We start from the raw sequence: 57,671 nt of genomic DNA on the forward strand, positions 1-57,671 counted from the left end.
CATCGGAATTACCAGTTGATATACATTCCCGGTTAATGTATAATCTGGCTGTAAAGTGTTGTTCACAACTATATTTTACAACAAAAGACGGCTTCTGGCATTTGCCAGTCGCCGTCTTTTGTTGTTTATTAAGGGGCTGTCTTACTGCGACAGCCCCTTTATTATTGGTTAAAAAGTTTTCCCCCTACATAATTGTTACAGTAAGTATGTCTTGGTGAACATTTGCTGAAATGTTGTGCGCATCTTATACAAACGAGGGAGATTATTAAATATTATTTGATATGATATAATCTCAGAAGGAATAATCCATTTTGCTTTTTCACGCTGCTATCATTTGTGGTCTAAAATGGAGAAACACCGAGGGGGGAAAGATGCTTTCAAGGGAGCAATTGGAAAAAAATCAGGTTTGGTTCTATGCATTAACACTGGTAATAGCAACTGGCGTGGGTTTATTATGGTCTGAATTTGCTACAAAACTCGATCGTACCATTTCATTTGTCCTTGCCATCTTGATGTATGGGATGTTTACGCAAATCCCTTTTTTAGGTTAAAAGAATCTCTGTCAAATCGACGTTTTCTTTATGCTTTGCTTACGATGAATTATATCGTTGTTCCTGTCGTTGTTTGGGGACTGACACGATTTCTTCCAGACGATACAGCACTATTGTTAGGTGTCTTTCTAGTTTTGTTAACGCCTTGCATAGATTATGTTATTGTTTTTACACATCTTGGACAAGGCAACGAAGAACTCGTTCTGGTATCCACACCGCTGCTATTTGTAACACAGATGATTTTGTTACCCGTGTACCTATGGCTCTTTATGGGTACGGAGGCGGTAAAAATCGTCCATGTTGAGCCTTTTCTTGAAGCCTTTTTCGGACTCATTGTTTTTCCGTTATTGTTTGCTCTTCTTACACAATTTTGGGCAGGGAAGCAACAATTAGGGGAACGGTTCCTTGATGCCACGGCATGGCTTCCCGTACCCTTTATGGCGTTAACTCTTTTTGTTATTGTCGCATCTCAAATTAGCAGATTATATCAATTTTTTGATATTATTATTCAGGTCATTCCCGTCTATGCAGCATTTATGGCAATCATACCCATTCTTGCAAGTATTTGTTCGCGTATTTTTAGATTGGATACCAGAGCAGGGCGTGCACTTGTTTTCAGTTCTGGAACCCGCAATTCCCTTGTCGTTCTTGCATTTGCATTGGCTCTACCTGAACCACTAAATGGCTTAGTGTCGGCTGTGATCGTAACACAAACAATTGTGGAACTTGTTGGTGAACTAATTTATGTCCGTGTGGTTCCAAGGGTTTTACTACGGGACACGGAGAAATTTACTTATCATGCTAACGTCGATCGATAGTAGAAAACGGTTTTACTTCGTACCACAAACCACGTTGACAGTGGGGTTCACTGGTTCAAATCCCGTACGTTCCACCATAAAGATATTTAGGGTAGATACAAATTGGTTTTGGTATCTGCCCTTTTTATATTTGTTAAACGATATTTTCTCTTTGCCGGTAGACCCGAGCTTCATTTAACTCCAAGCTTGCCGCCTGTTTGTTGGAAGCCCTATTTTATTATTCTTGTAATCACCCTAGCATTGGAATATAATTTAGTTAAGTTAACTAAATTATATTCCAATGGAGGTTTTATGTTGAAGGAAACGGTTTCCAGCGTAAAGGGGCAAAATAAATCAATTCTTTATAAACTTGGCATGGGGCTTTTAATCCTCTCTTGTATTCTTTGGCTGATTCCGCTCATTGTGCCATTTATGTCACTTCCAACGATGGTAAAGGCAGGCATCATTACAGGCAGTATAATAGTTGCAGAAATTATGTTTTGGAGTGGTGCTTTACTCGTTGGAAAAGAAGTGGTCGCAAAATTTAAAAGGTATTTAAACCCAAAAAATTGGCGAAAAAATCGTGAGGGGAAAAAACATGAAAAATATAGCAGAACAGATCAGTCGAGTGATTGAAGACATATGGATTATATTCGAAAAAAAGGAAAGAGCCTATACCAATTTCAAATTAAATAACCAACAACATGTATTGTTAACAATGATTATGAGGCATCCACACTCTTCACCTACAGAACTAGCTGAAAAAATGGATATAACGAAAAGTGCTATCAGTCAACAGATAGCAAAACTTGAAAAGGGAAACTATGTCATTCGAAAGCGACATACAGAGGATAAACGTACATTTTCAATTGAATTAGGCGAAAAAGGGTTGCTTTATAAAAAAGAAACGGAAGCATTTTATCAACAAGTTTCTGATAAATATTACGCGAATATGTCACCTGTAGAATTGGTAAATACATTATCTACACTTCAAAAATTACGAGAATTACTTGAGTCATGATGATGAAGGCTCACATATAATCCAAGGCAAATCGGCATGAAGTTGAAGTTGTTCTCTTTTCGAGCACACGTAGGGGTAGATACAAATTGTATCTACCCCTTTTTTATATTAGTTTATATGCTTTTTGTACTGTACCTGTTTGATTTTTGCTCTGCCAAATTGAGCAAACCCTGGTAAGGATGGAGGGGAGAAGTCGGAATCGAACCGGACTCCCATCTGGATCGCAGATAGGCCAGCGGATTTGCAGTCCGTGGGAGGAACCTTCCTCATACTCCCCAAATCATTCTATCATAACTATAATTAATACTACAAATTACTTATTTTTATAATATAGCATCCGAACATAGCCTTTGGTTATAGTTCTTCAAAGGTTGAAGGCGACATTTCGTTATTTTTGAGCAGCATGCTTGGTTGAGAAAGATATAATTATCACAAAATAATATTTATATCATTTTAAAAAAATATAGTCAATAGAAAATCATTAATTTTTTTATTAAAAATCTGAGTTATTAAAAGATATACTGGGTGTAACCTGTTTATATTTAGAAATATGGTCTCATTCAGTGGTACATGAAGATTTACATTTTTTCTGGAAGGTACTATAATCTGATTAAGATAAAGTTCTTAAACCGGAAAAGGGGGGTAAATTATGCGTAAATTATTCCAAGAATTTCTAGACTTTGCTGATTTTGCCTTTAGATATCTCCATGTAAATGATGAAGCAAAATAAAAATCAACGCCACCAAAAATGGCGTTGATTTTTATTTTGTCAACAGAATATGGTATTTTTTTGCCGGCTTACTCGCTTAATAATAACTCAGAGTAAATATTACTACATTCGAATTGTCCACTCCTAAGGGACAAAAGTATTAAATAATTAGAATATATAAACATCTTTCTAAAATATTGCACATCTTGAAAAAAGTATTAAAATAAGTCTGTGCAATTGAATAAAAAAACTGGATGATATTTGCGGGAGAGTGGCAGAGATGCCCGCCGAAGGAGTTAAACTCTCAGGTACTTTGATAAAGTGGAACCGTAAATAGACAGAACTCTGGAGAGACCCATTATTGGGCGCCGAAGGTGCAAACAGCCGGGTTTGGCTGTAAATCTCTCAGGCAAAAGGACAGAGGGTGAAAGAAAAAGCAATGGTTTAGTTGTTTTGCTTTTGTTTCCCGTTGTCTGTCTCTCTGGAGTCGAATCATGGATTTGACTCTTTATTTTTTATCACAAAGGGAGATGGGGAAATTGGATTATGTAAAAATTCTTGATCAAGTGGATAGTTTTGTTTGGGGCCCACCCCTATTATTGCTGTTGGTAGGCACAGGAATTTGGCTAACTTTAAGACTTAAGCTTATTCAGTTAACTCGTTTACCAATGGCTTTAAAACTTATTTTTAGGGCGAAAAATGATGGCACCGGCGATATTAGCAGCATAGGGGCCTTGTGTACGGCATTGGCAGCTACTGTGGGTACTGGCAATATTGTAGGTGTGGCCACTGCTGTAGGCACCGGTGGTCCAGGGGCAATCTTTTGGATGTGGATGGCTGCTTTTTTTGGTATGGCCACTAAGTATGCCGAAGGTTTACTGGCGGTCAAATATCGTACCATTGATAAAAATGGTCAAGTTTCCGGTGGTCCCATGTATTACATCGAAAGGGGATTGGGTCGTAAGTATCGCCCCTTGGCCATCATGTTTGCGGCCAGTGGTGTGCTGGTAGCCTTTTTTGGCATTGGTACCTTCCCCCAGGTCAATGCCATTGTAGATACCTGTAAACTATCCTTAGGTATTCCTGTTTACATCACCGCGGCAGTTGTTACTGTGCTGGTTGCTTTGGTTACCATTGGTGGATTAAAAAGTATTTCCCGGGTTGCCACCAAAATTGTACCCTTTATGGCTGTTTTCTACGTTTTAAGTTGTATTTATATCTTAGTTACATTTGCTGACAAGTTACCGGATGCTGTAAATTTGATTATTACCAGTGCCTTTTCTGGTACTGCTGCGGCTGGTGGCTTCCTGGGTGCCTCTATTATGTTGGCCATTCGAAGTGGTGTGGCCAGGGGTGTTTTCTCCAATGAATCAGGTTTGGGTAGTGCCCCCATTGCTGCGGCTGCGGCAAAAACAAAATGGCCTGCGGAACAGGGACTAATATCCATGACGGGTACCTTTATTGATACCATTATCATTTGTACCATGACAGGACTGTCTTTGGTGGTTACTGGCGTTTGGACAGGCGAAGCCAAGGGTGCTGCCATGACCAACGACGCTTTCCTAGCTGCCATTCCTGGCTTTGGGCCAGTGATTTTAACGGTTGGTTTGGTTCTCTTTGCCTTTACCACTATTCTGGGCTGGAATTATTATGGAGAACGCTGCTGTGAGTATCTCTTTGGTGTTAAAAGTATTAAGGCTTATCGCGTAATTTTTATTGGCCTAGTGGCAACCGGTGCCTTTTTGAAACTGGAGGCGATTTGGCTCTTGGCAGATATCGTTAATGGCTTAATGGCTCTGCCAAACCTAATCGCTTTACTCGGTTTAACCGGTGTTATTATCTCAGAAACTAACCGTTATATGGATCATGTAAAGGCCCAACAAACAAAAAATCATTCGGAACCGGCTTAATTCTTATTTAGAAAAGTTTGGCTTGTGCCAAGCCTATCGTGTGAGCGGGATCAATAAAAAGCTTCAGAGAAGACCTCTGGAGCTTTTTGTTGTTCGTCCGGCATGTTTGCCGGGCGATGGGTTGAAAGAAACCCTGTCATCCAACCAGCGGCAAGACAACCTGTAGGCAAGGGCGCTTCTTCTAATAAAGATCTTTCATTTCTTATTTCCTCCACTTTAAGAGCAAGGATGAATTGATGATAACCGCCACAGAACCTACATTATGTACGAGAGCACCGACCACAGGATTAAGTATGCCAGTAATCGCTAATGCAATCGCAGCAAAATTGAGTATCATAGAAGCTGCAAGGTTGATATTAATTGTTTTCATTACCTTTCGTGAAAGCAAGATAAGATGATGGATTTCCCGAATATCATCACCGACCAGGGCAATATCCGCAGCTTCAATGGCTATATCGCTTCCAATGCCGCCCATTGCAATGCCGACTTGGGCAGCTTTGAGGGCCGGCGCGTCGTTAATCCCGTCGCCTACCATGCAAATAGGTTCTCCATTTTCCTGATATTGACGGATAGCAATTAACTTATCTTCCGGCAAGCAGTTTGACCTCACATCTGCAATGCCCGCGATACTCGCAATATGATTAGCGGCTTGTGATGTATCACCCGTAAGAAGAACCGTTTTAGCGCCTGTTGCAGAAATATCTTTAATCGTCTGCGCCGCATCGGGACGAAGTGTATCGGAAAGTGCAATTAAACCAATTAAGCGCGTTTTATCCATTACATAAATAACCGTACTGCCGTCTGCTTTTGCGCCATTTGCCCTTTCTTCAAGCTGTTTTGGTATTTCTAAATCATGGTCTGCAATGAGTGCTTCATTCCCTGCAAAAATTTCATGCCCTTGTACTGTCGCCACAACACCACGTCCCGGCAATAATTGAAATGCTTCCGGTTCTTTTGGAGGGGTGCCGCTTACTTGCCTATAATGAGCAACAATCGCTTTTCCCAGAGGGTGTTCAGAGCGTAGTTCTGCGGATGCCACCATTCCAAGCAAGCGATCGTTATCCATATCAGGTGAACAGCTTTCCACTTGTACCACGGACGGCTTACCGTATGTAAGCGTTCCAGTTTTATCAAATGCAATACACCGTACTTTCGCTAAACGCTCCAATGCGTCCCCTCGACTAACGAGGATACCATATTTTGTTGCATTGCCAATACCCGCCATGATTGCGGTTGGAGTGGCAAGCACCAATGCACAGGGGCAGAAAACAACAAGAATGGTAACGGCACGGATAATTTCATCCGTAAAGTACCATGTAAGTCCTGCCGATACGAGAGCGATAACAACAATCCAGGTTGCCCAACGGTCAGCCATTCCAACTATTTTTGCCTTTCCTGCGTCAGCCGACTCAACAAGCCGTATCATACGTTGCAGGGAACTATCTTCGCCAACTTTTGTTGCGGTCATATCAAAGGTTCCAAATTGGTTAACCGTCCCGCTCTGAACTTCGTCGCCTTCGTTCTTGTCAACCGGAAGTGCTTCACCTGTCATAACCGATTGGTCGATTGAGGTTTGACCTTTTATAATAACACCGTCTACCGCGATTGCTTCCCCGGCTAACACCCGGAGAGTATCACCGACAACAACCTGTTCAGCAGGTATCATACTTTCTTCACCATTTCGCACTACTCTTGCCGTGGTAGGTGATAAATGTACTAACTTTTCAATTCCGGCACGGGCTTTCGCGACTGTCCGTTCTTCCAAAAATGCACCAATCGTCATTATGAAAGCAACTTCACCGGCGGCAAATAGCTCACCTATCACAACCGAAGCGACTAAAGCAATCGACACCAATACGTCAGCCTTTATATCAAACTCGGTGACGAGCCCGACAATCGCTCCCTTAATGATCGGGATACCGCAGAGCAAAATAGCAAGCCATGCCGCATCAATGGGAAGTCCTCCAATATTAAAGAAACTAATAATCAAGGACATCAAAGAAAGACAGAGAAATAGAATAGTCGGCTTTTCATCCTCTCTAAAAAAATCCCTAAAAAAGGCAATCAAAAACATCACTCCTTTTATACCTATGGGGGTATATGTATATTCAACAAAAGCATACCCCTATAGGTATGCTTTTGTCAATAGAAAAAGCAGCCGAAAATCGACTGCTTTAGGAATGTCACTTTTTTACGTCATGCGTGAAAAGTGTTCAACAGCTTTTGCAAACTTGGAAATCGTTTTGTCAGCGTCCCCGTGTTCAATGCCCTCTCGTACACAGTGATTTAAGTGTCCTTCAAGTACAACTTGCCCAACTTTGTGTAAAGCACCTTTGGCAGCATTGATTTGAACAAGTATATCTTCGCATGGGATATCTTCTTCTATCATTTTATCAATGGCTTTTATTTGCCCCATGATTTTATTTAATCTTCTATGAAGATTATCCGTATCCATGCACTGGCGCATAAGCTCACCCCCTTATACCCCTATGGGTATAAGAAGGGTATCATGTTTTGTGCAGTAAGTCAATTTGAAACGGTACTGTTATAATAATTCAAGATATGGAATTGAAATCATACATAGGGTACTTTTTCATATTGTTTCGCTTTCTTCGTAGGAATCATAAAATGACATAGGGTGGCATTTCTATGTCGAACTTTTTCGTAATTTGGATAAAATGATAGCTGTACACACGGTACAGCTTATTTGCAGCCTCAGCCACCTTTACCGATCATTCTAAAGATCACGATAACCACAATAATAATTGCAATGTAGGATGCAATGGAACTAATATCCACGAAACATGCCCCCTCTCTTTTTGGTAGATATTCGCGTCCAGGTGTCCAATTCCTTTTGAACCATATTTAATTTTACCCACACCCTCGTTATAATAATAGCAAAGGCTGTGGGAGGGGATAAGTTTGGATATTAAGTTCATGATCGGCATAGGATTTTTGCTGGTGGCCGCCTTTATTTATTTTACACAGGTTGTCTAAGTGATCTGGAGAAGAAAAAAGGGAGTTGTCATAAACTACTGATCAAAAGTAGTTTGCGACACTCCCTTTTAATATTTTTACTTGCCCTTCTTCACGCCATGCAGTTCAATGCCCAGGAGTTCTTTAATGTCCATGACAACGGGTGTTACCTGTTCCGAGAGTGTCTCCAGTTTCACCAATAATTCTTGAATCTTGGCTACTTTAGCTTCTGCTACTTGAATGGTAGCCTTTGCGTTCCAGCGTAGAAAAAAGGAATTTTGCATCATTTTTATCTGCTGCTTTAGGGACATGATTTCAGCTTCACAAAGTTGTTTTAATTCTTCAACTTCCTTAAACATAAAGAAACACCTTCCTTTTTTTCCATGATATTGGATAATGTAGAAAAAGGTGATGTAATTGGAAAAAGAAATTCCAAAAGAGTTAACAAAAATTTATAAAACAAAAATCTTTAGTGCAGTTACCTAATATACTTTTAAAAAGCCAAAAGAAAAGGGGTGACTTTTTGGCTAGAAAAAGAAAACGTAACAGTAACAGTAAAGGAAATAAGATAAATCCTCGGGTTATTAAAAAAAGGGACTTACTTTTACATAAATCCTCTTCGGATAGGGTCCCAAACCTGCAAGAAGGCCTTGCCCCAGATATCATATTGACCACGAATAAAAAGCGCATCAAGAAACCCTTCAATCGATTTGTTTCTGAAAGTTGCATCACAAATTCTCTAAGCCATGCAGTAACAACTTTTTGTAAAAAGCAGACCTTTGTAAATACCGATCCAGCCTGGCCTGGCCCAGTTCCTGATATTATTGGAGAAAAAACCAAGAGTCGCAGGATGATAAAAACGGGGGTGCCCTTTGTTGACCAGAGTTGTATTACCAATAATCTTTCCCTTCCAGATAATCAAAGTGTGGCTTTTGCCCCAGAAGTACCGGTTAAGCAATATAGCTATATCGAACGGCCAAATTCACCGGATATTTTAGGTCCCACCTATAAAAAACCAAGGCGCAAAAAATCAGATGCGGTTCCCTTTGTACCCAAAAGCTGTACGATTGATATTGAACAGGCCCCTCTTCTGGTAAAGAATATTGAAAATTATGGAAATTTTAGGTGTGAATGGAATAAAGCAAATTCTGATACCATCGCGAAAGTCTGTGAGGAAACAAAAATATGTAAAATAAGTTGGTTACCTCTGGTAGTGGTTGTTTTGCTTATGTTTATATCTATTTTTATGTTTTTAAAGTAAAAAGAAATTATGCTCAATAACTCCAGTGTTAGGATCGATCCATAATTTTTACATGGGATAGCAACATAGAATTCTGCCGATACTGCATGTAGAAGAAGTTATATTTAAAAATTCGCCAAATTTGAACCAGTATACAAAAAAATGCCTCTCATATACTAGTAGTAAAGGAAGGGGTGATAGCGGGGATGAGTCAGTGTCTTTCCATTGGAGCCACCCAGCATATTGACTTATTGAGAGATAAGCTTGGTAAAGAATTTCAATTTAATGAGGATAACAACCTAATCGTAAAGCTTACCGAAAAACCAGCCGGTAATATCACCTTTTTATCCTGTGATTTCAATGGAACCATATGCTGTGGCGGGCCACTGGAAGATCAGGAGTTGTTTAGACATTTTGTAGCAGACATCATTTCTGACCTAATTCTAAATCACTGGGAAAAGGCAATTATTTTGGACATTATCCGGGAAAGTTATTTTTTCTTTAATGAAGATGAGAAAAAAACAATTTTCCAGTATTCCCAGGATTATGCCAATGGATTAAAGGTATTTCCGGGCCGCATGGAACGTTTGGATAGAAAGAATTTTATTATTAAGAGATTGGTAGAGTTTTTGGAACAAAATAACAGCCTGGTCATTGATGGTTTTGTAAGATTTCGCCTGAAAGATTATATTAACGAGATAAAGGAGACGGTTGATCAGGCTGTTGATGATTTTCTGATGGAAAGGGAATATAAAGAATTTATTCAGCTTCTCAAGTATTTCGTAGAAATCCAAGATACCAAGGTGGATGTTGTGAATGTTTTGTTAAACAGAAAAGGTACCTACCAACTTCTTGATCAAAAACATGAACCAATTGATAGTGAATTTTTAGAGGGTTTTATTCTTGATGTTATGGACAATGAAATTAATTATGAAGACTTACTTATCAGTGCCCTTATTACCATCGCTCCTAATAAAATAGTATTTCATTGTGGAAGCCATCTAAAACCCCAAACTACGATCGATACGATCAAGCATGTTTTCGAGGGAAGGGTAAATGAATGTACCGGCTGTAAATTATGCCAAAACCAGCAGCAATAAAACCGTCAACAGGCGGTTTTTTTGTTTACTTAGACCAACACATTTGATGGTATCACGGATAAATAAAAATTCATTATAAAATGTATTGTTATAAAGGGTATGGTACGTTAGGTACTTTAAAGGAGAAATTTGGTTAACAAAATTTGTCGAAATCAAGAGGAGTAATTTGATTCTTATAGAAAGGTATAACTGGAAAACAATTCAACACATTAAAAAAGTAACAACGAAGGATGAACAAAGAAATGAAAAGAACCATACTTACCATCGTTCTAATTTTTGCCTTTATGAACGCTGCCTATGCTAGTATTCCGACTCCGTCCAGTTTAATCGATTATAACCAGCATGATTTAGGAAGCACCATTAACTTTGAGGGCAATCCGGCCGTATTTTTAAAAACACTGTCCAATAAATTTAAATCAGAACAGCCCAAAGGCTCTAGAACTTTGATATTTAGCGATTTCCCTGAATACATTGATAAGCCGGGCATCTCGTACCAGGATAACATTTATCCCTTTAAAAATAATGGCAGGTTCAGGGTCTTTGATTACCATGTTAATAGTTCTACAAAGCCTCTGTATTTTTCGATTCTATTAACGAATAAAAATGATCACCCTGTGACCGTGCAAATTGAAAAAATGGCGGTTGCCGGGCCTTCTATGAATTATATGGCTGCAGGAAAAGATGCGGTGCAGTCATGGCTTAATTCAAGCGTAGATAAAACCCTGGTAATAGAACCTTGGCAAACGGTATTTTTGGCCGAACCTGTTTGCCTAAAGAAGGATCAATTGGTGAACTTTATCTACGACGCAACGGCCAGTGATACAGTACAGGTATCCACCGTAACAAGATCGGATGAAAAAGCTTCGCTAAAGGGCCTGCCCATATTAGTCAAAAAAACCAACCCGGGTGAGAAAGCACCCACTATTTTACGGGGGACTTTTGATACAGCAGATTACTATCATACTTATGTAATTGGCTTGGATGGACGGGCTTATACCGCAGTTGGCGTAGCGGGAAAGGCGGACTACTTACAAGGCTATTCCGCAGTGGATCGTAAGAAAGTAGTGAACTATGGGAACTATGGCGTTTTGTATCACACAAGCTTTAAATTAATTCCGTACTTACAGACGCCTGGGGCAATTGTGATTAATTCCCGAGGTGGCGGTTTCGGTACCGCTGCTAGTATTAAAATTAATGGGAAGTTGGTTAAGCCAGGATTTATCGGTCCCACAGAGACTACAGCCATTGGCCTGAATACTGTAAAACAAGGAATTCTTGTTTACAAGGAAGATATCAAGAATAGTGATGAGATTACAATAAATTGGATGCCGGCAGGTGGAACGAACTTGCCTGTGAATTTTATCGTGCAACCTTATCAAGCTGTGACAACGATGGAAAATGAGTAATCTGTAAATCTATTGCACCTTACCGGGCATTTTGATATAGTTATGTCGTTAATTGACGAATGGAGGTCATGTAAGGTGCAGTGGTGGACGATGCTATTAATCCCCGTTATAGGTGCCTTTATTGGTTGGGTTACCAACCTAATTGCCGTTAAGGCTATATTTAAACCCTATGAGCCGATTCATATTATAGGTTCCTTTTCAATTCAAGGAGTTGTTCCCAAAAGAAGGCAGGAGTTGGCCAGAAGCATCGGTGAAGTGGTGGAGAAGGAACTACTGAATGTAACGGACCTGATCAACCAAATGAAATCGCCGGAAGTTCTTAGTCGGATTGTTGACACTGCCAGTGAGTCCATCCGTAATATGGTGGTAGATAAGATACCTGTTTGGGTTCCCGTCACCATTCGAACCGTTATCTTGGAAATGATGGGGGACATGCTGCATAAACAAATGCCCCAGGTAATCGAGCAAATAGTGGATCAGGCCGGAGGAAGTGTGGCAGAAAAGGTTAAAATTGCCCAACTGGTTGAAGATAGAATGAATGCTTATGATATTCGGCATTTGGAGAAAATAATAGTAGACGTTGCCTCCCGGGAACTAAAACATATCGAAATCATTGGTGGTGTTTTGGGTTTCGTTATTGGTCTTGTGCAGGTTGCGGTGGTTTATCTGTCTGCTTGACATTTGTGCCCGGTAAATCTATAATTAACCCGTAAATAGTATGTGCTGTGATAAGGAAAAGTAGGACAGTATGTTCGCCCAGAGAGGAAGACCCAGGCTGCAAGTACTTCCCGATACCTCTGTCTGAAAGACCACCTTGGAGCTGTTTGCTGAACCTTAGTAAGCAAACCGGTTTGACACCGTTATCATCCTTTGAGGTGGGAGTCTATGGCTCCAACCAGGGTGGAACCGCGGAGATAACCCCGTCCCTGAGTAATCAGAGACGGGGTTTTTTTATATTTACTACCGAAAGGAGAAACACCATGATAAAAGTAACACTTAAGGACGGTTCCGTCAGAGAGTATCCCGTAGGAAGTACAGTAATGGGAGTTGCTAAAAGTATCAGCCAGGGGCTGGCCAGGGAGGTCTTGGCCGGTAAGGTTAATGGCAAGGTTGTGGATGTTGACCATCCCCTAAATGAAGACGCTGCCTTAGAACTATTGACCTTTAATGACGAAGAGGGAAGAAATGTCTATCGGCATAGTACTGCCCACGTATTGGCCCAGGCTGTGAAAAGATTATTTCCCAATGCCAAACTGGCCATTGGCCCGGCCATTCAAGATGGCTACTACTATGACTTTGATATGGAGCAACCCTTTACCCCGGCCCAGGTAGAGCAGATTGAAGAAGAAATGAATCGCATCATTAAAGAAGATATTCCTTTCCAAAGGGCAGAGCTGTCCCGGGAAGAAGCCCTGGAGCATTTCAAGAAACAGGGTGAAATTTATAAGGTAGAGCTAATTACGGACCTGCCAGAGGATGCTGTGATCTCCTGCTATCATCAGGGGGATTTTAATGATCTATGTGCCGGACCACATGTTCCTTCCACCGGTAAATTAAAAAGCCTTAAGCTAATGAGTATTGCTGGGGCCTATTGGCGGGGCAGTGAGAAAAACAAAATGCTGCAGCGTATCTATGGTACCTCCTTCCCTAAAAAGACATTATTGGATGAGCACCTGTTCCGCATAGAGGAAGCGAAGCGGCGTGATCATAGAAAGTTAGGTCAAGAACTGGACCTGTTTAGTATCCAGGAAGAGGGTCCAGGGTTCCCCTTTTTCCATCCGAAGGGCATGGTTTTACGCAATGAGCTGGAAAATTTCTGGCGTCTGGAACATAAAAGACGTGGCTATCAGGAAATTCGTACCCCCATTATCTTAAATCGCGGTCTTTGGGAACAGTCCGGACACTGGGCCCATTACAAGGAAAATATGTATTTTACCAAGATTGACGAAGGGGATTATGCCGTTAAGCCCATGAACTGTCCGGGTAGTATTCTGGTATACAAAGCTAGAATGCACAGTTATCGCGATCTTCCCCTGCGCTGGGGTGAACTGGGTCTGGTACACCGCCATGAGCTGTCCGGTGCTTTGCACGGACTGATGCGGGTGCGTTGCTTTACCCAGGATGATGCACACATCTTCCTGCTGCCCAGTCAGATTAAGGAGGAAATCATCGGGGTCATCGACCTGTTTGATTACTTCTATAATACCTTTGGCTTAAACTATCATGTGGAGTTATCGACTCGCCCCGAGAAATCCATGGGCTCCGATGAAATGTGGGAAACAGCAACAAACTCCCTGCGGGATGCTCTGGAAGCTAAGAAAATGGATTACAAAGTAAATGAGGGTGACGGGGCATTTTATGGTCCTAAGATTGACTTCCATCTAACCGACAGCCTGGGCAGAACCTGGCAGTGTGGTACCATTCAGTTGGACTTCCAAATGCCGGAAAAATTTGATCTTAACTATGTTGGTGAAGATGGTCAAAAGCACCGCCCGGTCATGATTCATAGGGTTGTTTTCGGCAGTATTGAACGTTTTATCGGCATCCTCACGGAGCACTTTGCAGGAGCCTTCCCAGTTTGGTTGGCCCCGATACAGGTTAAAGTATTGCCCATTACCGACAAGCACCATGAATATGCCAGGGAATTGGTCAAGAAACTAGATGCGCTGGATGTTCGGGTGGAACTGGATGCCAGGAATGAAAAAATTAATTATAAGGTTCGAGAAGCCCAGACCCAAAAAATCCCCTATATGCTGGTCATCGGAGATCGGGAAATGGAGCAGGGAACGGTGGCCCTGCGGCAGCGCGGCAAGGGAGATGTTGGGGCCGTAGCCGTTGATGAATTTATTAAAAAGATTGTGGAGGACATCCATACCAGGGCTATTTTCTAACACGATCAGAAAGAATAAGATTTTAAGGATGATCGTATAAGAAAAGCTAAGGCTCGCTTGTGCCCTTAAGGGCATAAACGAACCAAGCTTTTCTAATTATCAAAGGGAAAGCCTTGACTCCATAGGCAGGCTATGGTACAATTTCATCTGTTGAACTCAATATATTTAGCAAGTAGAGGCATCCCGCTTCTCACCTTACAACGATGGTTCGTAGGGTCATCTAACACAAATTTATTTTATAGTTGTGTCTATAAGCGGGTGTTTATCACCCGCTTTTTGTTTTTGTTTTAACTTAAAATCTGGAGGTGAATATATATTTCCAAACAAGAGCAACGCATTAATGAGGAAATCAGAGCACGTGAAGTACGGGTAGTAGACGCTGACAACAACCAACTGGGCATTATGCCTGTAAAAGAAGCCCTGCGTTTGGCAGAGGAAAAACAGTTGGATTTGGTGGAGGTTGCTGCCCAGGCCAAACCGCCGGTTTGCCGTATTATGGATTATGGTAAATTCAAATATGAGCAAAGCAAGCGGGATAAGGAAACAAAGAAAAAGCAGCGGATTATTCAGATTAAAGAGGTTAAGCTGCGGCCCCGCATTGAAGATCATGACTATTCAGTAAAATCTAAGAACGCTGAACGCTTTCTGAAAGATGGCGATAAGGTCAAGGTTACGATTATGTTCCGGGGCAGAGAAATTGTTCATACCGAACTGGGAAGAATTCTGCTGGAACGTTTGGCCAAAGACCTTAAGGATATTTGCATTGTGGAAAGACACGCTAAACTTGAAGGTAAAAATATGATTATGATCTTAGCACCAAAAATTGAGAAGCAGGATTAGAAAGGAGTTGCCCTAAATGCCTAAAATTAAAACCCACCGTGGGGCTGCTAAGAGATTTAAGAAAACTGCCACTGGAAAAATTCGTGGTTGGCACGCTTTTAAAAGCCACATTCTTGGTAAAAAATCCGCCAAACGTAAGCGTAATCTGCGCAAGTCTTCTATCATTCATGAATCCGATGCAGTTCAACTTAGAAGACTGCTGCCCTATTAATAGTTGATTTTTTTAAGTAAAAGGAGGTAATCATCATGCCACGGGCTAAAAGCAGTGTGGTTTCTCGTAATAGACACAGAAAGGTTTTAAAACTGGCCAAAGGTTATAGAGGTTCCCGCAGTAAACTGTTCAGGGTAGCCAACCAGGCGGTTATGAAAGCTTTATCTTATGCCTACAGAGACCGTCGTCAGAAAAAACGTGACTTCCGTAAGCTATGGATTGCTCGGATCAACGCGGCAACCCGCATGAATGGTCTGTCCTACAGCCGTTTCATCGCTGGCCTGAAAAAAGCCGATGTAGAAGTGAACCGTAAAATGCTGGCTGACTTGGCAGTAAACGATGCCAAGGCCTTCGGCCAACTGGTTGAGCTTGCTAAGTCCAAGCTAGCCTAAGCTTGCCCCAAAACCCAATTGTGATATAAACTAAGGCATGGTCTTTGGACCATGCCTTTGCTGTATAAAACAAGCTAGTCGGGTGCGAGACTTGTTCTTTTGACCCCATGGCTTGTTGTGTAGGGGATATTGCATCAGCGGGGAGTGCTATCGTTATCCCCCATTCGCTCCTAAGCTCCGTGCCGATAACTCTAAGACTCGTTCCGGGCGAAATCAGGGGTCGCCTTAGATTCGACGTCCTGTCTCAGCTAAGGCTGCGCGCTCGTCCTGAGCGCGCCCCCCTGATTTCGCCCTGCACTTGTCAAGAGTTATTAACGGCACTCCGCTAAAGTCGCTCAGGGGGATAACGATAGCACCTGCTAATTCGTAGGGTTATCTTTCCAATGTATAAAAAGTCCAAGGCTCAAACCAATGGATTTTCTATAAGGAGAAATGAGACGGTGGAGATCCAATGATTACATCTAGCCAAAATTCACGGGTAAAGTACGTAAAAAAACTATCCCAACGTAATTTCCGTCAAAAAGAAAGAAAGTTTAGCGTGGAAGGCATTCGCTTTGTTGAAGAGGCCCTGGCGAGCAATTGGCAAATGGAGTATTTGCTTTATACGGATCAGGGAGTGCAGGGGGAACGAGGGAAAGGGTTGCTGAAGCAGGCCAGGGACAAGGGAGTAGAAACCCTTGAGGTATCTGAAAGTATCATGGGAGAGTTGACCGATACAGAAACTCCCCAGGGGGTGCTGGCAGTGCTTTGGCAACCGGATTATGCCTTGGGGGATGTGGTTAAGAGGGGGCAGCAGCCACTGGTGGTGATTGTGGACGGGGTGCAGGACCCGGGAAACCTAGGTACCATTATCCGTTCCTCAGATGCTGCGGCAGCCAACGGGGTTGTTTTGTTGAAGGGGACGGTGGATTTATACAACCCTAAAACACTGCGTTCCACCATGGGTTCCTTGTTCCACCTGCCAGTGGTGCAAGCAGAGGATGCAGAGGGGGCTTTGGCTTATCTAACCTCCCTGGGGGTCACTTTACTGGTGGGTGAGCCGGTGGGTGGCATACCAATCTTTCAGGCAAATCTTCAGGGACCGGTGGGCCTTGTGGTGGGCAATGAAGGGTCTGGGCCCAGGGAAGCTATCCTTGACCATAAGCATCAGAAAGTAACCATACCCATGCCGGGTCATGCCGAATCCTTAAATGTAGCCACCGCCACCGCCATCATGCTTTATGAAGCGGTAAGGCAAAGGTATAAAATTCAGTAAACTTTCTTGTTTTGCTTAGAGCCATATGGTATAATCAGTGTCGAAAGGTCCCCAAAAAAGGATGAAAGGTTGTGGTTGCGTGTTGCTAACCGCCGAATTTTTTTGGAGCCTGTTCGAAGCAACCGGTTCGGTTACAGCATATATTAATTATCGCCGGCTGGTTCTACACTAATATACTACTGCTATGACGGGGAAAAGTATGTAGATTTTTCTTTACAGGGAGAAAGGGTCATGACTGGAAGCCCTTTTAAAGAAAAACTCCGGAAAGTTCACCCCTGAGCTGCGGTCTGAACGTATTACATACTAGTAGGTTGCGCCGGTACTTCTACCGTTATCAGAAGCGGATAAATATTATTTTATCCTCTAAGAGGTTCTTTTCTAGAACAATTTGGGTGGTACCACGGAGATGATCCGTCCCTTTTATTAGGGGCGGTTTTTTATTTTATCTATTTTTACAGGAGGAGCATCATGGAGCAAAAATTAAGAAATTTATCCCAGGAGGCATTGACGGCCCTGGGGGCTGCCCATACCCCAGAGGAACTAAATGATATTCGTGTTAAGTACCTAGGTAAAAAAGGGGAAGTAACACAAGTTTTACGGGGTATGGGTGCTTTATCTGCAGAAGAAAGGCCGAAGCTAGGACAGGTGGCCAATGAAGTAAGGGTGGCCATTGAGAAGGCCCTGGAAGAAAGAAATAATCGGGTTAAGGAAGCACAAAAGGAAAAAATGCTGGCTGCTGAAACCATCGACATTACCTTGCCAGGCAATCGGTTTGGCCTGGGAAGGTTGCATCCCCTAACCCAAGTCATGCAGGAAATAGAAAATATTTTTATGGGCCTGGGCTTCAAAATTGCGGAAGGGCCTGAAATAGAACTGGATTATTACAACTTTGAAGCGTTAAATTTACCCAAAGACCACCCGGCCAGGGATATGCAAGACACCTTCTTCATTAATCCGGAGGTTCTCTTAAGAACACATACCTCTCCGGTACAGGCCAGAACAATGGAAAAAATGGTGCCCCAGGTGCCCATTAAAATTATTTGCCCTGGCCGTGTCTATCGACGGGATGATGATGCCACCCACTCCCCCATGTTTCACCAGGTAGAGGGTTTGGTTGTTGATAAGCATATTACCTTTGCGGATCTTAAAGGTATCTTAGCTACCTTTGCTAAGCAAATGTTCGGACCAGAAACCAAGACCCGGCTGCGTCCCAGTTATTTTCCCTTTACCGAGCCCAGTGCAGAGGTGGATATCTCTTGCTTCAATTGTAAGGGCAGCGGCTGCAGGGTTTGTAAGGGAAGTGGCTGGCTGGAAATTCTTGGATCAGGCATGGTGCACCCCAGGGTCTTAGAGATGTCCGGCTACAATCCCGAGGAAGTGACAGGTTTTGCCTTTGGCATGGGGGTTGAGCGAATTGCCATGTTGAAGTACGGCATCGACGATCTCCGGTTGTTATTTGATAACGATTTGCGATTTCTGGCACAATTTTAGATTCGGGAGGTTTTAAGATACATGCGAGTTTCATACCAGTGGCTTAAAGATTATGTTGACATCCAGATTTCACCCCGGGAATTGGCAGATAAACTAACCCTATCTGGCCTGGCGGTTGATGTGGTGGAAGAATTGGGTGCTGAAATTGAAAATGTTGTTACCGGGCGAATTGAAAAAATAGAAAGACACCCCAATGCGGATAAGCTGGTGGTTTGCCAGGTGGATGTTGGTCAGGGGGAACCCTTGCAAATTGTTACCGGTGCCACCAACGTAGGGGAAGGACATATCATTCCAGTTGCCTTGGAAGGGGCCAAATTGGCGAAGGGATTGCAGATTAAACGTTCTAAACTTAGAGGTGTGGAGTCCAGAGGGATGCTCTGTTCCGGCCAAGAACTAGGGATGGAAAGCAAACTCATGTCTTCGGACATGGCCAATGGCATTTTGATTTTGCCGGAGGATGTAACGATCGGTTTGGATGCGAAAGAGGTTTTAGGTTTATATGATTCCGTGCTGGAATTAGACCTCACCCCTAACCGAGGCGATGCCCTGAGCATGATCGGTGTTGCCCGTGATGTGGCGGCCCTATTGAATACTGAACTGAAAATTCCGGTGCCCAAGGTAGAAGAAAACCAAGAAAACATAAATGACCTAGCGAAAATTGAGATCGAAGATCCTGATTTGTGCCGCCGTTACGTTGGCCGTGTGATTAAAGGCATCAAGGTGGGAGCCTCACCCATTTGGCTGCAAAATCGACTGAGAGCAGCCGGCGTGAGACCCATTAGCAATGTGGTGGATGTAACCAACTATGTGATGTTGGAAATGGGTCAACCACTGCATGCCTTTGACTATGATAAACTGGCTAACCACCACATTATTGTTCGGCGAGCTAAAGAGAATGAAAAAATTGTCTCCCTGGACGGTGTTGAGCGTACCTTAAATCCGGAGATGCTGGCCATTACCGACGCAAGTGGTCCGGTGGCAGTGGCTGGGGTAATGGGAGGTCTGGACAGTGAGGTTACGGATGCCACAGTAAACCTGCTCATTGAGTCTGCTTACTTTCACCCCATTAATGTAAGGCGCACTTCCAAAGCCCTGGGACTGCGTTCGGAATCCTCGGTACGGTTTGAAAAGGGCATCGATGTTAACGGCTGCCGCAGGGTTGCAGACAGGGCGGTGCAATTAATCCAACAATTGGCCGGGGGATCAATTGTTGCCGGTACCATTGACCAATTCCCCAACCCCATCGCTGAAAAAACGATCTTGCTAAGACCCAGCCGGGTCAATTGGGTGTTGGGAGTGGAAATTCCCAAACAAGAAATTTTTAGAATCATGGAAAGTTTGCAATTTAGGGTGCAAGAGCAGGGGGATGACTTACTGGTTACGGTTCCTACCTTCAGGCCGGATATTTTCGGTGAGTGGGATTTAATCGAAGAAGTAGCTAGAATGCATGGTTTTAATCAGATTCCTGAGACCTTGCCCTTTGGCGCCTCCACCCAGGGGGTACGTACACCGGAACAGCAAATGAACTGGGACATCCGCAACATTATGATTTCCTGCGGCTTCTATGAAGTTGTTACCTATAGCTTTGTTCATCCTAGGGTCTTTGATTTAATGAATTTACCCCAGGATAGTAAATTTAGAAATGCTATGAAATTGCAGAATCCCCTTAGTGAAGAACAATCTGTGATGAGGACAGTGTTGGTTCCCAGTCTGTTAGAGGCACTGCAGAAAAATCTTAATCGACGGGCTCAAAGTGGAGCCATCTTTGAAATTTCACGGGTGTTTTATCCCCAGGAAGGGCAGCCTCTGCCCGAAGAGGTACCTGTACTGGCGGCAGTGGCCTATGGAAATACGCAAAAAATTTGGAATCAACCTGCTCGGCCCATGGATTTCTTCTTCATGAAGGGTGTAGTGGAACAATTATTGGAAGGCCTGGGAGTTCAAAATATTACCTTTAGCCGCCATCAAGACCCCAGCTTCCATCCCGGACGTTGTGCCAAGATTGAAGCGAATGGTCAAATATTAGGGGTAGTGGGAGAGCTCCACCCCAATGTAATCGAAAACTATGAATTACCGGGTAGGGCTGTGGCGATGAAGCTGGATTTACAGGCTCTGGCCCAAACCAACCGACCGGTAAAACAATATCACGGTTTACCTAAATTTCCCATAGTAGAACGTGACTTGGCTGTTTTGGTGCAGCAGGAAGTTTTAGCTGCCGATATGCTAGCCATTATTCAAAAGGCAGCCGGAAGCTTACTGCAAGAAACAGAAATCTTTGATATCTATCAAGGTAGTCAGGTGCCCGAGGGCTATAAGAGTGTAGCCTTTGCCATGAAGTTCCAAGCCCCGGACAGAACCTTAACGGACGAGGAAATCAACGATAAAATGCAGCGGATTATCAAATCACTGACTGCTCAGACCGGAGCAGAACTAAGAAAATAAGACCCTCATAAAAGGGAGTGTCGCAAGCGACACTCCCTTTTGGGACAAGGTGGGACAGGTTATTTATCCCTGAGACCAAAGGCCCATATCCTACGGCCATTTTTTCTATTTATTATGCAAAATGCAAAAAGCTGAAGGGATTTGCTAGAAAACAGCGAATAAACAATCAGCAAAGGTAATAGGGGGGTCAAAAATGTCTAAGCAGCCAAGCAAGGTGGAGGTAGAAATATTTGGTGAGTACTACACCTTAAAAGGGCATGAATCCCCAGAATATATGCAAACGGTCGCCAAATTAGTGAACAAAAAGATGATGGAGGTAAGTCACAGAAACCCTGTACTTTCTCCCAATAAAGTAGCTGTATTGACGGTTGTTAATCTGGTCGATGAACTTCTAAAGCTTCAGGAACAGTATGACAACCTCTTGCAAATGATGGATCCGGAAAAAGCAAACCTTAGTAACTCATGACCAGATCATGAGTTTTATTTTTGGCCTAAGATTTGGGGAATAGTATAAGTGAACCAAATATGGTAATAGCAAAGAAACGGAGCGTTTTTATGCAAAACATAGAAATCGCCTGGATTTTTACTGAGCTGGCTGACCTGTTGGAAATTCAGGGGGAGGATTTTTATAAAATAAGGGCCTACCGTCGGGTGGCGGAAGCAATGGCAAGTTTGGAGGAACCTATTGAGGAAATACATCGCCGAAGATTATTAACGAAAATTCCCGGTGTAGGGAAGGTCATAGAAGAAAAAATTAAGGAAATACTTAAAACAGGTAAATTAAAGAAACACCAAGAGTTATTACGGCAAATTCCCCGGGGGGTTTTGGAAATAAAACAATTGCCGGGGATCGGTTCTAACCGAGCCAGAATCCTTTATCAGGAACTGGGTATAACTGATTTAGAGGGACTAAAACAGGCAGTTGAAAACCGACAGGTACGTAAACTAAAGGGCTTCAGCGCAAAGCTAGAGTGGGATATTTTAAACGGCATTGAGATGGTTCGCAACCGGCAGGGTAGAATCCGTCTTTCGGTGTCCAGGGAGTTAGCGGCAGAGTTAATTGATTTTCTCAAAAAAATACCTGGCACCCTTGGGGTGAAGATGGCTGGCAGCACCAGACGTTGGCAGGAAACAGTCGGGGATCTGGATCTTGTGGCCGCTGCAGAAGACCCGGCACCATTATTGACAGCCCTTGCCAGCCACCCGAGGATGAAAGAAGTAATTGAACGGCAAAGCAATCGCATTCGTTTGTCCACCTGGTGGGGGCTTTCGGTGGATTTGCAGGTGGTATCGCCAAAGGAATTTATTTTTACATTGCATCGCAGTACCGGGTCCAAGGACCACTATGCCAGGTTACAGGAAATTGCAGACAGTATTGGGCTGCAGCTTAATCATCATGGCCTTCGTACCGAACAGGGGGATTTCCTGGGGATTAACAATGAGGAAGATCTTTATCAGGCCCTGGGTATGAAGTATATCCCGCCAGAACTTAGAAAGGGCTCCGGCGAAGTGGAGGCAGCCCTTAAGGGAAGTCTGCCATCCTTGATCGAGGTTTCCGATATCAAGGGAGATCTTCATATACATACCAATTGGAGCGATTCTGCTCTGGAGATAGCTGATATCATAAAAAGGTGCCGGGAAAAGGGGTATTCCTATGCTGCCATTACAGACCACTCACAGTCTTTAAAAATTGCCAATGGACTTGACCCCACTAGACTGGCACAGCAGCACCAGATTATTCGGGAACAAAATAAAAAACTAGAGGATTTTACCCTGCTCACCGGCGTGGAAATGGATATTTTACCAAATGGTGAATTGGACTATCCAGACGAAATCCTGGAGCAAATGGATGTGGTTATTGGTTCTATTCACACTGGTTTTAGACAGAGCAAAAAGGAAATTACCCGCCGCATCAGCAAAGCCATGGAAAATGAGCAGGTGGATATCATTGCTCATATGACAGGCCGGCTGATAGGCAGAAGGGAGCCCTATGACGTAGATGTGGAGGAACTGTTGGAAACGGCTGCCAAGACCCAAACCATTTTAGAAATCAATTCTGCACCGGATCGATTGGATATCAACGAGGTTTATGCCAAGCAGGCCAAGGATTTAGGAGTTAAACTAAGCATTAATACAGATGCCCATGATCTTATGCGTCTGGATGACATGGTCTATGGCGTAGCCGTGGCCCGCAGGGCTGGGCTGGAGCCACAGGATGTCATTAATACCTTAAACTTAGAAGATTTGCGAAAGGTGCTGCATTAAATGCAACCGTTGCCAAGAGAATTTTATGCCAGGGATACTACCCTGGTAGCAAAGGAACTATTGGGAACCCTATTGGTTCACAGCAGCCCGGAAGGGGTTACAGTGGGCAGAATTGTGGAAACGGAGGCCTACCTGCAGGGGGACCCGGCCTGCCACGGTTTCCGGGGTATGACACCCCGCAACAGTGCGATATTTGGCCCGCCGGGTCATGCCTATGTTTACTTCACTTACGGTATGCATTATTGTTTTAATGTTGTTGCTGCTGCCGAAGGGGTGGGGGAAGCGGTGCTTATTCGGGCCTTGGAACCCCTGGAGGGATTGGAACGGATGAGGCAACGCAGGGGCAGAGACAGGCTCCATGAATTATGCGGCGGACCGGCCAGGTTGGTCCAGGCCTTTGGTATTACCAAAGAGCACAATAAAGCGGACCTTACTACAGGCCCTTTATTTATCGCTGACTCCCCGGAGCCACCACCGGATATCTATGTCACCACACGCATAGGCATTAAGGAAGGGGCAGACCTGCCGCTGCGCTTTTATATTCGGGGAAGTAAGTTTATTTCAAAGAAATAGCTAAAGGCTAAAGGCCAAAAAGAGAGGAGTAGGTGTATTTGAAATTACAAGAGATTTATAATCTTATTCTTAAAATGGGGATTGATCATGACCCACGGGGCATCGAAGTGGTACAAAAGCAATTGGCTAAAGAAAAGAAAAAAATTGATGAATTAAAAGAAGACGAAAGAAAAGAAATTGATCAAGATCGGATCTTTAACCCATATTCCGATACCAGGGTCCTTTTTGGTGAGTTGGACCGGGAAGTCAAGCGAATTTTAGTTGGCATCGACATGGAAGTGGGAGAGGTAATACTGGCTGATAGGCTGGCAGAAAAGGGTAAAAAGATTGACCTGATTATGGCCCACCACCCGGAGGGAAAGGCCATGGCTGGTCTATATGATGTCATGCATTTACAGGAAGACTTGCTGGCCCAATTAGGAGTGCCGGTGAATGTGGCCGAAGGAATTATGGCTGGCCGTATTGGCGAAGTTCGCCGGGGTCTGATGCCCGTTAACCACAATCGAGCCGTAGATGCGGCAAGATTATTGGATATACCCTTAATGTGCTGCCATACACCGGCGGACAACATGGTTACGGAGTATGTGCAAAAGAAAATTGATGAAAATAACTGTGAAACCCTGGGTGACATTGTCAAGGTCTTAAAGGAGATTCCCGAATATGCTGCAGCGGTTAAAACCGGAGCAGGACCCACCATCGTGGTAGGTTCCAGGAAACGCAGTGCCGGTAAAGTATTTGTGGACATGACCGGCGGTACCAGTGGCTCCGAGGATGCCTATAGCAAACTGTCCGTTGCCGGTGTCGGCACCCTGGTGGTTATGCATATCAGCGAAAAGCATCGTAAAGAAGCAGAGAAAAACCACGTTAACGTCATTATTGCAGGTCATATGGCCAGCGATTCCCTGGGCATGAATCTGATATTAGATATGATTGAGCAGCGGGGTGTGGAGATACTAACCTGTTCAGGACTAATCCGTGTTAAGCGTTCATAGGCGATCGTTGCAAATCACGGATGAAAATACAGGAGGCCATGGCCCTCGCCAAAGATACTGAAAGCGGATGGCTGACGGCTATTAAATAGGAGGAACATCAATGACCCAAGGACCTGAGCTGCTGGCCCCGGCAGGAAGCTGGGAGGCTCTGGTGGCTGCCGTACAAAATGGTGCAGATGCAGTATATTTAGGTGGTAAATTGTTTAACGCCAGGCACTCTGCAAACAATTTTGATAATCAAGAAATGGCCCGGGCGGTGGAATATGCCCATGTTCGCGGGGTCAAAATCCATGTTACCGTAAATATTCTATTGGCCAACCACGAACTGGAGGAAGCCTTGGGCTTCCTTCAGTTCCTGCATAATACTGGCGTGGATGCTGTCATAGTCCAAGATTTGGGCTTGGCCAGGCTGGCAAGGGAAGTCATACCCGAACTTTCCCTGCATTCCAGCACCCAAATGACCGTACATAATTTACCAGGGGTACAACTAATGCAGCAAAGCGGCTTTGACCGCATTGTTTTGGCCCGGGAAATGGAGTTAGAGGAAATTGCTAAGATAAAAAAAGAAACCGGAGCTGACCTGGAGGTTTTTGTCCACGGGGCCCTCTGTGTCTGCTACTCTGGTCAATGCTTAATGTCCAGTATGATTGGCGGTCGCAGCGGTAACCGTGGCAAATGTGCTCAACCCTGCAGGCTGCAATACCAGTTGGTAGATGAGCGGGGCAGGAACCTGGCAGACCCCTCTAAGATTGGAGAGTACCTGCTGAGTCCCCGGGATATCAATACCAGTGAATTGATTCCTCAGCTAATTGCCGCGGGCATTAATTCCTTTAAAATAGAAGGCCGTATGAAGCGTCCGGAATATGTGGCCACTGTGATCCGCACCTACCGCAACCTGATTGATCGTGCCCTCGAGGATGCAGACACTTATCAGATTAAGGAAAAAGAGGCCAGGGATTTGGCCCAGATCTTTAACCGTGACTTCAGTCCCGGCTACTTCTTAGGTAACCCGGGCATCGATTTAATGAGTTACAAACGCCCCAACAACCGCGGTGTACGTCTGGGGAGAGTCAAGGGTTTTAACAAGAAACACAACACAGTAGAAGTACTTTTAGAAGAACCCCTGCGCTTAGGGGATGGTGTAGAAGTATGGGTCACGGAGGGTGGCCGCAGCGGTGTGGAAGTAAATAATATTCTAGTTAACGGCAAACAGATTGAGGCTGCCCAGGCAGGTACCCTGGTGGGATTAGCGATACCGGGGAAGATACATATCGGTGATCGTGTTTTTAAAACCCATGACGCTGAGCTTATGGAAAGTGCCAGGGAGACCTTTACCTCCACGAGGGAAACACGAAAAATTCCCTTGCATTTTTCAATTAGAGCCAGGGTCAATGAACCCATGCACCTAAGTGTACTGGACAATCAAGGCTTTGCCTCGGAGGGCTACAGTGACGAAGCCTGTCAGGAGGCTATCAAACGTCCCTTGACCAGGGAGTTTTTGTTGGAGCAGCTTGATCGTTTAGGAAATACTCCCTTCGCCTTAGGGGAGCTAGAGGTGGATCTGGCGGAAAGCGTTATGCTGCCCATGCGTGAGATCAACGAACTGCGCCGCAGGGTATTAACGGATCTGGAACAAAAAAGAGCAAAGGCCCAGCGTCGTCCCGGTGTGGCAGAGCACCTCTTTCGGGAACGACTGGGGGGCGCCCTAAAAGTTCTGAAACAAACAGAACCTCCGAAACCCAGTCCACTGCTGGCTGTCAATGTTACGGACCTCACCTCGCTGGAAGCTGCTGTCAGCTATGGAGCGAATATCGTCTATTTCGGCGGGGAGAGTTATCGCTCCAAGGGTGTTGTTACCGAAAGGGATATCAAGGCTGGCTTGGAATTTTGCCACAAAAATGGGGTAGCACTGTTCTTAAATTCGCCCCGTATCCTGCATGATCATGATTTAAAAAGGTTCACTGCCCTACTGGAGCGAATTTCGGAATTGCCTCTGGCTGGAATTTTGGTGGGTAATCTTGGTTTGTTAAAGATTATTAAAGATTATACCGACAAACCTGTGATCGGAGATTTTACGCTCAATGGCTTTAATTCAGCAGCAATCCATTACTACCGGGAACAAGGGGTTCAGAGGTTAACACTGTCTCCGGAGTTAACCATGAAACAGGTCCAGGAGATAGCTAAAACAACTCCTTTACCCCTGGAGGTTTTAGTACAGGGGGCTTTGCCCCTGATGAATACCCGTCACTGCCCAGTTGGCAGTGTGTTAGGTGGCCTAACCTTGTCCAATAAATGTTCCGGTCCCTGTAATCGTCAGAGCTGTGGTTTAAAGGATCGGCTGGGTTTAATATTTCCCCTGGAGGTAGATCCGTACTGCCGGATGCATCTGTTTAATGCCAAGGATTTGTGTGTCATTGAGGATGTATTTACTCTCCTGTCAGCGGGAGTGTCTGTGTTACGCATCGAGGCCAAGAAAGAAGATCACGGCTACGTGGCCAGAACGGTAAACCATTACCACAAGGCCCTAGAGAGGTTTAAACATGGTCTGAAAGATGAACGCAAAGACAAGGAAGCGAAGGAAGATTTGGAGCAACTTAGTCAAGCGGGCATTACCAAAGGTCATTATTTTAGAGGAGTCATTTAATTAAGGAGTTTACTGGATGGAACGAACAATTAAGCGGTTGGAATTTAATAAAGTCCTAGAACGATTAGCTGCCCATGCCCAATCTGAACTTGGCAAACAGAAGGTTGAAGAATTAGTTCCCAGTACAAATATTTTGGATATTAAGCGTTGGCAGGCGGAAACCAGTGAAGGCCGAGAACTTTTAAGGCTAGAACCTCTGGCTGAGCTAAGCGGCTGGCATGATATTAGGCAAGCTTTAATCAGGGCTTCCCGCTTTGCTGTACTTTCAGCGGAGGAGTTATTTGCCGTGGGTGAGACCTTGGCAGCTTCACGGCATATTAAGAAGTTCTTTAGTGAGAGACTTGACATATATCCTCTTTTGTCAGAGTTGGCAGAAGGCTTGACCAACCAAGCCCAACTGGAGAAGGATATTCTAACCTCCATATTACCAGGTGGGGAAATTGCTGATGCTGCCTCGCCGGAGTTATTGCAGCTTCGTCGTGGTATCCAACGCTCCCAAAACAAGGTCAGGGAACGGATGGAAAACCTGATTCGGGCCAGTGAAAATCAAAAATACCTGCAGGACCCCATTATCACCATCCGGGGTGATCGTTATGTGGTGCCGGTAAAGCAAGAATATCGCAATCAAATACCCGGCATTGTGCATGACCAATCCGCCAGTGGTGCTACCCTTTTTGTGGAGCCAATGGCGGTGGTAGAAGCCAACAACCAGGTGCGTCAGTTGATGGCTGCAGAAAAACAAGAAATACTTAGGATTTTAAGTCAGCTTTCCCAGGCTGTCAGTGCTGTGCATGAGGATATTTCCATTGCCTTAGGTGCCTTAGGGGAACTGGATTTTATCCTGGCTAAGGCCCGTTACAGCCTCAAACTAAATGCTTGGAGCCCCAAGATTGTGGATGGCACGGTTATTGATATCATCAAGGGTCGGCACCCTTTGCTGCCTGGTGATGCGGTACCGGCTACCATCTCTTTAGGGAAGCATTTTAAAACCCTGGTCATTACCGGACCCAATACCGGTGGTAAAACAGTGACGTTAAAGACCGTGGGTTTATTTACCCTCATGACCCAGGCTGGTCTGCATATACCGGCAGAGGCAGGTACTGAGATGGGTATTTTTAACCAGGTCTTTGCTGATATTGGGGATGAACAAAGTATCGAACAGTCCCTAAGTACTTTTTCCTCCCACATGACGAATCTAGTCCGGATTTTAGAGCAAGCCGGAGAGGGCTCGCTGGTGCTGATGGATGAGTTGGGTGCCGGCACGGATCCCACCGAAGGGGCGGCTCTGGCCAGGGCAATTTTGGAGGAACTGCATCGACGGGGTGCCTGTACCGTGGCCACCACTCATTATAGTGAACTGAAGAATTATGCCTATACAACCCCGGGGGTAGAAAATGCCAGTGTGGAATTTGATGTGGAAACTCTACGGCCCACCTACCGTTTATTGATTGGTCGTCCCGGCCGCAGCAATGCCTTTGAAATATCTGCCCGGCTGGGACTGAGGCAGGGGATTATTGAAAGTGCCAGAAATTTTCTCACCACTGAGCAGGTAGAGGTGGCTGAGTTAATCTCCAAGCTGGAAAAAACCCAACAGTTGGCTGAAAGGGAACGGGAAGAAGCCACTGCTTTAAGAAGGGAAAGCGAGCAGCTTAAAGAGAAATACCGTGCCTTGGAGCAAGAACTGAGGGCAAAGAAAGAGACCATCCTGGAAAAGGCCCATGAAGAGGCCAGCCGCTTGGTTCGCCAGTCTCGGTTGGAGGCTGAAGAAACGGTGAAGGAGCTGAGGTCACGATTAGCCGAGGCGGGGGCCAAGAACCGGGAAGAAGCAATCCACCAGGCCCGCAGCAAGCTGCAGCAGGTGACAAACAAAGTGGCGTCCAAGGCTCCGCAGCGTACCGGAAGTGGCGAGATACCCAAGGAGGTTAAACCAGGCGAGGAAGTCTTTCTGCCTAAGTACAACCAAAAGGCCTATGTGGTTGGTGTATCTGGCAGTAATGTCCAGGTACAGGTGGGTATCATGAAGCTGGTTGTACCTCTTAGAGAATTGCGCAAGGTAAAGGAAGTTACCGTTACCTCCGGTCAAAGCAAAGTAGGCCAGGTATTGATGGATAAGGCCCAACATATTGGAACCAGCCTTGACCTCAGGGGCATGACTGCCGATGAAGCAATGTTAGATATTGAAAAATACCTGGACGACGCCTTCCTAGCCGGTCTAAGTTCCGTTATACTGATCCACGGCAAAGGAACCGGCGCCCTGCGGGCAGCCGTCCAAAGAGAATTAAAAAACCACCCCAGAGTTAAGTCCTTCCGACTTGGCGAAACCGGCGAAGGCGGTACCGGTGCGACGGTGGTTACACTTAAATAAAAGGGACAAGGGACAAAATGACCTGTCCCTTTGTCCTTTTATAAACAATATCTTGAATGTAGCTTACAAAAGAATGAAATTAGCGGGAAAATTATTTCAATACAAAGGCTTATTACTATAATAGAAATTAAAACAAGAGGCGGTTGGTTATCAGTCATGCGTTTTTAGTTTAGACCGGGAACCCATATTCACAAAGGCTAACTGATGAAGGATAAAAAGCTGAAGGCGGATGGCTGGCGGCTGATAGCTAAAACAGGGGTGATGTAAGCGTGAATGAATTATTACTGGCCAGGTGGCAATTTGGTATAACAACAATTTACCACTTTCTATTTGTACCTTTGACCTTGGGACTTTCCGTGCTGGTGGCCATTATGCAAACCATGTATGTTCGCACGGGCGATGAAACCTATAAGAAGATGACAAAGTTTTGGGGGAAACTTTTTCTCATCAACTTTGCCATGGGTGTAGTCACAGGCATCGTTCAGGAATTTCATTTTGGTATGAACTGGTCAGAGTATTCTCGGTTTGTGGGTGATATTTTTGGTGCACCCTTGGCCATTGAGGCACTGTTAGCCTTCTTTCTGGAATCTACCTTTATCGGCATTTGGATTTTTGGCTGGGATAAGCTTCCTAAGAAACTTCATGCCCTAAGTATTTGGGTGGTGGCCATTGGCAGTAGTATATCGGCCCTGTGGATTTTAATTGCCAACTCCTTTATGCAGGCACCGGTGGGTTATGCCCTGCGTAATGGCAGAGCGGAGATGACCGATTTCTTGGCCTTAATTACCAATCCCCATATTTTTTACCAGTATCCTCATACGGTTTTAGGTGGCTATGTCACCGGGGCATTTTTTGTCATGGGGATCAGTGCCTATTATTTATTGAAGAAAAGGGATTTAGAGATTTTTCGCCGCTCCTTTAAAATTGGCTTAATATTTGGACTGATCAGCGTGTTTTTGGTAACCACCGTCGGTCACATGCAGGGACAATATTTGGTCAAAACCCAACCCATGAAGATGGCCGCAGCAGAGGCCCACTGGGAAACCGCTGACCCGGCACCCTTCGTAGCGGTGGCGGTGGTGGATGAGAAAAACCAAACGAATTCCTTTGAAATCGCCATTCCTAAAATGTTAAGTTTTATGTCTTATAATACCTTTAGCGGCGAGGTCAAGGGGTTAAAGGAATTGCAAGCAGAGGCAGAGGTTCAGTACGGACCGGGCAATTACATACCGCCGGTTACCCCCATATTTTGGAGTTTTCGTATTATGGTTGGGGCTGGTACTCTGATGGTCTTCGTTGCCTTAGTAAGCTTATATTTCTGGCGGCGGGGAACCCTGGAGTCTAAACCAATGGTTTTAAAGGCACTGCTTTGGTCCATTCCCTTACCCTACCTGGCTAACTCCACCGGCTGGTATATGACCGAGGCAGGCCGTCAACCCTGGGTTGTCTATGGATTACAAAAGGTAGAAAACGGCGTGTCATCATCCGTCTCTGCCGGGGAAATTCTCATCACCTTAATTGGTTTTACGTTAATTTATGGGGTCTTAGCCCTGGCGGCCCTGTATCTGATTTTGAAATTCATCAAGCAAGGACCTGAACAACCTGTTCAGACTAAATTAGATATAACCGATAAGGGGGTGTCCCTATGGACCTAAATATCCTATGGTTTATTCTAGTTACAGTCTTATTTATTGGTTTCTTCTTTCTGGAGGGCTTTGATTACGGGGTGGGCATACTTTTACCCTTTCTAGGAAAGAACGATGACGAAAGACGAATTGTCATTAACAGCATCGGTCCGGTTTGGGATGGCAATGAAGTTTGGTTGCTTACAGCCGGCGGAGCTTCCTTTGCAGCCTTTCCCAACTGGTATGCTACTTTATTCAGTGGTTTTTATTTAGCCTTATTTTTAATTCTGGTGGCCCTGATTCTAAGGGGTGTGGCCTTTGAATTTCGCAGCAGCGACACCAATCCGGTTTGGCGAAAATTTTGGGATTGGATGATCTTTTTTGGCAGTATTGTTTCAGCACTGTTATGGGGCGTAGCGATTACTAATTTACTGCAGGGTGTTCCCATTGATGGTAAAATGCAGTATGTCGGTAGTTTCTTTGACTTACTCAGTCCCTATACCCTAGTGGGCGGGCTAACAACTTTGCTGATATTTACACTGCATGGTGCCCTTTTTCTCTCTCTTAAAACAAGTGGCCAGGTTCGGCAGCGGGCACATGCCGCAGCCGTTAAAGTAGGTCTATCCGCTATTCCTGTGCTATTGGGGCTGGCGGTCCTGACCCATTATAAAACCGATCTTTTTGCCAAGCCAGGTGCCAGCGGTGCATTCCTATTGTCGGCCCTATTTATGGTGGTGGCATTGCTGGTTCTGCGTAAAGGAAGAGAGGGCTGGGCCTTTATCTTTAACGGTTTGACCATTGTTTTCTTTACAATTTCAATGTTTTGGGGACTGTTTCCCAGGGTCATGGTTTCCAGTCTGGACCCGGCCTGGAGTCTAACCATTTATAATGCTTCCTCCAGCCCCTATACCTTAAAAATAATGGCGATCATCGCCCTCACCATGGTTCCCATTGTCTTGATCTACCAAGGCTGGACCTATTGGGTATTTCGGGAAAGAGTGACCAAGAGTCATTTGCATTATTAGCCGTCAGCCGAGAGGGCCATGGGTCTGGCATTAAAATCTAAAATAGCGAGAAAGGTCCGGCTTCCTGTCTTTGGACAGGAGGCCGGACCTTTTTCTAAGGTTTTGAGAGATTAACTCGCATTATAAGGGAAATTCGCAGTTATTCTTCATCTTGTAAAGCGTCATAACCTTCCTCGCCTGTGCGTATTTTGATGACATTTTCTACATCGTAAATGAAGATTTTTCCGTCACCGACATGGCCTGTATATAGCGCCTCCTTGACTGTGTCGACAAAGGTTTCCGTTGGAATCTTGCACACGACGATGTCAACCTGTACCTTGGGTAAGAGTTTTGTTTTGACCGGTGCGCCGCGGTAGTATTCCGTGTGTCCCTTCTGCATGCCGCAACCGAGGACATTTGTAACCGTCAGGCCGGTAATGCCCATTTTTTCCAAGGAGGCTTGGAGTGTTGGGAATTGATACGGGTTTATGATAATTGTAACCTTCGTCATTTTCGCACCGGGGTGCGCTTTATTCACCACAGGGATAGCAACCTCCGGTGCAACCGGGGCGGACGCGGACACATGCGTTTTAACAGAAGAGATCGCAGCAAGACCATGTTCCGTTTCCGGAATGGGTGTCGTAATGGCAAAATCAGAATACGCCGATTCTCCATGCTGTGTCACATCGAGCCCCTGCGCTTCTTCCTGTGAAGAAACTCGAAGGACTTTCAGTATCGCCTTAATCCCATATAATATAACGATTGTCCCTATGGCGGCAACCGCTATCGATATCAGCATGGCTAACAGCTGTGCCACAATCAGCTTGGTTTCGCCAAATATCAAACCGTTATCCACTAAGGCGGCATTCACTTTTCCGCTTGCAAATAATCCGGTTGCAATGCCGCCCCAGATACCACCGATCCCATGGCATCCGAAGGCATCCAATGAATCGTCATAGCCAAGCTTGGGTTTCATGAAATTCATTGAAAAGAAGCATAAGGGGCTTGCAACCGCTCCGATGATGAAGGAAGCCCAAATCGGTACGAAGCCTGCACCCGGAGTAATTGCTACTAAACCTACAATAGCGCCGGTTGCTGCCCCCAGCAAACTCGGCTTGCCGCTTTTGATTTTTTCAATCAACATCCATGAGAGCAATGCCGCCGCGGCTGAAGTATTTGTTGTAATCAGAGCATGTACTGCCAGTTCGCCGCTTCCCAGTGCGCTGCCGGCATTAAAGCCGAACCAGCCGATCCAGAGGATGGAAGCTCCGATAAATACCAGTGGTATATTATTAGGCCCGCCGGATGTTATGCCATAACTGTTTCTCTTCCCAAGGAGCATGGCTGCCACAAGTCCAGAGACACCGGAACTGATGTGAACAACATTTCCTCCCGCAAAATCAATAGCACCAAGACCCTTGATAAAGCCGCCAACGCCCCAGACCATATGAGCCAGAGGATAGTATACAAGGATGAGCCATAGGCCGATAAAAGCGAATAATGCTGAAAATTTCATTCTTTCAACCAACGATCCTGTAATGATTGCTGCTGTGATAATGGAAAACATCATTTGAAAAGCAGCAAAAAGAGTATGCGGGATGGTTTCTGCATAATCTGGGTTTGGCGCACCGGTAATCCCATGAAAGAATGCCCAGTTCAAATCGCCGATCAAGCCGCCCGTATCATTTCCGAATGAAAGGGAATACCCAATGGCCACCCAAAGAACGGATGCCAGGCCGCAAATGAAGAAAGAGGACATAATCGTGTTTAAAACATTTTTGCGCTTGACCATTCCACCATAAAACAGTGCCAGACCGGGTGTCATAAAAAATACCAGTACCGTTGAAATGAGGATAAAAGTGATATCCCCTGTGTTCATGTCTCCCATCATCAATCCCTCCATTAAATTGAGCATAAAATAATGGGCGTGCATTTTATTCCGACATTCTCAGATGCCTGCGAATAAAACACACGCCCTTGTGCATCGTAAAACGATTGCGAGTAAAAATCAGTTTACGCTGTAAAGTATATCCGCATAGGTCGGGAACGGCCAATGCTTTTTGGCAATCAGCGTTTCCAACTCGTCGACCACCAACCGCAGCTCCGACATGGCTCCAAACACGCTGCCCCGGTAGAATTTCGCAAGGTTCAGCGCATCGCTTTCGGATTTTGTTTCCAACGCGGCGGTTTCCAGAAGCTCCAGCTTTTTAAGCAGACAGAGGGACAGCGTGGAAATCTTGCCGAGCAGGTGTTCCTCCAAGGTGCAGTCATATGCGCCGCACGCTTTCTTATGGCAAAGAAGCTGTGCCAGTTCAGCCTGATAGCCGACACAGGCAGGGATAATCTCCTTTTTCACCATGTCGGCCATGGCCAGCGCTTCGATGTGCAATGTCTTGCAGTAGCCCTCCAGCAGAATCTCATACCGCGCATGGATTTCGGTTTCAGTAAAGACCTGATGGCGGGTGAAAACCTCCACGCTCTTTGGTGCTGCGAAAGCCGGCAACGCCTCTACGGTGGTTTTCAGGTTGGACAAGCCGCGTCTCGCCGCTTCTTGTACCCATTCAGCGGCGTAGTTGTTGCCGTTGAAGATGATGCGCTTGTGTTCCCGGATGGTCTGCTGAATCAGTGCGGTAAGTCCCTCTTTGAAATTCTCCGCCCTTTCCAGGGTATCCGCAAATTTTCGCAGCACCTCGGCTACGGCGGTATTGAGTACAATGTTCGGCCCGGCAATGGAAAAGGTGGAGCCCAGCATACGGAACTCAAACTTGTTGCCGGTAAAAGCAAAGGGCGAGGTGCGGTTGCGGTCGGTGGTGTCCTTCGGGAAGTGGGGCAGCACGGTTGCGCCGATTTCCATCTCCAGCTTCTGTCTGCCTTGATAAGCTGCGCCGGTTTCAATCGCTTCCAGAATCTCGGTTAGCTCGTCGCCTAAGAAAACGGATACGATAGCGGGCGGCGCTTCATTGGCACCCAGCCGATGGTCATTTCCGGCACCGGCCACCGATACCCGCAGCAAATCCTGATATTCGTCCACTGCCTTAACGATCGCAACGAGGAAGAGCAAAAACTGTGCGTTCTCATAGGGTGTTTCACCCGGTTCCAGTAAGTTTGTGCCTGCATCGGTGGAGATTGACCAGTTGTTGTGTTTGCCGCTGCCATTGACCCCGGCAAAGGGCTTCTCATGGAGCAGGCAGGCAAGGCCGTGCTGGTTGGCGATGCTTTTCAAGAGTTCCATGGTTAACTGGTTGTGGTCGGTAGCGATGTTGGTGGTGCTGAAAACCGGAGCCAGTTCATGCTGGGCCGGGGCCACTTCGTTGTGCTTGGTCTTGGCCAACACCCCCAGCTTCCACAGTTCCTCCTCCAGATGCCGCATAAAGGCGGCTACCCGGGGCTTGAGACTGCCGAAATAGTGGTCCTCCAACTCCTGACCCTTGGGGGGCCTTGCGCCGAACAGGGTTCGACCGGTGTACACCAAATCGGAGCGCTTTAAGTAAACCTCTTTATCAATGAGGAAGTATTCCTGCTCCGGGCCAACTGTTGTAATCACCCGCCGCACCTCTGTGTTGCCAAACAGCCGAAGAATACGCAGCGCCTGCTTGTCGAGGGCCTCCATGGAGCGGAGCAGCGGTGTTTTTTTGTCCAGGGCCTCGCCGCTGTAGGAGCAGAAGGCGGTAGGGATGCAGAGTGTCCCGTCTTTGATAAAGGCGTAGGAGGTGGTGTCCCAAACGGTATAGCCTCTGGCCTCAAAGGTTGCGCGCAAGCCACCCGAGGGGAAGCTGGAAGCGTCCGGTTCGCCGCGTACAAGCTCCTTGCCCGAAAATTCCATGATCACCCGCCCGTCCTTCGCAGGGGTGATAAAGCTGTCATGCTTTTCGGCCGTGATGCCGGTCATGGGCTGGAACCAATGGGTGAAATGGGTGGCACCCTTTTCCACAGCCCAATTCTTCATGGCGTTGGCCACCACATTGGCGATATCCAGTTCCAAATGAGTACCTTGGGCAATGGTCTTTTTTAATGCCTTGTAGGTATCCTTGGGTAATCTGGACTGCATGACCGTGTCGTTAAACACCATACTGCCAAACAGATTCGGAATGTCCTTCACAACAATTCCCCCTTACAATCATTCAATCCCGGCGGTCTTACATCCGACAGCCAACATCATTTTTGAAACAAAAAAAACAAAGGCGCCGGGGATCTTTCGTCCCCAACGCCTTTGTTGGTTGTGCTTATGATATTCGCCTGAGAGCAGTTTGTCAATAACATTTTCGAAAATTTGCCGGAAGCCGATTTCCCGCCTGCAATAAACCCCGTTTTTATTCGACCATTCGATGGAATAGGGTTTGGGCTGGATGCAAAAATAAACTTTAAAACAGGTATTGACAGAGGGGTGATTTAGTTGTACGCTGTTTACTGAACAAAGGCGTTCATTAGATCATGCGTTAAGCAGATAAAAAACTGGGTCGCTCCGGTTTTGACTGCTTGCATGATGTAATGAGCGCCTTTTTGTATGCTTTAGGGGGTCTTAGCATGAAAGAAGGTCAAGTGAGAATACCGTCCGGCTGTGCCATATCCGGACTGATTGATAAAACCGGCAAGCGTATGAGCGGCGAGGCGATTATTCGGTCCATTTCGGTTATGCGTGACCGCAGCAACGGCTTGGGTGGCGGCTTTGCGGCTTACGGCATCTACCCTGAATACAAGGATTATTATGCGTTGCATATTTTTTACGAGCATACCGCAGCTAAAAAAAGCTGTGAGGAATTTTTAGAGCGGCATTTTGATATCATCAACCTGTCCAAAATCCCCACGAGAAGAATGAAGGAAATCACGGATGAACCGCTCATCTGGCGCTATTTTGTAACGCCGCTGCCCACAAAACTGGCCGAAAGTCAGCTTGACGAGCGGGAGTTTGTGGCCCGGTGCGTGTTCCGGGTCAACACAACAATTAACGGAGCGTATATCTTTTCCGGCGGCAAGAACATGGGCGTATTCAAAGGGGTGGGGTACCCCGAGGATGTGGGCAGGTTCTATCGTCTGGAGGAATACGAGGGCTACTGCTTTACGGCGCACGGCCGTTATCCCACCAACACGCCGGGCTGGTGGGGCGGTGCGCACCCCTTTGCGTTGCTGGATTATGCGGTGGTGCATAACGGCGAGATTTCCTCTTACGATGCCAACCGCCGCGCCATTGAAATGTACGGCTACAAATGCACGTTACAAACTGACACCGAGGTTATTACCTATATCGTGGACTATCTGCACCGGAGGAAAGGCCTTTCCTTTGACGAAATTGCCTCGGTGATCGCCGCACCCTTCTGGCAGACCATCGAAGCGATGCCGCCGGAGGAGCGGGAAACCAGCGAATATCTGCGCAATGTCTTTGCGGCGCAGCTGATTACCGGCCCGTTCTCCATCCTTGTGGGCTTCGAAGGCGGCCTAATGGCGCTGAACGACCGTCTCAAGCTGCGCAGCATGGTGGTTGCTGAAAAGGACGACATCGTCTACGTCGCAAGCGAGGAAGCGGCGATCCGCATGATCGAACCCAATTTGGCGAAGGTATGGTCGCCGGGCGGCGGTCAACCCGTGATTGTTCGTGTGAATGGAGGTGAGCGGTAATGGCGATTAACTTTCTATATCCAGATTACGAAGTGGTTCGGGATTTCGAGCGGTGCATGGTGTGCCGAGTCTGTGAGCGCCAGTGTGCCAATGGGGCACATGCCTTTTTGCCGGAGGCAAACAAAATGGCCTGTGACGATGCCAAATGTGTCAACTGCCATCGCTGCGTGTCCCTCTGTCCCACCCGGGCACTCAAAATTGTAAAAAGCGATCACACCTATAAGGAAAATGCCAACTGGAGCGGCAAGACGATCAAAGAGCTTTACCGTCAGGCGGGCAGCGGGGGTGTGCTGCTCTCCAGCATGGGCAATCCGGAAAATTACCCGGTTTATTTTGATAAAATCCTGCTCAACGCCTCACAGGTGACCAATCCCTCCATCGACCCGCTGCGTGAGCCGATGGAAACCAAGGTATTCCTTGGCGCAAAGCCGCAACAGATTCAGCGGGACCCCAAGGGCCGGATTGTGAACAACCTTGCCCCTCATCTCACCCTTTCGATGCCGGTGATGTTTTCCGCTATGAGTTACGGTTCGATCAGCTATAACGCACATGAAAGTCTGGCGAGGGCGGCGGAGCAACTCGGTATCCTTTACAACACCGGCGAGGGCGGACTGCATGAGGATTTTTACCGTTTTGGCAATAATACCATTGTGCAGGTTGCCTCGGGACGTTTTGGCGTTCACCCCGATTACCTAAACAGCGGCGCAGCCATCGAGATCAAGATGGGGCAGGGGGCGAAGCCGGGGATCGGCGGACATCTGCCGGGGACCAAGATTGTGGGCGACGTATCCCGCACCCGCATGATCCCCGAGGGCGGCGACGCAATTTCTCCCGCACCCCACCACGACATCTACTCCATTGAGGATTTACGCCAACTGGTCTTTTCACTCAAGGAAGTGACCAACTATCAAAAGCCGGTAATCGTCAAGATTGCGGCGGTGCATAATGTATCGGCCATCGCCAGCGGCATCGCCAGAAGCGGTGCGGACATCATCGCCATTGACGGCTTTCGCGGCGGTACGGGAGCCGCACCTACGCGCATCCGGGACCATGTAGGTATCCCCATCGAACTGGCGCTGGCCAGCGTTGACAAGCGTCTGCGCGACGAGGGCATTCGGGACAATGTGTCGCTGGTGGTGGGCGGCAGTATCCGCAGCAGCGCCGACATTGTAAAGGCGATTGCCCTGGGTGCGGACGCAGTTTATATCGCAACGGCGGCACTTTTAGCCCTCGGCTGTCACCTGTGCCGGAGCTGTCATACGGGTAAGTGCAACTGGGGCATTGCCACCCAGGTGCCGGAGTTGGTCAAACGGCTGAATCCGCAAGTCGGATCTAAGCGCCTGGTAAATCTCCTGACCGCCTGGCGGCACGAAATCAAGGAGATGATGGGCGGCATGGGAATTAATTCCATCGAGAGCTTGCGGGGCAACCGGCTCATGCTGCGCGGGGTGGGACTGACCGAAAAGGAGCTTAAAATTTTGGGCATCAAGTATGCGGGAGAGTAGAGGTGTAGGCGGATGAATATATCTGCTGCAAACATGGATTTCAAGCAACTGAACGAGCAAATCAAAACTGCCGTCGGCAACGTTTGTATCAGCCATTGCTGCGGGCAGCGTTTTATCGGCAGAGGCTTTAAGGATAAGACCATTACCATTCACGGTACGCCGGGCAATGCCTTGGGGGCCTATCTGGACGGAGCCACCATTGAGGTGCGGGGCAACACCCAGGATGCGGTGGGTGATACGATGAACAATGGTAAAATCATTGTCCACGGCAACGCCGGAGACGCCTTGGGGTATGCGATGCGGGGCGGCAGTATCTTTGTCCGGGACGATGCCGGATATCGCACCGGCATCCATATGAAGCAGTATCAGGACAGAAAGCCGGTCATCGTAGTGGGCGGCAAAGTCGGCAGCTTTCTCGGCGAGTATCTGGCGGGAGGTTTGATTGTGGTGCTGGGGATCGGCACGGAGGACACCCCGGTGGGCAACTTCACCGGCACGGGTATGCATGGAGGGCGCATTTTCATCCGCACAAATAAGGAACTTACCGGATTACCGGCGCAGGTTACGGCTGAAATCGCCGGGCCTGAGGAGATGAGCGAAATCCTGCCGCTGCTGTCCGAGTTTTGCTCTCTTTTTGGCGTGGCTGCCGATGACCTTATAAAAGATAGCTATTATGTTTTAAAACCAAACGCCAAAAATCCGTATCAGCAGCTTTATACCGCAAATTAAAGGAGGGGAAACAACGTGAATGCTACCGTGGGCGAGGTATTGCAGTTTGTCAAAGAAAACGACGTAAAATTTATTCGGCTGTCCTTCTGCGATCCCTTTGGAACACAAAAAAACATTGCGATTATGCCGGGTCAATTACCGGGTGCCTTTGAGCATGGCATATCCTTTGACGCACATGCGATCAAGGGCTTTAGAGATGTGACAAAATCCGATCTGCTCCTGTTCCCCGACCCGGCCACCCTTACGGTGCTGCCATGGAGACCGGGCCCCGGCCGGGTTGTACGCTTTTATTGCAACATCAAAAACCCGGACGGCTCTGACTTTAACCACGACAGCCGCTATTTGCTGAAAAGAGTGATCCAGCGGTACGAGCGGTTAGGTTATGTCTGCAAGATTGGTGCAGAGTGCGAATTCTATCTCTTTAAGACCGATGATAACGGTGACCCCACCGGGATCACGCTGGATAAGGGCGGCTACCTTGACATCGCTCCCCTTGATAAAGGTGAAAACATCCGGCGCGAGATTTGCCTGTGCCTTGAGGAAATGGGCATGATTCCCGAAGCATCCCATCACGAGCAGGGTCCGGGACAAAATGAAATCGACTTCAAATTCAGCGATGCCCTTACCGCGGCGGATAATTTGCTGATCTTTAAATCGGTGGTAAAAGCAATCGCCGCACGAAACGGCCTGTTTGCTTCCTTTATGCCCAAACCTTTGCCGCAATCAGCCGGCAGCGGACTGCATGTCAACCTCTCCATCGCACAAAATGGGCTGAACCTGTTCAAAAATACGGCCCAAGGTCACTCCAACATTGCCGAGAGTTTTATGGCGGGTGTTTTGGCAAAAACGCCGGAAATCACCTTGTTTCTCAACCCACTCTGCAATTCCTACGAGCGGTTCGGCAGCTTTGAAGCACCCAAATATGTTTCGTGGTCGCATCAAAACCGCTCGCAGCTTGTACGGATTCCCGCAGCTACGGGAGAACGTATGCGCATGGAACTGCGATCGCCCGACCCTGCCGTCAACCCGTATCTCGCCTTCGCTTTGATTATGGCAGCGGGCCTGGCGGGCATTGAGGCAAGCCTTGTATTACCGCCGGCTGTTGATGTCGACCTGTATACAGCGGCTGAGAGCATTACGAAAAACATGGCCCTGCTCCCGGACAGCCTTGAAAAAGCCATTGCCCTTGCAGAAAGCAGCAGCCTGGTTCGGGAAGTCGTCGGCGAGACGCTGCTCGGCGAATATCTTGCCTTTAAGAAGGCGGAGGCCGCTGCGTTTGCTCGGGAAGCCAATAAAGAGGTATTTTACCGGGATCGATATTTCAGCGTTATATAGCTGTCCAATCCGATCAAGAAAGGCGGTGGCTCAATGGATAACGCTCTGATTGTTTCTTCCTCTGAAAAAAGCATCACCTTTTTCACGGAAATGTTACGCGCCGCCTCCATTGGGCAGATTGTGGTTCTGGGAACCTGCGGCGAAGCAAGGCGGCTTCTTTTGGAGCGGGATTTTGATTTGGTGTTGATTAATGCGCCGCTTCGCGACGAATCGGGAGAGAGCCTTGCCGGGCATATTGCGTCCAAAGGGGTCAGCCAAGTGATTCTCGTGGTGAAAAGTGAATTCTTCGAAGAGGTATCTGCGCTCACCGAGCAGACAGGGGTTCTAACCGTTGCCAAGCCGATGAACAGAACATTGTTTTGGGCGGCTCTTAGGCTGGCCAAATCAGTGGGTTTGAGATTGAAATCCATGCAGTCTGAGAACAGCAAGCTGAAGCAGAAAATTGAGGATATACGCATTGTCGATCGCGCCAAGTGTATTCTGATTTCGCATCTCAGCATGAGCGAGCAGGAAGCCCATCGCTATATTGAAAAGCAGGCGATGGATATGCGTACCACCAAGAGAGCGGTGGCGGAAGGAATACTCAAAATATACGAAAATTAGCGAAAAACCGCAGGGGGAATGCGCCGTTTTCGGGGTTAGCGCCTCGGGGAAGCAGCGGAATGAAGGAGAAAACAAGATGAGCGGACTTTACTTAATTTTAGAAAACGGCACGGTCTTTGCCGGGGAGAGCTTCGGCGCAGAGGGCGAAGTGACGGGTGAAATTGTTTTTACTACCGGCATGACCGGCTATTTGGAAACCCTTACCGATCCAAGCTACCATGGCCAAATTGTCCTCCAGACCTTTCCCCTTATTGGGAATTACGGTGTCATCCCCGCTGATTTTGAAAGCGTCTCCGGCGGCCCAAAGGCCTATATCGTAAAAACGCCGTGCCAAGTTCCCTCCAATTTCCGCAGCGAGGGCAATCTTGGCACTTTTTTAAAGGAGAAAGGGATTGTCGGGCTTTACGGCATCGACACCAGGGCGCTCACCAGGATCATCCGGGAGCAGGGCGTGATGAATGGCAAAATCACCGCCGCTCCGCCCGGCGAGATTCCGCCGGAGGAAATACGCGCCTACAAAATCCAGAATGCTGTGCAAAGTGTTTCCTGCACAGTGCCGGCACTTTACAAGGCGGACCAAACAAAATATACGGTTGCTTTGTTTGATTTCGGATTCAAGGAGAACATCAAGCGGGAGCTTCTAAAACGCAACTGTGCTGTGTGGGTTCTCCCCTATCATACACCACCCGAGGAGGTAATCCGGCTGGCCCCTGATGGGATCATGCTTAGCAACGGTCCCGGCGACCCTGCCGAAAACATCGCCATACTTGAAAACCTAAAGGTGCTGCTGCAGACGGGTATTCCCATTTTTGGCATCTGTCTCGGTCATCAGCTGCTTGCCCTAGCCAGCGGTTTTCAGACCTATAAGTTGAAATACGGACATCGCGGAGCCAACCAGCCGGTGAAGAATCTGAAAACGGGGCGGATTTACATCAGCAGCCAAAACCACGGCTACGCTGTCAGCCAAGAGAGTGTTGATACAGGCGTTGCCGAGCCGTGGTTTGTCAATGTCAACGACCGAACCTGCGAGGGGTTATGGTATCAGCAGATTCCGGCATTCTCGGTGCAGTTCCATCCCGAGGGGTGCGGGGGGCCGCAGGACACGGCCTTTCTGTTTGATTTATTCATAGAAAAGTTGGAGGGCAAAAAATATGCCGCTGGATAAAAGCATCAACAAGGTTTTGGTAATCGGCTCAGGGCCGATTGTTATTGGGCAGGCGGCAGAATTTGATTATGCAGGTACCCAGGCTTGCCGTGTTTTGCGGGAAGACGGTATTGAAATCGTACTGGTCAATTCCAACCCCGCCACCATTATGACCGATAAAAACATTGCCGACAAAATCTATATTGAGCCTCTGACCCTGACCACCATCAAGCGCATCATCGAAAAGGAGCGTCCCGACAGCATTTTATCGGGCTTGGGCGGCCAGACGGGCTTAACCCTCTGTATGCAGCTTGCCCGGGACGGTTTTCTCGACAAAATGAATATGCGGCTGCTCGGCAGCTCGCCGGAAACCATCGACAAAGCCGAGGATCGTCAGGTTTTCAAGGAAACGATGCAGAAAATCGGGCAACCGGTGGTGCCCTCCGTCATCGCCACCGAGCTTGGTACGGCCCTTGCCTTTGCGGATGAAATCGGCTATCCTGTCATTGTGCGCCCCGCCTTTACTTTAGGGGGGAGCGGCGGCGGAATTGCCCAGACAAGGGCGGAGCTGGCGGAAATTGCCGGGGGCGGGTTGGCTCTGTCTCCCATCCGTCAGATACTGGTGGAAAAATCCATTGCCGGCTGGAAGGAAATCGAGTTTGAGGTCATGCGGGATAAGGCGGGCAATGCCATTACCGTCTGCTCCATGGAGAACTTTGATCCGGTGGGGGTACATACCGGTGACAGCATCGTCATTGCGCCCGCCGTTACGCTGGCCGACAGAGAGTATCAAATGCTGCGCACGGCGGCGCTGGACATCATTCAGGCGCTCGGCGTGGAGGGAGGCTGCAACTGCCAGTTTGCGCTGCACCCGCACAGCTTTGAGTATGCCGTCATTGAGGTCAATCCCCGGGTATCCCGTTCCTCGGCACTGGCCAGCAAGGCGACAGGCTACCCCATCGCCAAGGTGGCAACCAAAATCGCCATCGGCTATCGGCTGGACGAGATCATCAATGCCGTTACCGGCAACACCTTCGCCGCCTTCGAGCCGACCTTGGACTATGTGGCGGTTAAGCTCCCCAAATGGCCCTTTGATAAATTTGTCTACGCCAAAAAGGACTTGGGTACCCAGATGAAGGCCACCGGCGAGGTAATGGCCATGGCCGATACCTTTGAGGAAGCACTGCTCAAAGCGGTGCGCGGTGCGGAGATTGGACTGAACAACTTGGAACTGCCTCGACTGGCGGGAAAGACCGACAAGGAGATCGGGGAACTCCTGCATCGGGTCACCGATCAGCGGCTGTTTGTGCTGTATGAGGCTCTCCGGCGGGGGATAGGCATAGACGAGGTGCATTTGATTACCAAAGTAGACCGCTGGTTCTTGCACGGACTGAAAAACATTGCGGAAATTGACGCTCCGTCCAAACCACTCAGCTATAAAATGGTGGATACCTGCGGCGGCGAATTTGCCGCTAAAACGCCCTATTTCTATTCCGTTCAAAAGGCTGCGGAGAACGAGGCACTGCCCTTTATCAATCGGTCGGCAAGGCCCCGGGTCGTGGTACTGGGCAGCGGTCCCATCCGCATTGGACAAGGCATCGAATTTGACTATGCCTGTGTCCATTGTGTGTGGACGCTGAAAAAGCTGGGCTATGAGGTTGTTGTCATCAACAACAACCCCGAGACGGTGTCCACCGACTTTGACACCGGCGACCGGCTTTATTTTGAGCCTCTGTGCATTGAGGATGTGATGAACATCATCCAAATCGAAAGGCCGGTGGGTGTGGTGGTGGCATTCGGCGGCGGTACGGCCATCAAGCTGACCCAAAGGCTGCACCAGTGCGGTGTCCCCATCATCGGCACCTCTGCCGACAGCATCGACCTTTGCGAAGATCGGGGGCGGTTTGACGCACTGCTGGAGGAACTTGCGATACCCCGTCCCCGGGGGTTTGGCGTGACCAGCGAAGCGGCGGCCCTGGAGGCTGCGGAGAGGCTGGGCTTCCCCGTGCTGTTGCGCCCGTCTTATGTGCTGGGCGGGCAGAACATGATCATCGCCTTTGAGCCCGCCGACATTCGGGAATACATGAAGATCATCCTGCGGCAACAGCAGGAAAACCCCGTGCTGATTGACAAATACCTGTCGGGCAGGGAGATTGAGGTGGATGCCATCTGCGACGGTGTGGATGTCCTCATCCCCGGCATCATGGAGCATATCGAGCGCACCGGCATCCATTCCGGGGACAGCATTGCCGTTTACCCAGCTTTGCATATTGAGGATGAACTGGCCGGACGGATTTTCCAGGTGACCCAAAGGCTCTGCCTGGCGCTGCGGGTAAAGGGGCTGGTCAACATCCAGTATGTGCTGTATCAGGACGAAATCTATGTCATTGAGGTAAACCCTAGGGCTTCGCGGACGGTGCCTTATATCAGCAAGGTGACCGGCGTGCCCATGTGTGAGCTGGCTACCCGCGTCAGCTTGGGAGAAACCTTGGCCGCCCTGGGATATTCGGCCGGGATTGCGAAAATTCCGCCCTATGTCGCGGTGAAGGTGCCGGTGTTCTCCTTTGAAAAGCTCACCGATGTGGATACCCAGCTGGGGCCGGAGATGAAATCCACAGGCGAGGTGCTGGGGCTGGGCAAAAACTTGAAGGAAGCGCTGTACAAAGGACTGTTGGCGGCGGGCTACCGGCTGGAAAAGCGCGGCGGTGTGCTGATTACCGTGCGGGATAGTGACAAGCCGGAAATCGCCGTGCTTGCTGAAAAACTGTGTGCAGGCGGCTTTACGCTCTACGCCACCGAAGGCACGGCAAGGTATCTGAGCGGCCATGGCTTGGCGGTCCAAAGGGTCGGGAAAATCCACGAGGGTGTTCCGAACAACACGGCGGCGCTGTTGGAGAGCGGCAAGGTCAGCTATGTCATTTCCACCTCCGCAAAGGGCAGAAACCCGGCCGACGACGATGTGAAAATCCGCCGCAAGGCGTGTGCCCTGGGCATTCCGTGCCTAACCTCCGTAGATACGGCGGGCGCGCTGGCCGACAGCTTGCTTTCCGGGTACAGCGAAATCAATACCGAATTGATCGACATTAACCGGCTGAGGAGTGAGCGTATGGAACTGAAATTCACCAAAATGCAGGGCTGCGGCAACGACTATATTTATATCAACTGTTTTGACCAGGCCGCCACCGGCGGCGTGGCTATTAATTCGCCGGAATCGCTGTCGGTGCTGCTTTCCGACCGACACTTCGGCGTGGGCGGTGACGGCATCGTGCTGATGCTGCCTTCCGACGTGGCCGACGCGAAGATGCGCATGTTCAATCTGGATGGCAGCGAAGGTAAAATGTGCGGCAATGCGATCCGCTGCATGGCTAAGTACCTGTACGATAATGCCCAGGTCCGCAAGCCGGAGATGACCATTGAAACCCTCTCCGGCATCAAACACCTGACCCTTTACACCAAAAACGGCTTGGTATCCTCGGTGCGGGTGGATATGGGCAAGGCGGAACTGAACCCCGCAAAAATCCCCGTGAAGCTTCCCGGCGACCGCATCGTGGCGACGGAAGCGGCAATCGGCGGCAGGAAATACGCAATCACCTGTATCTCCATGGGCAATCCGCATTGTGTTGTGTTTTGCGAGGCTGTGGATGGCCTGCGGCTTTCCGAAATCGGCCCGCTGTTTGAGACGGCCCCCCTTTTTCCCGACCGGGTGAATACCGAATTTGTGGAGGTGATTGATCGAAATCACCTCAAAATGCGGGTATGGGAGCGTGGCAGCGGCGAAACCCTGGCCTGCGGCACCGGCGCCTGTGCATCGACCGTGGCGGCGGTGCTGAACGGGCATTGCGACAAAGACACCGACATCATCGTACGACTGCTCGGCGGAGAGCTTACTGTGCGATACACAGATGATGCGGTGTTTATGACCGGCGAATGCAAAAAAGTGTTTGATGGGACGGTAGAAATATGAGCGAAGGCGGCCCTAATTGCCAAATACCGCTGATATAAGGAGGATGAGCATGAACATCAATCAAAATTACCTAAATTTAAAGGATAGTTATCTGTTTTCGCTGGTGGCTAAAAAGGTGAATGAATATAAGGCACAGCACCCCGAAAAGGAAGTCATCCGCTTGGGTATCGGCGACGTGACACGCCCCCTGGTGCCGGCGGTGGTGGCGGCCATGGGCACCGCTGTGCTGGAGATGGGGGATGCCGCCACTTTTCGCGGCTACGGCGAGGAACAGGGCTGCGCCTTTTTGCGGCAGGCCCTTTGCGGATATTACGCAGGAAAAGGCGTGGCTCTTGCCGACAGCGAGGTCTTTATCAGCGATGGTGCCAAGAGCGACCTTGGCAATATCTTGGACATTTTCGACACGGATAACACCGTGCTGATCCCTGATCCAGTGTATCCGGTCTATGTGGATACCAACATGATGGCCGGGCGGCAGATTGTTTTTGTCAACGGAAACACGGAAAACAACTTCCTGCCTATGCCTGATCGTCAAGTAAAGGCAGATATTATCTATCTCTGCTCCCCGAACAATCCCACCGGTGCGGTTTACAGCAAGGAGCAGTTGGCAAACTGGGTGACCTATGCCCTGGAGCAAAATGCGGTCATTCTGTTTGACAGTGCCTACGAAATCTTTGTGCAAGATGAAAAATTGCCCACCAGCATCTATCAGATTGAAGGAGCAAAGAAGTGCGCCATTGAATTTTGCTCTCTTTCCAAGACAGCGGGCTTTACCGGGGTGCGGTGCGGCTATACCGTGGTGCCTCACGACTTGGTTCGCCATAACACGCCCTTGAACAAGCTATGGTTGCGGCGGCAGACCACCAAATTCAACGGCGTGCCCTATATCGTGCAGCGGGGTGCGGAGGCGGTTTTTTCCAGTGAAGGATTTGCGCAAATCAAAGAAAACATCGCCTATTATTTGCACAACGCCCAGCTGATTGCCGACACACTCCGCAAACTGGATATTTGGTTTGTCGGAGGAGAAAACTCGCCCTATATCTGGCTAAAATGTCCGAGCGGCTTGTCATCGTGGGATTTCTTTGACCACCTTCTGACCAATGCGGGTATTGTGGGCACACCGGGAGTCGGATTTGGCGCCAACGGCGAAGGCTTTTTTCGGCTCACCGCCTTTGGCGATAGAGAGAATGTTCAAAAAGCGATGACAAAGCTGCGCGGCCTATCATAGGAGTCCCCTCTTGACCAAACAGGCGCGTTGGGGAGCCTGAAAAATAAGCAAAACAGGGCCTTTCGGTCTTGCAAAACACGCTGTTCCAAGGTAACATGACAGCGGAGGGAGCATTGCCCGCCCGCCTATAAAAGGTTTTAGCTTATAGCCCACGGCACATGGCTGATGACTGGTTAAGAGGTGTAGAAGGCCCATGATTGACAAAAGACTTTTAAAAGAGGCCAGCAAAACCCGCTTTTATCTAGTACTGACCATCGGGTTAGGGATGGTTACTGGTTTAATCGTGGTTTGGCAAGCGAAGGTGCTGGCCAGTATCGTTAGTCAGGTATTTATTAATCAATATCAGCTGGCCCAAGTACAAACCTTACTAATCATTTTGTTGGGCTTAATTTTTATCAGAGCCTTGCTGGCTTGGTATAGCGAAATCAATGCCCACCGGGTGGCTGCCAGGATCAAAGCTGAGCTGCGCCAGCGGCTGCTGGAACAGCTTTTTCAGCTTGGTCCGGTCCAGGTCAGGGGAGAAAGAACCGGCGAATTAACGAATCTACTGGTGGAAGGGATTGAAGCACTGGAAGACTACTTTGCCGGCTATATACCTCAACTGGTGCTGGCCGTGGCAGTGCCCCTGACGGTGCTGCTATTTGTACTGCCCATTGATCGAACTTCCGGTTTAATCCTTCTTCTGACTGCCCCCTTAATACCTTTGTTTATGATCTTGATTGGCCAATGGGCCGATCATTTAACGAAACGCCAATGGCATGTTTTAAGCCGTATGAGTGCACACTTTTTGGATGTTTTGCAGGGCTTGACCACATTGAAACTTTTTGGCCGGAGCAAAGATCAAATCCGAGTTATTGGCAGGATCAGTGCGGAGTTTCGCCAGACCACCATGGGAGTACTGAGGGTGGCCTTCCTTTCTGCTTTGGTGTTGGAGTTACTGGCCACCATCAGTACCGCCTTGGTGGCAGTTGGGCTGGGATTAAATCTGATCTATGACCGGATTACCTTTGAAAAGGCCTTTTTTCTATTATTACTGGCCCCGGAATTCTATTGGCCCTTACGGTTATTAGGAGCAAAATTTCATGCGGGCATGAACGGTGTGCAGGCCGCCAATCGTATCTTTGAAATACTTGATCAGCCTGTTCAGACAAGCACGGCAAAGGTTCAAGGGGCTAGTCTCAATCAGCAAAGGATTCATCTTTCCTTTGAGAAGGTTCACTTCTCCTATGATCAAACCGCAGAAATAGTAAAGGGGGTATCCTTCGATTTAGGCCCTGGCCAGAAGGTTGCCCTGGTGGGACCCAGCGGAGCAGGGAAATCCACCCTAGCTAATCTATTAATGGGTTATATTCAACCCACCAAGGGCTTGATTCGGGTTAATGGTCTGCCCTTGGAGAGTTTAGCTGGCCAGGAATGGCGTCAGCTCGTTGCCCTGGTACCCCAAACACCCTATCTTTTTTATGGTACCGTAGCAGAAAATATCTTGTTCGGCAGGCCCGGAGCAACCGAAGCAGAAGTAAGGGCTGCTGCCCACAGGGCCGGTGCCCAGGAATTCATTGAAAAGTTACCCCAGGGCTATGACACACCCGTTGGTGAACAGGGTCTAAAGCTTAGCGGGGGACAGGCACAACGCTTGGCCATAGCCAGAGCCTTTTTGAAAAATGCACCTGTCTTGGTCTTGGATGAAGCCACTGCCGGGTTAGACCTGTCCACCGAATTGGCTGTGCAGGGAGCGATGAAGCGTCTGATGGAAGGAAGAACGGTGTTCATCATTGCCCATCGGTTAGCGACGATTTATGACGCTAACCATATTTTGGTTTTAAATGAGGGCAGGATTGTGGAAGAAGGCCAGCATCAAAAACTACTGGAGCAGAAAAAGCTCTATTACGACTTGGTAAGGGCCTATGGGGGGTGTCAGGAATGAGTCCCCTGCGGCAATTGTTTTTGCTGGTGCTGCCCCATTGGCGGCCTATGCTGCTGGCTGTTCTATTGGGTTTTTTTACGGTAGCCAGCAATATCGGACTGCTTACTACTTCAGCGTACTTAATCACCAGAGCAGCCCTGCATCCCCCGGTACTGGATTTAATGGTGGCCATTGTTGGGGTGCGGTTTTTTGGCATTGCCAGAGCCGTTTTTCGCTACATGGAAAGGTATTTTTCCCACGACGTGACCTTCCGTATCCTTAGCAGTATGCGGGTATGGTTTTATAGAAAGGTAGAACCCCTGGCACCCAGCCGTCTAATGGACTACCATAGCGGGGATTTGTTAAGCAGAATTGTCACCGATGTGGAAACCCTCAAAAACTTCTATCTGCGTGTTCTTTCACCGCCCTTGGTGGCTCTCTTGACTCTTATGGTCAGCTGTTATTTTTTAGCCTGGTTTGATGTAAGAATGTCTTTCCTCCTACTGTTATTTTTTCTCATGGCTGGGCTGGTGGCACCTTTATTAATTGGCTGGTGGAGCCGCCCTTGGGGGAAGGAAATTGTGCAGTCCAAGTCAAACCTAAACGCACTGCTAGTGGACAGCATCCAGGGGATGGCTGATATTGAGGCCTTTGGTCAACGGAGCCGGCAACTTAAGAAAGTGGCCAAGGAAACGGCCAAGTTGTTAAAACTGCAAGGAAGTATAGCTAAAATCAATGGGTTAGCCAATTCCTTAACGGGCCTGTGCATGAATCTGGCCATGTGGAGCATTTTGGTACTGGCCATCCTAAAGACGGAACAGGGAGAACTGGCGGGGATTGATATCGCCATGCTGGCCCTGGTGGCCCTGAGCAGTTTTGAAGCAGTGACTCCCTTACCGCTAATTTTGCCATTCTTCCAAGAAAGTTTGGCCGCTGCCCAAAGATTGCTTGCTATCACTGGCCCCGCAGGTCCTAACTGGCATAACCGGCAAGAAAATACTTCACCCCAGGGGTATGACATACAGGTTTCCCAGCTCAGTTTTCGATATGCTGCAGATAGTCCCTGGGTATTGCGAAATGTTAGTTTTACAGTTCCCCAGGGGAAGAAAGTGGCGATTATTGGACCCAGTGGCTCGGGTAAGAGCACCTTGGTCAATCTGCTGCTGGGCTTTTTCGATTACCAGGCGGGCAGCTTAAAGCTTGGCGGCAGAGAAATTAGGGACTACCAGCAAGAAAAACTGCTGGAGCAGCTGGCAGTTGTGACCCAACGTACCCATTTGTTTAACACCACGATCAGGGAAAATTTATTATTGGCGCGGCCGGATGCCAGCCGGGAAGAGCTGGTTCGTGCTGCCCGGAAGGCCAAAATTCACGATTTTATCCTATCTTTGCCCGAAGGTTATGAAACCTATATCGGAGAAGGTGGTTTTAAACTATCAGGGGGACAGAGACAGCGTCTGGCCATTGCCAGAGCTATTTTAAAGAATGCGCCAATTCTGATACTGGATGAGGTGGCTACCGGCATAGACCCGCTGGCCGAGCAGGAGATCATGCAGGACCTCTACCAACTAATGCAGGAAAAAACGACACTGGTCATTACTCACAATTTAATGGGGTTAGAGCAAATGGATGAGGTGATTGTCCTTGTAGAAGGCAAAGTGGTGGAAAGGGGTAATATATTTTAATATTTAGCAAACAATTCTTGAAATATCAACTATTTTAAAGAAATAAGCAGGGATAATGTTGCATTCAAGACCTAAACACCTCAAATGCGGTATGTGGTATTACCACTTAGATTGAAGCTCTGCTGACTTAGAGTTATGATAGGATCATGCTTCTTCATAATTACAGATGAGGTGTTAACTATGATAACCATGATCGAAGGACCTTAAAGGCATTTTCAAATCTATTCAATAATAAAAAAAGGAAGGTTTTGAAGATGCAGTCGGGAGAGCAGCAATTGTCGTTAGCAAAAATACAGTTTTTTGGCCGCATGGAAGGTTATAGTTTAGAGGCATTACGTAAGGATATTATTTCAGGCATTATTGTTGGTGTTGTGGCTATTCCCCTAGCCTTGGCCTTTGCCATTGCCTCAGGGGTAAAGCCGGAGTATGGTATTTATACATCGATCATTGCCGGAGCACTGGTGGGTATTTTTGGTGGCTCACGGGTGCAAATTGCCGGTCCCACAGGGGCCTTTGTACCGGTATTGCTTTCGATCGTGATGTTGTACGGCTTTGAGAATTTACTGTTGGCTGGTTTGTTATCAGGTATTATGCTTATCTTCATGGGTATTACTCGGATGGGAACCTTGATTAAATTTATTCCGAGGCCAGTAACAGTTGGTTTTACTGCGGGCATCGCAGTGATTATTTTTACTGGACAAATTGATACCTTCCTTGGGTTACAGGGGGTTGTCAAGCATGAGTATTTTCTGCAAAATATTTCCGAACTAGCTAGGTATATACACACCACTCAACTGCCTAGTATTGTTGTAGCAATGGTCTGTCTTTCTTTTTTGCTTATTACACAAAGGTATTTTCCCAGTATCCCCGGTCCATTGGTGGGCTTGCTGGCATCTACCCTGGTGGCATCGCTTTTTTTTAATGGTGCAGTTGATACCATTGGCTCAAAATTTGGAGCAATTCCAGCGGCTTTACCTGAATTTCAGATGCCCCGACTTAAACTGGATGCAGTAATCAATATGATGGGGCCAGCCTTTACCATCGCCATGTTAGGCAGTATCGAGTCACTGCTGTCTTGCATGGTGGCAGATGAAATGATTGGCAGTAAGCACGATAGCAATAAAGAGTTAATTGGCCAGGGCATTGCCAATGTAATTACACCTCTATTTGGTGGTATTGCTGCCACCGGTGCCATTGCCCGTACCGCCACCAATATTAGAAGTGGGGGCACAAGCCCTGTATCCGCTGTGGTTCATTCTTTGACAGTGCTCTTTTTAATTCTTGCGTTAGCACCCATGGTTTCTAAAATACCCTTAGCCAGCATGGCTCCCATCTTAATGCTGGTGGCCTGGAATATGAGTGGTTTGCATGAAATTAAACATTTATTAAGAACCACCAAAAGTGATGCGGCAGTTCTTTTTGCCACCTTTTTGTTAACCGTATTTTTGAATTTAACCATCGCCGTGGGATTTGGTCTGTTGCTGGCAGTGGCGTTATTTATCAACCGCATGAGTGATACCATGTCCGTGCAAAAGGTTTTACCGGATCATAGCGCCAATGAAAAGGTAACCTCCGATGTGGTTACCCCGATCCATGATTGCCCGCAAATCGGTATTTTTACCATCAATGGCGCGCTTTTCTTTGGGGCAGTGGAAACCTTTGAAAAAACCCTTACCAATTGTTTAGCCGCTAAACCGAAGGTATTAATCCTCAGAATGGGCAATGTTTTCGTAATGGATGCAACGGCGCAAGTGGCTTTAGAGCATATCGTGGATCATTTTCAGAAACAAAAAGGGACCATCCTGATATCTGGCTTAAAAGCACAGCCGGAAAAGGTTTTAAGAAATTCCGGTTTGTTTGATAAGATTGGTCAAAGCCATTTCTTTGGAGGCACAGGTCTCGCCATATCGTACGCTTTAACCAAAATAAATTACTATAAATGCATGGGCTGTACCCACAACGCCTTCTACGAATGCTCTAAACTATCCAATAAAAGGGTCAGCTAATAAAACAAGCAGTTATTACGGAATGTAATAACTGCTCTTTTTTAGCATTCAGGAAACATAGCTGACGGCTGAAAAAGCCCAAGGGCCACGGCGCATGGGCCAGGAATATTTTTCAGGATATTAATAGCAATTAGTTCGGTGATATAAGAAGGTTATTTCACTTAATTAGCCAATTACTCTATGAGACATAATTTTACATGAAAGGATGATTTAAGATTCGCCGTTTAACCAATCTCCAAAGGACTTTTGCAGCCCTTTGCTGCGCTGGTTTGCTTGCTTTTTTTAGCTTGCCCTCGGATGCCAAGGCATCAAATGAAGCAAATATTGTAATTGACAACACCCCGGTTGTGATTCCCGCTGGTGACCAACCTGCCGCTTTAATAAATGGCAGAACCTTTGTGCCTTTAAGGGTGATTAGTGAGAACCTTGGCACCACGGTTCAGTGGCTGCCAGGATCTAGACAGGTGGTCATACTCACGGACAAAGCAACTTCTACGGTTGTTCCCGAGCGGTCTGCGGATAAAGCAAAAGCCATTGAAATTATTGTGGATGGTAAAGTTTTAAAGGTATCGGAGGCAGAAGGCTTACCCTTTCTCACCGACAAAAATCGCACCATGGTACCCTTTCGGGTTATTGGGGAAGCCTTGGGATGTGAAGTTCAATGGCAACAAAAAAGTAAAACAGTAGAAATAAAAAAACCGGCTTCCGTGGTTAAGCCACCCGTAGAAAAACCACCAGTGGAAAAACCACCCGCAGAAAAACCAGATAACAGTTATCCGGAACCTTCCCAGTCAGATATTGAAATGCTTAAGGAATTAGCTAGCTACCAAACAAATTTAAAAATGATGAATGGTAATGTGATTAATTCTAGAGATTTACTAAATACGGATACTGCCGTACTGAGTCCAGAACAACTAAAACAGCTTAAAACCTATCTGGATCAGATAAAAAAATATGGTTCAACCATTAAGCTCCCAGATGGTACAAAGATAAACACCGCAGAACTATCCATTTTAGGCCCCTCCATCGCCACTGCAAAGCAACTGAAGTCTTGGATTGCTGAAGAAACTCCGAGAATGCAAGCTAAAATGGCGCAGCTTAATCGTGAGTTTGTACCCATCCCTGATTTGGCCGAGCTTTATATCAAGATCGGTGAGGAGTATGGTGTCCGTGGGGATTTAGCCTTTTGTCAGGCAGCTAAGGAAACCCATTACTGGCAGTTTACCGGAGACGTTCAACCCTGGCAAAACAACTACTGTGGCCTAGGGGCCACTGGCAGTCCCTGTACCGGACAGGAATCCTTCAATGGTGCAGACCCAGCATTTATCCGCTTTGAAGCAGGTGTTCATGGGGCGATCTTTGTCTCCCCAGAGGCCGGGGTAGAGGCGCATATCCAACACTTATATGTCTATGCCACCAAGAAACCGCTGCCCGAGGGTAAGGTCTTGGTAGACCCCAGGTATAGTTTAGTAACCAAGGGCATTGCTCCTACCTGGCAAGGTCTTAACGCCCGTTGGGCTGTACCAGGTACGACCTATGGCCAAAGTATTATCCATGATTATTGGGAAGCAGCCTTAAAAAAATAAAGTATTCGAAAAGCCAATATTTATGATAGCATAAAAGAGTCCCGCAGAAAGGCAGTCCGTCATAAGACAGTATAAAAGCTTAAACTGTTAATGGCACTGCCAAGTAAAATGTCTGAAACAAGCGTATCGTTCACAAGGAGCGATACACTTGTTTTTTACTTTTTCTGTCCGAATAAGTAGATAGAGGGAGGGATAAAAATGGCTTCAAGCGAGGAGTTTACAAAATATGTTGCGGAGCAGCTTAGTGGTGCCGGGACAATTACCTATAAAAAAATGTTTGGGGAATATGGGCTTTACTGCAACGGAAAGTTTTTTGCTTCTGTCTGTGATAATCAGCTTTTTGTCAAAATTACTGATAAGGGTCGAGAAGTATTACGAAATCCAGAAATGGCTTCCCCCTATGAAGGAGCAAAACCGAGCTTTCTAATTACAGAGCTTGAGGATAAAGAACTTCTTTGCAGGTTGGCAACCGCAACCTGTAAGGCATTACCCGAACCAAGACCGAAAAAGAGGATAGACAAAAATAAGGAGGACAATTAAATGAACAGAATAACGGTTGTATGTTTAGGTGTACAGAACATGGAGAGATCCATTCGCTTTTATAAAGATGGATTGGGTTTTCAGACAAAAGAAACTCGCTATGATCCTCCCGTAATCTTTTTTGATACATCTGGCGGATTAAAATTAGAACTTTATCCACTTGATTTATTAGCTAAAGATATTGATGATAACAACCCACCTGCAATTCGCACTGGATTTTCAGGCATTACACTTGCTCACAATGTAAAAAGCAAGGATGAAGTACAGCGAATCATTGATTTAGCAAGAAAAGCTGGAGCGAAAATTGCTAAGGAGCCGCAGGAAGTTTTTTGGGGTGGGTATCACGCATATTTTTCTGATCCGGATGGTTATTATTGGGAAGTCGCATATGGTCCAGAGTTTAGATTTGATGAAAATGATATGTTGATTCTATAATTGAGATTAACAAAGTAATGGCAGTAAAAAGCATTACTTTGAAATCGTAAATAATTTTTCGGAAAAGTTGGATCGAGGTTAAAATAGAAAATATGGCAAACTTTACCGCCGCATAAGCGGAAAAAGAAAAAGCCGTTATTCGGCGGAGGGTAACTGTGCCATAAAAATATATTACCATTGAACAGCGGTTTTGAGGAAATCAAAGCCGTTGTTCTCTATTTTAAGAGGGCTTGGTTGGGAAAAGGTACAGGATTTGCGAAAAAACAAGCGTAGGCCGACACGCACAGGCAAGACCAATCTATTTTCGGGGTAAGCGAGACTTTTTTATACCTGAATGACTACACCACAGGCCAAGCGTTTCCCGGCATTGCCTGCTGGTTGAGTGCGATAATCGTCTGGGTTTTGATGAATAATTACCGACTTTCCGACAACCTGGGAAACTGAAAATTTATTGGTGAAGAAACACATCTTGGCATAGCCATTATTGGAAAATAATACGGGAAAATCCCCAGCATGGTTACCGTGAGGCTGATTTGTGGGATTCCAATGCCCACCTGCAGCCTGAAAGGGGTCGCTGGGATTGCCGACTTGACAGGAGCCACATTGGTGAATGTGAAAACCATGGGGACCAATGGGGTCATTACCGTTTTGAGCCGGTTGATAAGGGGGGAGGCACCAAACCTCTGCGGTAACCC

The 57,671-nt window shown here is 47.1% G+C and carries 45 protein-coding genes, 1 tRNA gene, 1 pseudogene, 2 riboswitches and 3 other annotated features (1 of these 52 running past the window's edge); of the genes and pseudogenes, 38 read left to right on the forward strand and 9 right to left on the reverse strand.

Going from position 1 to position 57,671, the window contains the following annotated elements:
• Window positions 1-371 precede the first annotated feature (371 nt).
• Window positions 372-551, forward strand: a complete 180-nt coding sequence (locus V6C11_RS02350) for a hypothetical protein (protein WP_333529475.1) — start codon at window positions 372-374, stop codon at window positions 549-551.
• 44 nt (window positions 552-595) lie between these two features.
• Window positions 596-1,369 carry an arsenic resistance protein gene (locus V6C11_RS02355; RefSeq protein WP_333529476.1) on the forward strand — a complete coding sequence of 258 codons (774 nt, stop codon included), beginning with the start codon at window positions 596-598 and terminating at the stop codon, window positions 1,367-1,369.
• Window positions 1,370-1,381: 12 nt separating this feature from the next.
• Here V6C11_RS02355 and V6C11_RS02360 read toward each other — a convergent pair whose 3' ends face one another.
• Window positions 1,382-1,543, reverse strand: coding sequence for a hypothetical protein (locus V6C11_RS02360; protein WP_333529477.1), 162 nt, complete (start codon window positions 1,541-1,543; stop codon window positions 1,382-1,384).
• 120 nt (window positions 1,544-1,663) lie between these two features.
• On the opposite strand from V6C11_RS02360, the gene V6C11_RS02365 reads away from it, so the two are divergent.
• Both V6C11_RS02365 and V6C11_RS02370 read left to right on the forward strand, forming a co-directional pair.
• Window positions 1,664-1,984 carry a transporter suffix domain-containing protein gene (locus V6C11_RS02365; protein WP_333529478.1) on the forward strand — a complete coding sequence of 107 codons (321 nt, stop codon included), beginning with the start codon at window positions 1,664-1,666 and terminating at the stop codon, window positions 1,982-1,984.
• On the forward strand, window positions 1,947-2,369 hold the full coding sequence (locus V6C11_RS02370) for a MarR family winged helix-turn-helix transcriptional regulator (protein ID WP_333529479.1): 423 nt from the start codon (window positions 1,947-1,949) through the stop codon (window positions 2,367-2,369). Before V6C11_RS02365 ends, V6C11_RS02370 begins: the two co-directional genes overlap by 38 nt.
• Before the next feature lie 180 nt (window positions 2,370-2,549).
• On the opposite strand, the gene V6C11_RS02375 is transcribed toward V6C11_RS02370, so the two are convergent.
• Window positions 2,550-2,646: transfer RNA gene (locus tag V6C11_RS02375), tRNA-Cys, on the reverse strand.
• A 686-nt stretch (window positions 2,647-3,332) separates the two neighbouring features.
• Window positions 3,333-3,405: riboswitch (glycine riboswitch) on the forward strand.
• 8 nt (window positions 3,406-3,413) lie between these two features.
• A riboswitch (glycine riboswitch) is annotated at window positions 3,414-3,509 on the forward strand.
• A 99-nt stretch (window positions 3,510-3,608) separates the two neighbouring features.
• On the opposite strand from V6C11_RS02375, the gene V6C11_RS02380 reads away from it, so the two are divergent.
• Window positions 3,609-4,988 (forward strand): alanine/glycine:cation symporter family protein, encoded by a 1,380-nt coding sequence (locus tag V6C11_RS02380; RefSeq protein ID WP_333529527.1) that lies wholly within the window; start codon window positions 3,609-3,611, stop codon window positions 4,986-4,988.
• Between the two features lie 202 nt (window positions 4,989-5,190).
• Here V6C11_RS02380 and V6C11_RS02385 read toward each other — a convergent pair whose 3' ends face one another.
• The 3 genes from V6C11_RS02385 to V6C11_RS02395 all read right to left on the reverse strand — a co-directional run bounded on the left by V6C11_RS02385 (window position 5,191) and on the right by V6C11_RS02395 (window position 8,323).
• On the reverse strand, window positions 5,191-7,062 hold the full coding sequence (locus tag V6C11_RS02385; protein WP_333529480.1) for a heavy metal translocating P-type ATPase: 1,872 nt from the start codon (window positions 7,060-7,062) through the stop codon (window positions 5,191-5,193).
• Between the two features lie 117 nt (window positions 7,063-7,179).
• Window positions 7,180-7,455: a metal-sensing transcriptional repressor gene (locus V6C11_RS02390; protein WP_333529481.1), complete on the reverse strand. Its 276-nt coding sequence runs from the start codon at window positions 7,453-7,455 to the stop codon at window positions 7,180-7,182.
• A 607-nt stretch (window positions 7,456-8,062) separates the two neighbouring features.
• A complete protein-coding gene (locus V6C11_RS02395) occupies window positions 8,063-8,323 on the reverse strand; it encodes a hypothetical protein (protein WP_333529482.1) in 261 nt (86 codons plus the stop codon).
• A 164-nt stretch (window positions 8,324-8,487) separates the two neighbouring features.
• Here V6C11_RS02395 and V6C11_RS02400 point away from each other — a divergent pair, with 164 nt between their 5' ends.
• From V6C11_RS02400 to cydB, 19 genes are all read left to right on the forward strand, one after another.
• Window positions 8,488-9,225 (forward strand): hypothetical protein, encoded by a 738-nt coding sequence (locus V6C11_RS02400; protein WP_333529483.1) that lies wholly within the window; start codon window positions 8,488-8,490, stop codon window positions 9,223-9,225.
• Between the two features lie 185 nt (window positions 9,226-9,410).
• Window positions 9,411-10,304, forward strand: a complete 894-nt coding sequence (gene ytxC, locus V6C11_RS02405; RefSeq protein WP_333529484.1) for a putative sporulation protein YtxC — start codon at window positions 9,411-9,413, stop codon at window positions 10,302-10,304.
• Window positions 10,305-10,546: 242 nt separating this feature from the next.
• Window positions 10,547-11,710 (forward strand): hypothetical protein, encoded by a 1,164-nt coding sequence (locus V6C11_RS02410; protein WP_333529485.1) that lies wholly within the window; start codon window positions 10,547-10,549, stop codon window positions 11,708-11,710.
• A 75-nt stretch (window positions 11,711-11,785) separates the two neighbouring features.
• A complete protein-coding gene (locus V6C11_RS02415; RefSeq protein ID WP_333529486.1) occupies window positions 11,786-12,388 on the forward strand; it encodes a DUF445 domain-containing protein in 603 nt (200 codons plus the stop codon).
• Between the two features lie 38 nt (window positions 12,389-12,426).
• Window positions 12,427-12,641 (forward strand) — a binding site (T-box leader).
• A gap of 49 nt (window positions 12,642-12,690) precedes the next feature.
• On the forward strand, window positions 12,691-14,601 hold the full coding sequence (gene thrS / locus V6C11_RS02420) for a threonine--tRNA ligase (protein ID WP_333529487.1): 1,911 nt from the start codon (window positions 12,691-12,693) through the stop codon (window positions 14,599-14,601).
• 164 nt (window positions 14,602-14,765) lie between these two features.
• Window positions 14,766-14,888 (forward strand) — a sequence feature (ribosomal protein L20 leader region).
• Window positions 14,889-14,910: 22 nt separating this feature from the next.
• Window positions 14,911-15,441, forward strand: coding sequence for a translation initiation factor IF-3 (infC, locus tag V6C11_RS02425; protein WP_333529528.1), 531 nt, complete (start codon window positions 14,911-14,913; stop codon window positions 15,439-15,441).
• A 16-nt stretch (window positions 15,442-15,457) separates the two neighbouring features.
• Window positions 15,458-15,652, forward strand: coding sequence for a 50S ribosomal protein L35 (rpmI, locus tag V6C11_RS02430; RefSeq protein WP_333529488.1), 195 nt, complete (start codon window positions 15,458-15,460; stop codon window positions 15,650-15,652).
• A gap of 35 nt (window positions 15,653-15,687) precedes the next feature.
• Window positions 15,688-16,044, forward strand: a complete 357-nt coding sequence (gene rplT / locus V6C11_RS02435; protein WP_333529489.1) for a 50S ribosomal protein L20 — start codon at window positions 15,688-15,690, stop codon at window positions 16,042-16,044.
• Between the two features lie 451 nt (window positions 16,045-16,495).
• Window positions 16,496-17,299 carry a TrmH family RNA methyltransferase gene (locus tag V6C11_RS02440; protein WP_333529490.1) on the forward strand — a complete coding sequence of 268 codons (804 nt, stop codon included), beginning with the start codon at window positions 16,496-16,498 and terminating at the stop codon, window positions 17,297-17,299.
• A gap of 175 nt (window positions 17,300-17,474) precedes the next feature.
• Window positions 17,475-17,721: a binding site (T-box leader), on the forward strand.
• A 46-nt stretch (window positions 17,722-17,767) separates the two neighbouring features.
• A complete protein-coding gene (gene pheS / locus V6C11_RS02445; RefSeq protein ID WP_333529491.1) occupies window positions 17,768-18,790 on the forward strand; it encodes a phenylalanine--tRNA ligase subunit alpha in 1,023 nt (340 codons plus the stop codon).
• 21 nt (window positions 18,791-18,811) lie between these two features.
• Window positions 18,812-21,232, forward strand: a complete 2,421-nt coding sequence (pheT, locus tag V6C11_RS02450; RefSeq protein ID WP_333529492.1) for a phenylalanine--tRNA ligase subunit beta — start codon at window positions 18,812-18,814, stop codon at window positions 21,230-21,232.
• Window positions 21,233-21,425: 193 nt separating this feature from the next.
• Window positions 21,426-21,698, forward strand: coding sequence for a cell division protein ZapA (gene zapA / locus V6C11_RS02455; RefSeq protein WP_333529493.1), 273 nt, complete (start codon window positions 21,426-21,428; stop codon window positions 21,696-21,698).
• A gap of 89 nt (window positions 21,699-21,787) precedes the next feature.
• The gene (gene polX, locus V6C11_RS02460) at window positions 21,788-23,497 is read left to right on the forward strand and encodes a DNA polymerase/3'-5' exonuclease PolX (RefSeq protein ID WP_333529494.1); all 1,710 of its coding nucleotides are present in this window, start codon (window positions 21,788-21,790) and stop codon (window positions 23,495-23,497) included.
• Entirely contained in the window at window positions 23,498-24,070 is a 573-nt protein-coding gene (locus V6C11_RS02465; protein ID WP_333529495.1) for a DNA-3-methyladenine glycosylase, read from the forward strand.
• Window positions 24,071-24,108: 38 nt separating this feature from the next.
• Window positions 24,109-25,062, forward strand: coding sequence for an NGG1p interacting factor NIF3 (locus V6C11_RS02470; RefSeq protein ID WP_333529496.1), 954 nt, complete (start codon window positions 24,109-24,111; stop codon window positions 25,060-25,062).
• A 100-nt stretch (window positions 25,063-25,162) separates the two neighbouring features.
• Window positions 25,163-27,706 (forward strand): DUF3656 domain-containing U32 family peptidase, encoded by a 2,544-nt coding sequence (locus V6C11_RS02475; RefSeq protein ID WP_333529497.1) that lies wholly within the window; start codon window positions 25,163-25,165, stop codon window positions 27,704-27,706.
• Window positions 27,707-27,722: 16 nt separating this feature from the next.
• Entirely contained in the window at window positions 27,723-30,071 is a 2,349-nt protein-coding gene (locus V6C11_RS02480; RefSeq protein ID WP_333529498.1) for an endonuclease MutS2, read from the forward strand.
• A gap of 269 nt (window positions 30,072-30,340) precedes the next feature.
• Window positions 30,341-31,726, forward strand: coding sequence for a cytochrome ubiquinol oxidase subunit I (locus V6C11_RS02485; RefSeq protein WP_333529499.1), 1,386 nt, complete (start codon window positions 30,341-30,343; stop codon window positions 31,724-31,726).
• Entirely contained in the window at window positions 31,717-32,721 is a 1,005-nt protein-coding gene (gene cydB, locus V6C11_RS02490) for a cytochrome d ubiquinol oxidase subunit II (protein ID WP_333529500.1), read from the forward strand. The genes V6C11_RS02485 and cydB overlap by 10 nt, the downstream gene beginning before the upstream one ends.
• Window positions 32,722-32,860: 139 nt before the next feature.
• Here cydB and V6C11_RS02495 read toward each other — a convergent pair whose 3' ends face one another.
• From V6C11_RS02495 to V6C11_RS02505, 3 genes and pseudogenes are all read right to left on the reverse strand, one after another.
• Window positions 32,861-33,211: a P-II family nitrogen regulator gene (locus tag V6C11_RS02495; RefSeq protein WP_333529529.1), complete on the reverse strand. Its 351-nt coding sequence runs from the start codon at window positions 33,209-33,211 to the stop codon at window positions 32,861-32,863.
• Between the two features lie 138 nt (window positions 33,212-33,349).
• Window positions 33,350-34,588 (reverse strand): annotated as a pseudogene (locus tag V6C11_RS02500) (ammonium transporter); the annotation flags it as partial.
• A gap of 120 nt (window positions 34,589-34,708) precedes the next feature.
• The gene (locus V6C11_RS02505; protein WP_333529501.1) at window positions 34,709-36,799 is read right to left on the reverse strand and encodes a glutamine synthetase III family protein; all 2,091 of its coding nucleotides are present in this window, start codon (window positions 36,797-36,799) and stop codon (window positions 34,709-34,711) included.
• A gap of 425 nt (window positions 36,800-37,224) precedes the next feature.
• Here V6C11_RS02505 and V6C11_RS02510 point away from each other — a divergent pair, with 425 nt between their 5' ends.
• The 14 genes from V6C11_RS02510 to V6C11_RS02575 all read left to right on the forward strand — a co-directional run bounded on the left by V6C11_RS02510 (window position 37,225) and on the right by V6C11_RS02575 (window position 56,976).
• Window positions 37,225-38,313, forward strand: a complete 1,089-nt coding sequence (locus V6C11_RS02510; RefSeq protein WP_333529502.1) for a class II glutamine amidotransferase — start codon at window positions 37,225-37,227, stop codon at window positions 38,311-38,313.
• Window positions 38,313-39,818: a glutamate synthase-related protein gene (locus V6C11_RS02515; protein ID WP_333529503.1), complete on the forward strand. Its 1,506-nt coding sequence runs from the start codon at window positions 38,313-38,315 to the stop codon at window positions 39,816-39,818. The genes V6C11_RS02510 and V6C11_RS02515 overlap by 1 nt, the downstream gene beginning before the upstream one ends.
• Before the next feature lie 12 nt (window positions 39,819-39,830).
• A complete protein-coding gene (locus V6C11_RS02520; RefSeq protein ID WP_333529504.1) occupies window positions 39,831-40,547 on the forward strand; it encodes a glutamate synthase in 717 nt (238 codons plus the stop codon).
• 15 nt (window positions 40,548-40,562) lie between these two features.
• A complete protein-coding gene (locus V6C11_RS02525; protein ID WP_333529505.1) occupies window positions 40,563-41,882 on the forward strand; it encodes a glutamine synthetase family protein in 1,320 nt (439 codons plus the stop codon).
• 33 nt (window positions 41,883-41,915) lie between these two features.
• Entirely contained in the window at window positions 41,916-42,485 is a 570-nt protein-coding gene (locus V6C11_RS02530; protein WP_333529506.1) for an ANTAR domain-containing response regulator, read from the forward strand.
• A gap of 76 nt (window positions 42,486-42,561) precedes the next feature.
• Window positions 42,562-43,650 carry a carbamoyl phosphate synthase small subunit gene (locus V6C11_RS02535; protein WP_333529507.1) on the forward strand — a complete coding sequence of 363 codons (1,089 nt, stop codon included), beginning with the start codon at window positions 42,562-42,564 and terminating at the stop codon, window positions 43,648-43,650.
• Window positions 43,637-47,593 carry a carbamoyl-phosphate synthase large subunit gene (gene carB / locus V6C11_RS02540; protein WP_333529508.1) on the forward strand — a complete coding sequence of 1,319 codons (3,957 nt, stop codon included), beginning with the start codon at window positions 43,637-43,639 and terminating at the stop codon, window positions 47,591-47,593. Before V6C11_RS02535 ends, carB begins: the two co-directional genes overlap by 14 nt.
• A 49-nt stretch (window positions 47,594-47,642) precedes the next feature.
• Complete coding sequence (locus V6C11_RS02545; RefSeq protein WP_333529509.1) at window positions 47,643-48,821, forward strand: LL-diaminopimelate aminotransferase; 1,179 nt, start codon at window positions 47,643-47,645, stop codon at window positions 48,819-48,821.
• A 193-nt stretch (window positions 48,822-49,014) separates the two neighbouring features.
• Window positions 49,015-50,745 carry a thiol reductant ABC exporter subunit CydD gene (gene cydD / locus V6C11_RS02550; protein ID WP_333529510.1) on the forward strand — a complete coding sequence of 577 codons (1,731 nt, stop codon included), beginning with the start codon at window positions 49,015-49,017 and terminating at the stop codon, window positions 50,743-50,745.
• Window positions 50,742-52,409, forward strand: a complete 1,668-nt coding sequence (gene cydC / locus V6C11_RS02555; RefSeq protein WP_333529511.1) for a thiol reductant ABC exporter subunit CydC — start codon at window positions 50,742-50,744, stop codon at window positions 52,407-52,409. Before cydD ends, cydC begins: the two co-directional genes overlap by 4 nt.
• 275 nt (window positions 52,410-52,684) lie before the next feature.
• Window positions 52,685-54,415 carry a SulP family inorganic anion transporter gene (locus tag V6C11_RS02560; RefSeq protein WP_333529512.1) on the forward strand — a complete coding sequence of 577 codons (1,731 nt, stop codon included), beginning with the start codon at window positions 52,685-52,687 and terminating at the stop codon, window positions 54,413-54,415.
• Between the two features lie 269 nt (window positions 54,416-54,684).
• Complete coding sequence (locus tag V6C11_RS02565) at window positions 54,685-56,001, forward strand: stalk domain-containing protein (RefSeq protein WP_333529513.1); 1,317 nt, start codon at window positions 54,685-54,687, stop codon at window positions 55,999-56,001.
• Window positions 56,002-56,199: 198 nt separating this feature from the next.
• Complete coding sequence (locus V6C11_RS02570; RefSeq protein ID WP_333529514.1) at window positions 56,200-56,541, forward strand: TfoX/Sxy family protein; 342 nt, start codon at window positions 56,200-56,202, stop codon at window positions 56,539-56,541.
• On the forward strand, window positions 56,542-56,976 hold the full coding sequence (locus tag V6C11_RS02575; RefSeq protein ID WP_333529515.1) for a VOC family protein: 435 nt from the start codon (window positions 56,542-56,544) through the stop codon (window positions 56,974-56,976).
• Between the two features lie 324 nt (window positions 56,977-57,300).
• On the opposite strand, the gene V6C11_RS02580 is transcribed toward V6C11_RS02575, so the two are convergent.
• Window positions 57,301-57,671, reverse strand: the 3' portion of a protein-coding gene (locus V6C11_RS02580; RefSeq protein WP_333529516.1) for a superoxide dismutase family protein. Its footprint extends 100 nt past the window's final position; the window shows 371 of its 471 coding nt (coding positions 101-471); its start codon lies off the right edge, out of view; the stop codon is at window positions 57,301-57,303.

It is taken from the genome of Desulfotomaculum sp. 1211_IL3151 (assembly GCF_036763075.1).
Classification (GTDB): domain Bacteria; phylum Bacillota; class Desulfotomaculia; order Desulfotomaculales; family Desulfotomaculaceae; genus Desulfotomaculum.

Excerpts from the sequence above, each read along its gene's own strand:
- V6C11_RS02465 (WP_333529495.1), top strand. The coding sequence starts at position 23,498 with ATGCAACCGTTGCCAAGAGAATTTTATGCCAGGGATACTACCCTGGTA.
- cydB (WP_333529500.1), top strand. The coding sequence starts at position 31,717 with ATGGACCTAAATATCCTATGGTTTATTCTAGTTACAGTCTTATTTATT.
- V6C11_RS02480 (WP_333529498.1), top strand. The coding sequence starts at position 27,723 with ATGGAACGAACAATTAAGCGGTTGGAATTTAATAAAGTCCTAGAACGA.
- rplT (WP_333529489.1), top strand. The coding sequence starts at position 15,688 with ATGCCACGGGCTAAAAGCAGTGTGGTTTCTCGTAATAGACACAGAAAG.
- rpmI (WP_333529488.1), top strand. The coding sequence starts at position 15,458 with ATGCCTAAAATTAAAACCCACCGTGGGGCTGCTAAGAGATTTAAGAAA.
- V6C11_RS02380 (WP_333529527.1), top strand. The coding sequence starts at position 3,609 with ATGGGGAAATTGGATTATGTAAAAATTCTTGATCAAGTGGATAGTTTT.
- pheS (WP_333529491.1), top strand. The coding sequence starts at position 17,768 with ATGGAGCAAAAATTAAGAAATTTATCCCAGGAGGCATTGACGGCCCTG.
- V6C11_RS02545 (WP_333529509.1), top strand. The coding sequence starts at position 47,643 with ATGAACATCAATCAAAATTACCTAAATTTAAAGGATAGTTATCTGTTT.
- V6C11_RS02530 (WP_333529506.1), top strand. The coding sequence starts at position 41,916 with ATGGATAACGCTCTGATTGTTTCTTCCTCTGAAAAAAGCATCACCTTT.
- carB (WP_333529508.1), top strand. The coding sequence starts at position 43,637 with ATGCCGCTGGATAAAAGCATCAACAAGGTTTTGGTAATCGGCTCAGGG.
- thrS (WP_333529487.1), top strand. The coding sequence starts at position 12,691 with ATGATAAAAGTAACACTTAAGGACGGTTCCGTCAGAGAGTATCCCGTA.
- V6C11_RS02410 (WP_333529485.1), top strand. The coding sequence starts at position 10,547 with ATGAAAAGAACCATACTTACCATCGTTCTAATTTTTGCCTTTATGAAC.
- V6C11_RS02440 (WP_333529490.1), top strand. The coding sequence starts at position 16,496 with ATGATTACATCTAGCCAAAATTCACGGGTAAAGTACGTAAAAAAACTA.
- polX (WP_333529494.1), top strand. The coding sequence starts at position 21,788 with ATGCAAAACATAGAAATCGCCTGGATTTTTACTGAGCTGGCTGACCTG.
- V6C11_RS02510 (WP_333529502.1), top strand. The coding sequence starts at position 37,225 with ATGAAAGAAGGTCAAGTGAGAATACCGTCCGGCTGTGCCATATCCGGA.
- V6C11_RS02390 (WP_333529481.1), bottom strand. The coding sequence starts at position 7,455 with ATGCGCCAGTGCATGGATACGGATAATCTTCATAGAAGATTAAATAAA.
- V6C11_RS02385 (WP_333529480.1), bottom strand. The coding sequence starts at position 7,062 with ATGTTTTTGATTGCCTTTTTTAGGGATTTTTTTAGAGAGGATGAAAAG.
- V6C11_RS02395 (WP_333529482.1), bottom strand. The coding sequence starts at position 8,323 with ATGTTTAAGGAAGTTGAAGAATTAAAACAACTTTGTGAAGCTGAAATC.
- V6C11_RS02535 (WP_333529507.1), top strand. The coding sequence starts at position 42,562 with ATGAGCGGACTTTACTTAATTTTAGAAAACGGCACGGTCTTTGCCGGG.
- V6C11_RS02515 (WP_333529503.1), top strand. The coding sequence starts at position 38,313 with ATGGCGATTAACTTTCTATATCCAGATTACGAAGTGGTTCGGGATTTC.
- V6C11_RS02495 (WP_333529529.1), bottom strand. The coding sequence starts at position 33,211 with ATGACGAAGGTTACAATTATCATAAACCCGTATCAATTCCCAACACTC.
- V6C11_RS02370 (WP_333529479.1), top strand. The coding sequence starts at position 1,947 with ATGAAAAATATAGCAGAACAGATCAGTCGAGTGATTGAAGACATATGG.
- V6C11_RS02475 (WP_333529497.1), top strand. The coding sequence starts at position 25,163 with ATGACCCAAGGACCTGAGCTGCTGGCCCCGGCAGGAAGCTGGGAGGCT.
- pheT (WP_333529492.1), top strand. The coding sequence starts at position 18,812 with ATGCGAGTTTCATACCAGTGGCTTAAAGATTATGTTGACATCCAGATT.
- V6C11_RS02350 (WP_333529475.1), top strand. The coding sequence starts at position 372 with ATGCTTTCAAGGGAGCAATTGGAAAAAAATCAGGTTTGGTTCTATGCA.
- V6C11_RS02520 (WP_333529504.1), top strand. The coding sequence starts at position 39,831 with ATGAATATATCTGCTGCAAACATGGATTTCAAGCAACTGAACGAGCAA.
- ytxC (WP_333529484.1), top strand. The coding sequence starts at position 9,411 with ATGAGTCAGTGTCTTTCCATTGGAGCCACCCAGCATATTGACTTATTG.
- cydC (WP_333529511.1), top strand. The coding sequence starts at position 50,742 with ATGAGTCCCCTGCGGCAATTGTTTTTGCTGGTGCTGCCCCATTGGCGG.
- V6C11_RS02360 (WP_333529477.1), bottom strand. The coding sequence starts at position 1,543 with ATGAAGCTCGGGTCTACCGGCAAAGAGAAAATATCGTTTAACAAATAT.
- cydD (WP_333529510.1), top strand. The coding sequence starts at position 49,015 with ATGATTGACAAAAGACTTTTAAAAGAGGCCAGCAAAACCCGCTTTTAT.
- V6C11_RS02355 (WP_333529476.1), top strand. The coding sequence starts at position 596 with ATGAATTATATCGTTGTTCCTGTCGTTGTTTGGGGACTGACACGATTT.
- V6C11_RS02575 (WP_333529515.1), top strand. The coding sequence starts at position 56,542 with ATGAACAGAATAACGGTTGTATGTTTAGGTGTACAGAACATGGAGAGA.
- zapA (WP_333529493.1), top strand. The coding sequence starts at position 21,426 with ATGTCTAAGCAGCCAAGCAAGGTGGAGGTAGAAATATTTGGTGAGTAC.
- V6C11_RS02570 (WP_333529514.1), top strand. The coding sequence starts at position 56,200 with ATGGCTTCAAGCGAGGAGTTTACAAAATATGTTGCGGAGCAGCTTAGT.